This is a genomic window from Isoptericola cucumis, from assembly GCF_014635665.1.
GTDB classification, from domain to species: Bacteria; Actinomycetota; Actinomycetes; order Actinomycetales; family Cellulomonadaceae; genus Isoptericola; species Isoptericola cucumis.
The window spans coordinates 112,612-170,156 of the sequence record NZ_BMDG01000003.1; the positions used below are offsets into that span (position 1 = coordinate 112,612).

Genomic DNA, 57,545 nt, shown 5'->3' on the forward strand with positions numbered 1-57,545 from the left:
TCGCGGCCCACACGAGGTAGAGCGCCCGGGTCAGGTCGGTCGAGAACCGCACTGAGAACACGTCGGGGTCCGCGGTAGGGATCTCCACGCGCTCGGAGAACGCGAGGTTGGCCCACGTGAATCCGTGCGCAAAGCCCGAGCACAGCTGCCATGGGAGGAGGACCCCAAGAGCCGCGCCACTATGCTCGTCGGCGTAGGTCACGGCCGCGGTGCTCGTGAATCCACGCTTGACCGCCGCGATGTCGATCTCCGGATGTCGCTGGGCGACCTCGAGGATCGTAGCGATCCGCTCGTCGTAGGACGCGGGGTCCTTGAGGTCCAACGGCGCGAGTGCCCGCCGGGCGTTCTTGGCGTTGACCATCTGCCAGCGCAGGCACCGCGTCACGCGCTCTGCCCTCGATGTCGGATGGAGCATCCAGAAGGCCGCCGCCATGTTCTCGAGGCTCCCGCGGATCAGTGAGGCCGGTGCCGCGACGTGCAGGCTATGGGCGTCGACGACGAGCGTCTTGCACGCGTGCAGGTGGTCCGCACCGGCGACGATGCAGGCGTTGACCGCGTGCGAGACGTGGAAGGGCGGCGACCAGGCGTCGTCCCCGGTCAGCGAGGACCCGGGCCGCGCGTTGAACTCGTCCTTGGTGTCGGTCCGGGCCTGAAGCTTGTTGATGAGATCAGCGAGCCTCTTCCACTGATCGGACACCTGTTCGTCGGTCAACGGTGCGTTCTCCACGTCCCCATCCAACCGTGGACCTCCGACAACGGAGCTCCGAATGTGTCGCTCCTCGATGGCAACATGAATCCATGATCGATCTGGTCCGCTCACGTTGGGCCGACGAGCACCCGCAGGCGCTGCAGGATCTCGTCGACCCGACGATCCGCATCGTTGCCAGCGACCTCATACCACGCTGGGCGCTGCCAGCAGGGTGGGTGCGGATCGTCAACCATCTGCACGCCGATCTCGTCGCGCTGCTCGGCGACTATGGGCTCGTCCGAGCTGGGACCAAGCTCGCGTCTCTGAGATACGTCGTCAGCTACCCGGCCGACGCTGACCCAGAGGTCTGTGTCGCAGCCGATGCACGGATCGCCGCGGCCAAGACGGAGTCCCTGACGACATGCGATCTCTGTGGCGTGCATGTCGACAACTCGGTGTCGTTCGGCGTCGTCCGCTGCGAGCGGCACCCACAGGAATACGTCAACACCCCCAACGGTGCGATTGCTCGTCCACCGGGGTCGACAGGAGACGACGTGCCCTCGAGCCTCGCCTGACTGGTCATGCCGGAGAATGTCCGACCCCGTCGCTACGCTGGACCGAGAGTTCCAACGGAGGAGGCGGACCATGGTTGACGTCCCGGTGGCGGTATCGAGGCTCGGTGAGGACGACTCGCGCGAGGCACAGAGCGCACGCGCCGTGGCGTGGCTGCTGGCCCAGCCCGGCGGACCCGTGATCGTCGTGACCCCGCAGCGGAAGTTCGAGAGCGCGAGCATCCAGCGACTCATCGCCCGACCTCAGGTGCGCCACCATGCCTGGCGCGGCTTCAGCGGCGGCCACTTAGATGGTCACCGGGTGCTGTACGCCTGGCCGGACCGCAAGCATCTGAACGAGGTCTGGAACGTGGAGGCGGACGCGATCGCGGTGATCGAGTGGGGTACCCACGAGACCGCCGAGTGGATCGAGGACGTGAACCCCGTCCAGCTCTTCCCGGGGGAGATGATCGAACCTGCCACGGACCCCGAGCCCGAACTCGAACCGTTGCCGGGCGGCGTCGACGGCATCCTCGAGTACGTCGCAGGGATGGCCGCCGGCTACTCCACCGGTCTCAAGTGGAACGAGGAGGACAAGCTCAAGGCCGACATGATGAACCGGCCCGACCGCTGGGCTCCGGTCACCGTCGAGCAGGTACGCGCCAAGTGCCGGGTGCTCGGCATGCGGGGCGACGACGTCGACACGATCACGGACGTCCTGCAGCGGCGCAAGGACGGTCGTCGCTTCAACGTGGGGCCGACCTACCGGGATTTCCAGTTCAGATAGGCGCTCCCGAGGCCAGGCCGCGGAGTCTCATAGACATCTCCTTGGCAAGACGCGATAGACCTCCGCGGTCATGCGGGGATCGCGGTCTCAAGAGAGTGGTCTTAAGGTGCTCGAGGTTCGCACGCCCGGACATTCTGAATGGCAGGCGCCGGCGGGCTGGCAGACGGAAGACGACCCAAAATGTGGCGAGGGCTCGGTCACTGTGGACGAGTGGTATGCGTGGCCGAGTGCGCGCGGCGTCGTTCTTCGCTGGATAGATCGTCGAGAGCCGGGCAGTAGGAGGTCATTGCCTGACCGGTGGTCGGTCGGCGTTCAGGCGGCGGTGACGGGCTCGTCGATCCGGGCGTCGACCATCCGCACGGTGGCGTCGACGGAGGCGAGCGTGGACGCGTCGTGCGACACCAGCAGCGTGGCGGCGAACATCTCCCGCGCCAGCCGGGTGATCAGCTCCACCACCTGCGTGCCACGTTCGTGGTCGAGCGCAGACGTCGGCTCGTCGACCAGCAGCACTTCCGGTCGCCCCACCAGCGCCCGCGCGATCGCCACCCGCTGCCGCTGCCCGCCGGTGAGTTGTGCGGGCCGCTTGTGTGCGTGGTCGGCCACGCCGACGGCGTCGAGCAGCTCCATCGCCCGCCCGTGCACGCTGGACGGCCTACGTCCACGCAGGTGGGCGTGCAGCTCCAGCTGCTCCAGCGCGGTCAAAGAGCCGAGCAGCTGCGGCGACTGGAACCCCATGCCGATGCGCTCGAGCCGCACGCGGGTCGCCTGCGCCACGGTGGTGTCGGGGGTGAAGACGACGTCACCGCCGATGCGGACGATGCCGCGTGTCGGCCGGGTCAGGCCGGATGCCACGGCCAGGAGGCTGGACTTGCCGGCCCGAGACGGGCCGAGCAGGGCGGTGGTGGTCCCCGCGGGGACGGCGAGGTCGACGTCGTCGACGGCGGTGAGGGTGCCGTCGCCGTCGGGGTAGAGGAGGGTGATGTGCTCCAGGTGCAGGTCACGGGTGACTCCTTCGAGATCAGCGGGCAGCGTCGGCGAGCACGGTTCAGCGGGCGGCCAGCGCCGCGTGCGGGTCGATGCGGTGATGCGGGCGACGGAGACGCCGGCGCCCACCAGGCCGAGCAGCACCAGGCCCGCGGCGGGCAGCAGCGTGGTGGCGGCGGTGACGACGACCGGGACGGCGTCGGGCAGCAGGGCCGCGGCCGCCGCGGATAGCCCGGCGCCGACGGCGACGCCGCCGACCAGCAGCACCGCCGCCTGCCCGAGCGCGTCGCGCAGCAGGTACCCGGTGGAGGCGCCCAGCACCTTGACTACCGCGATGTCGCCGGTTCGGCTGATGGTCCACACGGTGAAGAACGCGCCCACCACCAGCGCGGAGATGACCAGCAGGAACGCCTGCATCGTCGTCAACGACGTGTTCTCCCCGGCGAACGACGCGACGGCCAAGCGCGCGTCCGACGTCGTCACCGTCGTCGTGCCGAGCGCGTCGTCCGCCTCGGGGAGGGCCCCGGCAAAGACATCGTCGTCCGAGGTCGTCAACGCCACGACGGACGCGACGGGCTCACCTTCGGACGAGCCGCGCGCCCCGACCGCCTGCGAGTCGTCGAGCGTGGTCCACACGACGGGCGTGTGCGAGAACGACTGGTTGGCGTCCACGGTCGCGGCGACGGTGAGCTCGGCGCCGCCGAGGGTCACGACGTCGCCCACTTGCGCGTCAAGGGCGTCCGCGGCGCCGGGCGTCAGCACCACCGTGCCGGGCGCGACGTCGCCGGCGTCGCCGTCGTCGACCTCGCCGTCAGCACCAGGCACCAGGCCCGAGCCCTCCGCCACGCCGAGGGCGGCGACGGACGCCGTCGCGCCGCCGGCCTCGGCGCGCGTGGTCGCGACGCCCAGGGGCTCGGCTGACTCGACGCCGGGCACGTCCGCCCAGCCGCCCCACTGGTCGGCGTCGACGCGCGACGCGGTGAACTCCGGCGCGTCGCCGGCGGCGGGCATGGAGAACGCGAGGTGGTCGGTGAGCAGGTCGGTGACGGCTGACGTCGACTCCCGGGCCAGGCGGCGGTCAACGACGCGAGGTACGTGACGAGGAAGGTGATCAGCACGATCACCACGGACAGGAGCTCGAGCGGTCCCGGACGCGCCCGAGGACGCGCAGGGCGACGAATGCACGTGCATCTGTACGGAACGCGCTGTTGCCGCACCGATCGGGTCCGAGACCATTGCCGATCCGGAGTGATTCTGTGGCGCCGAGGGTGGCCCGCGCACTATTCAGCTGGCTCGCGGGGCGACATCGAGGTTCATGCCATCCCCCGGGAGAGCTACTCGACCTGCTCACCTGCGGGCGATTCGCCCGCCGACCGGCGCTCCTAGCGTTGTTGCTGGTCGCGGCTCCGCGCGACCTGTAGCGAGGAGGCTTTATGAGCACGACAGCCACGACCCACGACCAGGACGCCCTGGCCACCACGGGCGACAACCCCGGCAGGTTCACGCGCTTCCTGCGGTTCCCGCTGACGTGGATGCTGATCGGCCTGGTCGGTGTCGTTGTCATCGCCGGTGCGACGGCGCAGACGGAGCCGGTCACGGTGGTCCCGGTGCTGGGTGCGGCGCTGGCGGTGTTGGTCTACTGGGCGGTGATGCGCTTCGTCGCCCGGCGCCGCACGCCGGAGCTCGCCGCCCGCGGTGCGGTGCCGGAGGCGCTGCTGGGCCTCGCCATCGGGGTGGGGTTCGTCGCGCTCTCGGCGGCGGTCATCACCGCGCTGGGCGGCTACGCGTTCCGCTGGGCGGACGTCGACGTGCTCCCCGTGGTGGGGCCGGTGCTCGGCCTGATGTGCGGGGCCGCGGTCACGGAGGAGCTCATGTTCCGCGGCTTCGGGATCCAGGCCATCGAGCGGCTGCTGGGCAGCTGGGCCGCTCTGGCGGCGACGGCGCTGATCTTCGGCATCATGCACCTGCTCAACCCGGGCGCCACGGCGTGGTCCGGGCTGGCGATCGCGATCGAGGCCGGCGTCATGCTGGGTGCCGCGTTCCTCTGGCGCCGCAACCTGTGGTTCGTCATCGGCATCCATTTCGCCTGGAACACGACCGTCGCGCTGCTCGGCCTCAGCGTCTCGGGGCACGCGGCCTCGGGCCTGCTGACCGCGGAGGTCTCCGGCCCGGCCCTGCTGACGGGCGGCTCCTTCGGCATCGAGGGGTCGGTGGTGACGGTGCTGCTCGGGGTGCTGATCGCCGTCCCGATGCTGCTGCTCGCCCGCCGCCGCGGCACGCTGGTCCCGGTGCGCCGCCCGCGCCCGTAGGCTCGGCGCGTGCCCGCCCACCCCGACACCGTCCCGCGGCTGCGCGCGTGGCTCGGCCGGTGGCGTGCGCACCGTCCGGCCGTCCGGGACGGCCTGGCGGCGGTGCTCCTCGCGGTGCTCGGCTTCGTCCCGACGCTGGCGACCATCGGCGTCGAGCTCAGCGACCTGCCCGAGCGACCGACCGACGCGCTGGCCGTGATCCTCGTCCTGGCGCAGGCCCTGCCCCTGGCGTTCCGACGCCGGTGGCCGGCGGCCTGTCTGGCGGTCGTCGGCATCGCGCTCGCCCTCGACGAGCTCCTGGCCTACCCGCCCACGTTCGCGAGCGTCGGCCTCTACGTCGCGCTGTACTCCGTGGGGGCCTACCAGGCGCGGTTCCGCCGTCGCCTCGCCGTCGTCGCGACGGTCGCCTACGCGGCCCTGGCGGTCGCCCTGACCGTACTCGGCTCGCCCAACGGGCCCGCGGACTTCCTCGCCTTCTACCTCGTCCTGGTGGTGATCTGGTTGGGGGGCACGGCGATGCGCCGCCGGCGGGCGGACGAGGCCGAACGACGGCGCCTTGCCGCCGTCGTCGCGACGTCGGACGAGCGGGCCCGGATCGCCCGCGAGCTGCACGACGTCGTGACCCACCACGTGACCGCCATGGTGGTGCAGGCCGACGCGGCGCCGTACCTCCTGCCCGCGACGCCCGGCCGGGCGGGCGACGGCCTCGCCGCCATCAGCGACACCGGCCGCCGCGCCCTGACCGAGCTCCGCTACCTGCTCGGCGTGCTCGAGGCGACCGGCGAGACGGCGGCCAGCGCATCCGCGGCGGGCGAGGCGGCGCCCGCGGGTCGGGCGCCCGCGCTCGGCCGGGTGGGCGACGTCGTCGAGCAGGCCCGCCGGTCGGGCCAGCCCGTCGAGTGGGCGGAGGACGGCGACCCGCGGCCCCTGCCCGACGCCGTCGAGCTCGCCGCCTACCGCGTGGTGCAGGAGGCGCTCACCAACGCGCTCAAGCACGCCGCCGGCCGGCCCACCGTGGTCCGCCTGCGGCACGGCCGCGAGCACCTCGAGGTCGAGGTCACCACCCACGGCCCGGCCTCCCCGGGCGCCGCCACGGCACCACCCGGCACCGCGGCGCCACCGCCCGCCGTCGTCACCCCGGCCGCGCCGCCCGGCGGCCGCGGGCTGGCCGGGCTGGCCGAACGTGTCCGGGTGCTCGACGGCGAGCTGGAGTCCGGCCCGCTGCCCGACGGCGGGTTCCGCGTGCGCGCCTCGATCCCCGCCACCCCGACGAGCCAGGCCACTCATGCCACCCCGCCGACGCAGGCCACCCCGACCCGGAGCCGCTCATGACCGACCAACCGCCGGAGACCCGGCCGATCCGCGTGCTCGTCTGCGACGACCAGGAGCTGGTCCGGGTCGGGTACGCCACCATCCTGTCCGCGCAGCCGGACATGGAGGTCGTGGGGGAGGCGGCGGACGGGCGCGCGGCGGTCGAGGCAGCGCGCGGGCTGCGGCCGGACGTGGTGGTCATGGACATCCGGATGCCCGAGCTGGACGGCATCGAGGCCACGCGGCGGATCGCGGGGCCGGACGTCGGGTCGCCGGCCAGGGTGCTGGTGGTCACGACGTTCAACGTCGACGAGTACGTCTACCAGGCGCTGCGGGCGGGGGCGAGCGGCTTCCTGCTCAAGGACTCGCCCCCGGCCGAGCTGGTGGGCGGCGTGCGGACGGTCGCGCGGGGCGAGTCGCTGCTCGCCCCGACCGTCACCCGCACCCTCATCGGCCGGTTCGCGGAACGGCTGCGCCCGACCGACACGTCCCGGCCCGCCCGGGACGAGGTCGTGCGCAGCCTCACGGCCCGTGAGCTGGAGGTGCTGGAGCAGCTCGCCGCCGGGCGGTCCAACGCGGAGATCGCCGTCGAGCTCGTCATCACCCCGGAGACGGTCAAGACCTATGTCTCGCGGATCCTGGCGAAGCTCGGCCTGCGCGACCGGGTGCAGGCGGTGGTGCTCGCCTACCGGGTGGGCCTGGTCTCGCCGGCGGACTAGGTGCGGGCCAGGACGCGGGCAGCCGCAGCGATGTGGTCGGCGTCGATCCCGGCCCAGGCGAGCAGCTCGGGCCCGCTCCCGGACCCCGGAACCCCGCGGACGGCGAGGTGCTCGAGCCGCAGCCCGGACACCCCCGCCTCCACGAGCGCCGCGATCACCGCCGCCCCGAGACCGCCCTCGGGGTGGTGGTCCTCCGCCACGACGATGCGGCCTCCGGTGGCTTCGGCAGCCGCTGTGAGCGCCGCGACGTCGATCGGCTTGACGGAGTAGGCGTCGATCACGCGCGCGGTGATGCCGTCGTCGGCGAGGAGGTCGGCGGCGCGCAGCGCCTCGTGGGTGGTGATGCCCGCGCCGACGAGCGTGACCTGGTCGGCGGCGCTGCTGCGCAGAGTCTTGGAGCCGCCGACCTCGAACGTCTCCTGCGGGTCATAGAGCACGGGGTAGGCGCCGCGCGTCGTGCGCATGTACACGACTCCGGGGGTGTGGGCCATGACGTCGACGAGTGCGACCGTGGAGGTCGCGTCGGCCGGGTAGAGCACGGTGGAACCGTGCGTCGCACGGATCATCGCGAGGTCTTCGAGCGCCATCTGAGAGGGGCCGTCGGCGCCGATCTCGACGCCGGCGTGGGACCCGACCAGACGCAGGTCGGCGCGGGAGACCGGGGCCATGCGGATGAAGTCGTAGGCGCGGGTGAGGAAGGCCGCGAAGGTCGAGGCGAACGCGACGTAGCCGCGCACGGACAGACCGGTCGCCGCGGCCACGAGCTGCTGCTCGGCGATGTACATCTCGAAGAAGCGCTCGGGAATCGCGTCGGCGAACGTGTCGGCGTGGGTCGAGTTCGACACCTCGCCGTCGAGCGCGACCACCCGCGGGTCGGCCCGTCCGAGCGCGAGGAGCCCGTCGCCGTAGGCGTTGCGGGTGGCGACCTCCGTCCCGAGCTCGTAGGTCGGCAGCTCGACCGGGGTGGTCGTGAGATCCGGCGGAGTCACGTCGGGGGGCAGCGGACCGCGCACCTGAAGGTGCCGTTCCCCGCCGAGCTCGGCGATCGCCTCGTCGGCGAGGTCGGACGGCAGCGGCTTGCCGTGCCACTCGGGGCTGTCCTCGATCTTCGCGAATCCCTTGCCCTTGACGGTGCGGGCCAGCACGACCACGGGACGGTCGATCTCGTCGTCCGTCGCGGCGGCCAGCGCGGCGTCGATCTCGTCCAGGTCGTGGCCGTCGATGACGATGGCGCGGGCACCGAACGCCTCGACGCGCCGCGCGTAGGCGTCCATGTCCCAGCCGAGGTCGGTCTCGCCCCGCTGTCCGAGTCGGTTGACGTCGACGAGGGCCACCAGGTTCGTCAGCCGGTAGTGCGAGGCCTTGTCCAGGGCTTCCCAGATGGATCCCTCGGCCAGCTCGGAGTCGCCGCACAGGACCCACACGCGGTACGGGGCGTCCTCCAGGTGCCGGCCGGCGAGCGCCACCCCGACGCCGTCGGGCAGGCCCTGCCCGAGCGAACCGGTGGCGACGTCCACCCACGGGAGCCTGGGGGTGGGGTGGCCCTCGAGTCGCTGGTCGAAGCGCCGGTAGCCCGACATCAGCTCGTCGTCGTCGACCACCCCGACCGACTTGAACACCGAGTACAGGAGCGGGGAGGCGTGTCCCTTGGAGAAGATGAGGTGGTCGTTCCCCGCAGCGCCCGGGTCGTCCCAGTCGTAGCGCAGGTGCCGGGTGACCAGCACGGCCAGAAGGTCGGCCGCCGACATGCTCGACGTGGGGTGGCCGGACCCGGCCGAGGTGGACGACCGAACGGAGTCCACCCGCAGCTGGGCGGCGACCTCACCTGCCAGATCGAGGTCGATCGGGGCACGGGTCGTCGTCTCGCTCATCCTCACACTCCTTCGATCGCGGTGTGCCGCGGGGTGGTGCAGGACCTGCCCCGGGCTTCCCCAGTCAACGTCGCGAGCGTCGGCCACGCATCCGGCGCAGGTCGTAGGCTCCGGAGCATGCCCACTGTCCTGCTCGTCCGCCACGGCCGCACGACCGCGAACGCGCAGGGCATCCTGGCGGGTCGCGCCGCAGGAGTGCGGCTTGACGCCGTGGGCCGCGAGCAGGCAGCCCGGGCCGCTGCACGACTGGCGGCCGTGCCTCTCGCGGCGGTGGTGTCGAGCCCCCTCGAGCGTTGCCGGCAGACGTCGCGCATCGTCGTCGAGCACCAGCACCAGCACCAGCACCAGCACGAGCAGGACGGCGAGCATGCGCCACAGCTCCTCGTCGAGCGCGGCATCACGGAGTGCGACTACGGGCAGTGGCAGGGGAAGGCGTTGCACGACCTCGCGAACGACCCCCTGTGGTCGCAGGTCCAGACGCAGCCGTCGGCGGTGACGTTCCCCGGCGGCGAGTCGCTCGCGGCGATGCAGGCCCGGTCCGTGGCAGCGATCCGCCGCCACGACGCGGCGGTCGAGGAGCAGCACGGCCAGGGCGCGGTCTGGGCGGCCGTCGCGCACGGCGACATCATCAAGTCGGTGCTCGCCGACGCCCTCGGCACGCACCTCGACCTCTTCCAGCGCATCGTGGTGGGCCCGGCGTCGGTCTCGATCGTGCGGTACGGGCCGCACCGCCCCGAGGTCGTGGCCACCAACACCGACGCCGGCGACCTCTCGTGGCTGCGCGACGCCGGACCGGCGGGCGACGCGCCCGTCGGCGGCGGGGCCGGCGCGGGAGCCTCTTAGGGTGGACGCATGACCATTCTCGTGTACGAGTTCGACTGGCCCGACCGGGTCGTGGTCGGCACGGTCGGGCTCCCCGGATCACGCACGTTCTACCTTCAGGCCCGCACCGGCGGCCGCACCACGAGCGTCGCGCTGGAGAAGGAGCAGTCCGCCATCCTCGCGGAGATGATCGACCGCCTCCTCGACGAGCTCATGACGTCGGACGACCGGCTCACCATCCCCGCGGAGGCTCCCGCGGAGCTCCTCGACGACGAGCCGCTGGAGCAGCCGGTGGAGGAGGACTTCCGGGCGGGGTCGATGCGGCTGGGCTGGGACCCGCGGACCGCGCAGCTGGTGATCGAGGCCTTCCCCGTCGACGAGGAACCGTCCGACGCCGCCGCCGACACCGACGACGCCGCCGCCGACACCGACGAGGCCGACGTCGAGCCCGACGACGACGAGGCCGAGCCCAGCGAGATGCTGCTCGTGCGGATCCCCGTCGGCACGGCACGGGCGTTCGCGCACCGTGCGCGCCGGGTCGTCGCGGCCGGTCGCCCGGCGTGCCCGGACTGCGGCATGCCGATGGACGACGACGGCCACGAGTGCGCCGCGGATGCCGGCGCGTGAGCCCGCCGTGAGCAACCCGTCGAGCACGCCGTGACCGAGCAGCAGGTCGACCTCGAGCAAGACACCCTCGAGGTCGTCGGCCGCATCCAGGTCGCCTCGAACGCGACGTTCCTCGGCCGGATCGGCGGGGCCACGGTCGTCTACAAGCCCGTGGCCGGCGAGAAGCCGCTGTGGGACTTCCCGGACGGCACGCTGGCCGGCCGCGAGGTCGCCGCCTACCTCGTCTCCGAGTCGCTCGGCTGGGGCGTCGCGCCCCGCACCTGGCTGCGCGACGGACCGCTCGGCCCGGGCATGGTCCAGCTCTGGCAGGAACAGGACCGCGACCAGGACCCTGTCGACGTCGTCCCCTCAACCGCCGCACGCCGCGACGGGTGGCGGGTGGTGCTCGAGGGCAGCGACGCCGACGACGAGCCGGTCTGCCTGGTCCACGAGGACTCGCCGTCGCTGCGGCGGATGGCGGTGTTCGACGCGCTGGTCAACAACGCCGACCGCAAGGGCGGGCACGTCCTGCCCATGCCGGACGGACGCCGCCTCGGGGTCGACCACGGCGTCACGTTCCACGTCGAGCCGAGGCTGCGCACCGTGCTGTGGGGGTGGGTCGGCCAGGCCCTGCTGGCGGACGAGCTCGACGGCGTCCGGCGGGTCCGCGCGGAGCTCGACCGGGACGGCGAGGACGGCCTCGGAGGCCGGCTCGCCGCGCTGCTCGACGACGCCGAGGTTGCCGCCTTGGCCGAGCGCTGCGACCGGCTGCTGGCCACGGCCGTCTTCCCGTCGCCCGAGAGGGACATGCCGGCCGTGCCCTGGCCGCTGTTCTAGGTGCAGATTCCCCGCGCGGCGGCCGTCACCTCGTGAGGTCGCCGCCCTCGGCACGCCTCTTGAGCCCCCCGGCCTCCATGGCCAGGTACTGCTCGGTGCGCTTGCGGTAGAACCGTCCGACGACGCCGCCGACCGCCCCGGACATGACGACGCGCAGCCCGACACGGGTGCCACCGTCGCCCAGCGGCGCGCACTCGTGGTGCGCGGCCACGGTGCTGCCGGGCTGGCGCTGCTCCCAGACGAAGGTGCTGGTCGGGTCCAGCACGGTCACGGTGTACGTGCCGGTGGGGATGCGCGGCTGGGACACTTCGACGCGGGACCCGACGGCGAGCGGCCCGTCATCGAGCGACCGGACGGCGGTGACGGAGTCGGTCCACTCCGGCCATCGCTCGACGTCGAGAAGCACCTCCCACACGCGCTCCGGCGGGGCGTCGACGTCGATGCTGGTGTGCAGGTCCACGCCGCTCATTCTCGCAGGCGGTCGCGATCGTCGGCGAGGACGCGGACCGACGGCACTCCCCGTGCGGCGTGTCAGTCGACCGCGTCGGTCTGCAGCACGGCATACAGCACGGCGTGGACGCGCTCACGCAGGCCGTGGCCGACCCCGACGGGGTCCTCCTCGACCGCCGCGCGGGTGGCCTTGTCGGTCCCCGGCAGCATCGCGAGCATGAGGTCGTTGCCGTACCGGGCGGCCAGGCCGGGGTCCATCCAGTCCCCGAGCACGGCGTCGGTCGACACGACGCCCTGGAAGCCCCACTCGCCGCGCAGCACGTCCTGCAGGAGCGGCTCGTTGCCGCCGGCCCACACGCCGCCGATGTTGATGAACGAGCTCATGGCGCCGGTCGGGTCGGCCTCCTTGACGGTGATCTCGAACGGCTTGAGGTAGAGCTCGCGCAGCGCCTGCTCGCTGGTGAACACGTTGACGCCGGAGCGGGCGTTGACCTCCTGCTCGTTGAGGGCGAAGTGCTTCATGAAGGTCAGGACGCCCTTGCTCTCGGCGCCCGACACCATCGCGGCGGACATCATGCCCGACAGCAGCGGGTCCTCCGAGAAGTACTCGAAGTCGCGCCCGCCCAGCGCGGTGCGGTGCAGGTTCATCCCGGGGGCGTACCAGCCCTCGACGCCGTACGCGTTCGCCTCGGTACCGACGGCCTCGCCCAGCGCGTGGGCGAGCTCGTCGTTCCACGTCGAGGCCACGACCACCTGCGTCGGGTAGGCGGCCGCCTCCAGGGGGCTGAACAGGGAGTTCAGCCCGGCGGGGCCGTCGAGCAGGTCGACGGCGGGGATGCCGAGGCGCTCGACGGCGTGGGTGCGGTACGCGCCCTTGGCGAAGAGGTCGACCTGCTCCTCCAGCGTGAGCTGGTCGAGGAACGCGTCCCACTGCGGGTCGTCGTACTCGAGCCCCGCGAGGTCGGCGAGCTCGAGGTCGTGGTCGGCGCCGTAGGTCGGGACCTCGCCCTCGGCCGGCTCGATCTGCGGGTCCATGCGCGCGAGGAGCTCGTCGGAGGCGGTGGTGCCGGCCTCGGGCGCCTGCGGGTAGGTGCCCTCCCAGTCGTCGCGCGAGAGGTAGCTCAGGTCGCCCTCGGCGTCGGCGAAACGGTTGCCCAGCTCGTGGCCGGTGTCGGCGTCCTTGTCGTAGACGACGTCCCGGGCCACCCGGTGCTCGAACTCGTCCACCGGCGAGTGCACGTCGGTGCGCACCGAGATCCCGTAGGTGCCGGCCTCGAGCAGGTAGGCGCCGTCGCCGCCGGTGTCCCACGACGCCATGTCCCGCACGTCGAACGAGACGGTGACGGTGCCGGTCTGCCCCGGCTCGAGCGAAGGCGTCTTGGCGTAGCCGGCGAGCTCGATGGCGGACTTCTCGATCCCGCCCGGCGTGTAGGGCGCGGAGAAGTACGCCTGGACCACGTCCTTGCCCGCGACGTCGCCGGTGTTGGTCACGGCGACGTCGAGGCTCACCTCGCCGGCGCTGACGCGCGGCTTCGCGACGTCCCACTCGAACGTGGTGTAGCTCAGGCCGTGGCCGAACGGGAACTGGACGGCCTCGGCGTAGCCCGCCTCGTCGCCCGCGTACCGCGTCTCGTAGTAGCGGTAGCCGACGTAGATGCCCTCCTCGTAGTCGAGGAACGCGCGGTCGGCGTTGGCGTACGCGAAGTCGCCGACGTTCTCCACGCCCGGGGCGCTCGTCACGTCGTACGCATAGGTGTCGGTGAGGCGGCCCGAGGGGTTGACCTCGCCCGTCAGCACCTTCGCCAGGGACACGGCGCCGCGCGGTCCGGGCGTGCCGATCCACACGGCGCCCTTGATCTGCGGGTACTCGTCGAGGAACCCCAGCTCCATCTGGTTGCCCGAGTTCACGACCACCACGACGTCGTCGAACGTGGCGGTGACGACGTCGAGCAGCTCGCGCTGCTCGGCCGTCAGGCGCAGCTCGTCGGCGGTCATGTCGGAGCCCTCGACGCCGTCGTTGCCCACCACCACGAGCGCGGTCTCCGAGTACTGCGCGGCCTGCGCCATGACGTCGTCGGTGAGGTAGTCCGGCGCGGGCTCGCCCTCGCCGCCACCGCCGAGCAGGCTGCCGGCGATCTGCAGCAGGCCGTTGGCGCCGCCGGAGCTCGTCTCGGCCCCGGCCTCCTCCATCGCAGCCTTGAGGTCGGGGTTGGCGGCGACGCCCTGTCCCTCGAGCGCCTCGTACAGCGACACCGCCTGGGACTGGTTGCTGCCGCCGGAGCCGCCGCCGCCGAGGCGGAGGTTGAACGAAGCGAAGCTGAACACGTTGACGGTGTCGTCGGCCAGCGGGAGGACGTCGTCGTCGTTCTCGAGCAGGACGAGGCCCTCGTCGGAGATCGACTCCGCCACGTCGGCCGCGTTCTGCCGGGCGTCCACGCCCGCGGCGGAGGACGAGTCGTACTCGATCGTCATCAGGCGGCCGAACGACATCGCGAACGGCGCGACGAGCACCCCGATCGCGAACACCGCGACGGCGGTGATGCCCCAGCCGACCGCGCGACGCGGGCGGTGCGCGACCTTGCGATCGATGCGCGCCCGGCGCTTGTCCTCCCGGCGCTCGGCGCGCGTCATGTCGGCGCGGGCCTCGGTCCGCTCCTGCTTCGCGGTCCTCTTCGCCTCGCGGGCCGCCTGCCGGTCGGTGGTCCTGGCGGCCTTGCGCTCCTCGGGCGTCATCGCCTTCAGCTCTGCTCGCCGGGTGCGCCTCGCCGTGCGCAGCTCCCGGGCTCGGGCGACCGCGTCCTGCTTGATCTCACGCCTCGTTGCCATGATCCGTCTTCTCTCAGTCCTCGTTCTGGGCGTCGTTGTCCTGGGCGCGCGCACGCCGTCGCTGCGCGATCCATGCCGAGGCCGTCCGGCGCGCACCGCGCAGGAACTGGCCGTTGACCATGAGCAGCAGGCCGTCGAGCATGGCGTCGTCGACCTTGCCGCCGCTCATGCGCGCGACCGATCGGAACGGCAGGTCGAGCGCGAAGTGCGTGTTGTTCGCCGCGAGCGGCTTGCCGAGCCGCAGCAGCACGCGGCCGCTGAGCTCGACGAGGCCGTGGAGCAGGCCCCCGAACCCGCGGCGGCCCTTGGCCTGCGCGACGATGTCGTCGCGGGTGAGGGGTCGGTCGGTGGGCCATGCCGACGGGGGGAGCGCGCGTCCGAGCAGAGCCTCGAACTCGGGGTCGCCCACGAGCTCGACGTCGCCGGCCACGTAGTGCGGCAGGAGGCGGGGGTCGGGGCGGAGCACGACGGGGTCCGCCGCGCGCCCGGCCGGGGCCTCGACCTCGAGCGCGGCCCGCAGCCGGATGTCGCGCGACGACGCGCCCGCGAGGACCGCGTAGGAGCCGGCTGCGGTGCGCCAGTCGTGGGCGCGGGTGTCGAAGACGTCGAAGGCGTGCTCGGCGTAGTCGATCGTGAGCGTGGCGCTCTCGCCGGGCTCGAGCGGGACGGTGGCGAAGCCGGCCAGCTCGCGCGGGGCGCGGAACTCTCCCGCGCCGCGCCCGGCGGGTTCGACGTAGAGCTGCACGGTCTCGACACCGGCGGCCTCGCCCGTGTTAGTGACGGTCACCCGGGCGGACGTGCGCCCGGCGCGCAGGTCGGCGTAGGCGAACTCGGTGTAGCTCAGCCCGTGCCCGAAGGGGTAGCGCACCGGCATCCCGACCTTGTCGTAGTACCGGTAGCCGACGTAGATGCTCTCGCGGTGCTCGGAGGTCGCCTCGGTGCGCGCGAACGTGGCCGACGACGGCACGTCGGCGTAGCGCAGCGGGTAGGTCTCGGCGAGGCGTCCACCGGGGTTGGCGCGGCCGACCAGGACGTCGGCGATCGCCCGGCCGCCGCCCTGGCCCGCGAGGTAGCCGTGCACGACGGCGTCGACGTGCCCCGCGAAGGGCAGCTCGACGGGGGCGCCGCCGGACAGCACGACCACCACGGGCACGCCGAGGCCGACCAGCTCGCGGGTGAGCGCGAGCTGGTTGCGCGCCAGGCGCAGGTGCGACCGGTCGACCCCCTCGGCCTCGGCGGACTCGTCGAGGCCGAGGAACAGCAGGACGACGTCGGCCCGCTCGGCGAGCCGGACGGCCCGCCGGCGGCGACGCTCGGACGGGACGTCGCGGCGCGCGAAGCCCGGCTCGTACCCGACGACGTCCAGGTCGGACTCCCGCAGCGCGTCCAGGGCGGTGTCGACGCGGGTGGGGTTGACCAGCGAGCTGCCCGCCCCCTGGTAGCGCGGCGTGGCGGCGAAGTCGCCGATGACGGCGACCCGCCCGGACCGCGGCCCTAGCGGCAGGGTGCCCCGGGGGTTGTCGAGCAGGACGACCGAGCGGCGGGCGGCCTCGACGGCGAGCTCGTGGTGACGGTCGTGGTCGACGCGATGGTCGACGGTGCGAGCGTCGTCGCGCGGCGCCGTCCGGTCGACGAGCGCGAGCAGCTCGTCGACGCGGGCGTCCAGGACGGCCTCGTCGAGCTCGCCCGCCTCGACCGCGCGCACGATCTCGCGGTCGGTGACACCGTCGGTGGACGGCATCTCGAGGGCGTTGCCGGCGACCAGGCCCGCGACGCGGTCGTGGTTGCCGCCCCAGTCGGTGACGACGAGGCCGTCGAAGCCCCAGCGGCGGCGGAGGATCTCGTCGAGCAGCTCGCGGTTCTCGTTCGCGTAGGTGCCGTTGACCTTGTTGTAGGAGCTCATCACCGTCCACGGGTCGCCCTCGGTGACGGCGATGCGGAAGCCCTCGAGGTAGACCTCGTGCAGCGCCCGCTCGTCGACGATCTCGTCGATGCTCATGCGGTGCGTCTCCTGGCTGTTCACCGCGAAGTGCTTGGCGGACGCGGCGACGCCGCGGGACTGGATGCCGCGGATCAGCGCGGCGGCGAGCTTCCCGGACAGCAGCGGGTCCTCCGAGAAGTACTCGAAGCTGCGACCCGCGAGCGGGTTGCGCTTGAGGTTCAGGCCCGGGCCGAGCAGCACGCTCACCCGCTCGGCGGCGGCCTCGGCGCCCAGCGCCTCGCCCACCCGGCGCACCAGGTCGGTGTCCCAGCTGTTCGCGAGCGTGGCCGCCGTCGGGAAGCACGTGGCGGGGAGGCTGGCGTTGAGGCCCAGGTGGTCGGCGGCGCCGCCCTGCTTGCGCAGCCCGTGCGGGCCGTCGGTGAGCATGATCGAGGGCACGCCGAGGCGGTCCACCGGCTTGGTGTTCCAGAAGTTCGCGCCCGACATGAGCGATGCTTTCTCTGCCAGGGTCATCTGGCCGCGCACCCGCCGGCGGTCGTCATCGATCTGCACGCCCGTAGGTTAGACCAAGTTCCACCAAGTGGTGGAACTCTGCACGTCACACGTGGAGGAAGCCCTATGCCCGACCGTCAGGACGCCGTGCCGCGGACCAAGGAGTACGCCACCGGGCGCGTGACACGACGGGCGATCATCGCCGAGGCCGCCGAGGCCTTCGCGGAGAAGGGATTCCACGGTGCGTCCCTGCGGGGCATCGCGCGCGAGGCGGGCGTGGACCATGCCACGCTGATGCACCACTTCGGGAACAAGACCGCGCTGCTGCTGGCGGTGATCGAGTGGCACGACGCCCAGGACGCCGCCACGTCGCTGCCCGCGATGGACTTCACCGTCGAGGGGGTCGTGGACGCCTTCGTCGGCGTGGCCGAGCGCAACCGGGCGACGCCGGGGCTGGTCCAGCTTCTCTCCACGCTGTCGGCCGAGGCGGGGCGGGAGGGGCATCCCGCCCGGGCCGCCCTGCAGCAGCGTCACCAGGTCCTCGTCGACGTCTTCGCCGCGATCATCCGGCTGCGGCGCGACGAGGGGGCCGTCGACGACGACGGACTGAGCCCCGAGGTGCACGCCGCCCTCATCGTCTCGACCTGGGAGGGGCTGCAGGTCTACGACGCCCTGCACCCGGGCGACGTCGACGTCCCGGAGCTGCTGGCGCGCACCCTCCGGCGGGAGCTCGGGCTGGACGGCCCGCTCTCCGGTTAGAGCAGCAGCAGGTTCAGGGCCGCGAGCGCCACGAGCACGGTGACCAGCCGTTCGAACAGCTGCTGGTCGACGTGGCCGATGACCTTGCGCCCGATCCAGGTGCCGACCAGCACGACCGGCGCCAGCACGGCCCACAGGGCCACCGTCTCGGTGCGGACGATCCCGACCCCGACGGCGACGGGCAGCTTGATGACGTTCACCGTGAAGAAGAACCACGCCGTCGTGCCGAGGAACCGCCACTTCTCGTAGCGGGCCGCGAGCAGGTAGAGGCTCATGGGCGGGCCGCCGGCGTTGGCCACCATGGTGGTGAACCCGGCGAGCCCGCCGTACCCGACGGTGGCCGCGCGGGTGTCGGTGCGCAGGTGGTCGCGCCACAGGTTGAGCACCAGCAGCGCGAGCAGGATCGCGCCGATCGTGCGGCGCATGACGTCGTCGCTGACCAGCGTGAGGAACAGTGCGCCGAGCGCCACGCCCACCAGGACCGGCACGAGCAGCCGCCCGATGACGCGGAAGTCGGCGTGCTTGCGGTAGGCCCAGATCGCGACGAGGTCGCCGGTGATCAGCATCAGGAGCACGGCGCCCGTCGAGTCCTTGGCGGGGATCACCAGCGCCATGAGCGCCGCGGCGATCATGCCCAGGCCGCCCAGCGCCGTCTTGGAGAAGCCGACGAGCAGCGCGACCAGCGCGGCGACCGCCCAGCCGGTCCACGGGAGTCCTGCGATCAGCGGGGCGGGTTCGAGCACCGGGGAAGCGTAACGGTCGTTCCGCGTGATGCACCGAGCGCTACGCGGACCGGACGGCCTGCCCGACGACGTGCGCGGCGTGGTCGAAGCGGTCGACGTCGGGCCCGGAGTAGTTGAGCCGCAGGTAGGGGCCGGCGGGCTCGGCCGGGAACCACTCGTCGCCCGGGGCCACGACGACGCCGCGCGCCTCGCACTCGCGGGCGACCCGGGCGGGATCGGCGCCGTCGGGCAGCCGGGCCCAGAGGTTGAGCCCGCCGGCCGGGACGTGCTCGACGTGCAGGCACGGCGCGTGGGTGCGCAGTGCCTGCAGGAGCGCGTCGCGACGGGCGCGCAGCGCCGGCCGGAGATGGCGGCGCAGGTGGGTGCGCCACGCGGGCTGGGTGACGACGTCCAGCGCCGCGGCCTGCAGCAGCCCGCTGACGTACATGGACTCGGCCGCCCGGTCGGCGACGATCCGGTCGCGCGCGGGCCCGCGGGCGACGAGCGCCGCGACGCGCAGGGCGGGGGAGACGCTCTTGGTCAGCGAGCGCAGGTAGATGACGTGCCCGTCGCGGTCGTGCGCGGCGAGGGGGTGAGGGTCGGTGTCGATGGCGAGGTCGTGCGCCCAGTCGTCCTCGACGAGGAACGCGCCGTGCTCGCGGACGACGTCGAGGACCGCCCGGCCGCGGGCGGCCGACCACTGCGCGCCGGTGGGGTTGGCGTACGTGGGCTGGGCGTAGAGCACGCGCGCGCCGGTCCGCGCGAAGGCGCGGGCGACGTCGTCGGGGTCCGGGCCGGCGGGCCCCGTGGGGACGGGCACGAGCGTGACCCCGGCCTGCGCGGCGGCCAGGATCGCGCCCCAGTACGTCGGCGACTCGACGAGCAGCGGCTGCCCGGGCCCGACGAGGGCGCGGAAGATCGAGCTGAGCCCGCTCTGGCTGCCGGACAGGACGACGACGTCGCGCGCGGACGGCGGGGACGTGTCCGCCGGCGCGGTCTGCGCGAGCTCGGACGCGAACCATTGCCGCAGCTCGGGCAGGCCCGTCGCGGGGGAGCGGGTGGTCGCGGCCGTGGTGCGCGCCGCGCGCGCGAGAGCCGCGCGCACCAGCCGCTCGGGCAGCAGGTCCGCGGCCGGGTACCCGGAGTGGAGGGTGACGGCGTCGGGCGCGACGCCGCGCTGCGTGGAGGAGAGCGCGGGCACCCGTGCGGGCTGCGCGCCGAGCGCCGCCGTCTGCCAGCCGAGGTCGACGGGCCACGAGGACCGGGGCGCCAGGACGAACGTGCCGACGCCCGGCCGGCTCTCGACCAGGCCCTCGTCCGCCAGCCGGCGCACCGCCCGCTGCACCGTGACCGGGCTCGCCGCGTGCTCGGCCGTGAGCGCGCGGCTGGACGGGAGCCGCGCGCCCGGGGGAGCGGCGGCCACCCAGGCCCGGAGCGCGGCCACGATCCGCCCGGTGCTATCGTCATCCATGAGAGTTGAGAGTAGCGCTATCGCCGGTCCGCGTCAGCCGTTATCCGCTCGTCCGATGCTGCCCCGGGCCCGCGCCGGGCTCCTGTGGGGCCTCGTCGGGGTCGCCGCCTTCTCCTTCACCGTCCCGTTCACGCGGGTCGCGGTCGCGGGTCTCTCGCCCCTCTTCGTCGGGTCCGGGCGCGCCGCCGTGGCCGCCGCCGTCGCGGCCCTCGCGCTCGTCCTCACCCGACAGCCTGGGCCGCGCGGGGCGCAGTGGTGGCGGCTGGGCGTCGTCGCGGGGGGCGTCGTGGTGGGCTTCCCGTTCCTCACCTCGTTCGCGCTGCAGTCGGCGCCTGCGAGCCACGGGGCGGTCGTCATCGGGCTGCTTCCCGCCGCGACGGCGGTGGTGGCCGTGCTGCGCGTGGGGGAGCGCCCGGCCCGCTCCTTCTGGGTCTTCGCGGCCCTCGGGGCGCTGGCGGCGGTCGGCTTCGCCACCCTCCAGGGCGGCGCCCTGGGCGAGCTGCACCGGTCCGACCTGTTGCTGCTGGGTGCCGTCGTCGCGGCCGCCGTCGGGTACGCCGAGGGCGGCGTGCTGTCGCGCGAGCTCGGCTCCTGGCAGACGATCTCCTGGGCGCTGGTGGTCGCCGCGCCCGTGACGGTCGCGCTGACCGCCTGGTCCGTCGCCGGGCAGCCGCCGCAGGCGACCGGGAGCCAGTGGCTGGCCTTCGCCTATCTGGCCCTCGTGAGCATGTACCTGGGCTTCTTCGCCTGGTACCGGGGCCTCGCGCTCGGGCCGATGGCGCAGGTCAGCCAGGTCCAACTCGTCCAGCCGGTGCTGACCATCGGGTGGGCGGCGGTGCTGCTGCACGAACCGATCACCTGGCCGACCGTCCTCGGTGGCCTCGCCGTCGTCGCGTGCGCCACCCTGGCAGTGCGCACCCGTCTCGCCCGGAAGGACCCCGCCTGATGCGTCACACCCCGCACTACGTCGTCGACGACCCCGCCGAGGTCAGGCGGCTCGTCCGCGCGCACCCGTGGGCGACGTTCGTGTCGCCCACGAGCCACGGCCTGGTGGCGTCGCACTACCCGGTGCTGCTCGACCCGGGGCCGACCGACGCAGGCCCGTCCGACGCAGGCCAGTCCGACGCACGCGGGTCCGACGCGGGTGACGCCGTTACGATCGTCAGCCACTTCGGCCGCCCCGACGACGAGCTGCACGAGCTGGGCGAGCACGAGGTCCTCGTCATCGTCCAGGGCCCGCACGACTACGTGTCCCCGAGCTGGTACGCCCCGGGCGAGCTGGTCCCGACGTGGAACCACGTCACCGCGCACCTCTACGGCACGCCCGAGCTGCTCTCCGACGAGGAGAACTACGCGATGCTCGGCCGGCTCACCGACCACTTCGAGGCCGGTCGCCCGGGCGGGCGCAGCCTGTCCGAGGACGAGGCCGGCACGCGGCGCGTCGCCCGCGGGACGGTGGGACTGCGGGTGCGGGTCGAGCGGTTCGACGCCCGCGCGAAGCTCAGCCAGAACAAGGCGCCGGACGTCGTCGCGCACGTCATCGACCAGCTCGAGGGGACCAACCCCGCGCTGGCGCGGGAGATGCGCCGCGTGCGGGGTGACGACGCGGCCGACGACGCCGGCGCCTGAGGGTCAGCCCGCGAACGGCAGCGCCGGCAGGCCGCGCACCCCGGCGTCCACGCGGAACACGGACCCGGCCTCTGGCTCGTCGTCGTCGGCGAGGTCCTGCCGGGATGTGGTGACGTAGAGCGCGTCGAGCCCGTCGTCCCCGAAGGTGCACGCCGTGACCTGCGACGCGGGGAACCGGATCTCGGCGTCGAGCGTGCCGTCGGGGGAGTAGCGACGCACGGCGGAGCCGCCCCAGAGCGCGACCCAGACCCCGCCCTCGGCGTCCACGGCGAGGCCGTCGGGTGCGCCGTCGGCGGGGTCGATCGTCACGAACGGGCGCCGGCCGACGAGCCCGCGCGGGTCCTCGGACGCGGGCACGACGTCGAGCACGTCGACGCGGTGCGTGACGGTGTCCGCGTAGTACGCGCGGGCGCCGTCGGGGGAGAAGCCGAGGCCGTTGGAGCACCCGATCCCGTCGAGCACGACGCGGGCCGTGCCGTCGGGCTCGACGCGGTGGAGGGACGCGGCGCCGCCGGGGCCGGTGACCATCCCGCCCGCGTAGAACGCGCCGTCCGGCGCGGCGGCGCCCTCGTTGAGCCGCACCGCCGGGCCGTCGACGAGCCGGACCAGCTGCCGCAGCGGCTCGTCGTCGGTGTCGGCCACCGCGACGTCGCGCTCGAGCGCCACGACGAAGCCGCTGCCCGCCCGCGGCCGCACGATCGCGGCGACGTCGCCCACGTGCCGGCGGTCGACCCCGCCGTCCGGTCGCAGCGTCAGGAGGTCGCCCGCGAGCATGTCGACGTAGCGCAGCCCTCCCCAGCCGGGCCACCAGACCGGGCCCTCCGCGTGGTGGGCGACGGGTCCGGTGACGTTCAGCGGGGTCGAGGGCACGGTCGGGCGTCCTTCCGGTCGGGGTCGGGGTCAGCTGATCAGGTCTGGTCTGGTCCGGTCTGGTTCTGGTCAGCCCGCGTCGACGGCGGCCGTGGACTCGCGCACGACGAGCCGGGTGGCGAGCTGGACGTGGTGGGAGTCGGGGCGCTCGCCGCGGGCCTGCTGGAGCACGGTGCGCAGCGCGACGCGCCCGATGTCGATGATCGGCTGGTGCACCGTCGTCAGCGGCGGCGCGGTCGAGAGCGCGGTGTACGTGTCGTCGAAGCCGACGACGGACAGGTCCTGGGGGACGCGCAGCCCGCTCCGGCGGGCGGCCTCCAGCACCCCGAGGGCGGAGGCGTCCGAGCCGGCGAAGATCGCCGTCGGCGGCGTCGACGCGGCCAGGAACCGGGTGGCCATCTCCAGCCCGGCCGGGAAGTTGAAGCCCTGCTCGAGGATCAGCGCCGGGTCGGCCTCGGCGCCCGCCGAGCTCATGGCGCTGAGGAAGCCCTGGAGGCGCTCGCGGGAGGCGACCGAGATCGGCAGCCCGCCGGCGAACGCGATGCGGCGGTGGCCGAGGTCGAGCAGGTGCCGGGTCGCCTGCAGGCCGCCGGTGAAGTTGGCCGAGCCCACGGACACGATCTCGTCGTCGAGCGGGTTGAGCGGGTCGATCGCCACGACGCTGATCCCGAGCTCCCGCAGCAGGCTGCGCTGCTCGGCGGCGAGCTCCGACGTCACGACGATCAGCCGGTGGTGGCCCCGCGCGCCCAGCTGGCGGATCCACGCCGTCGACAGCGGGCCGTCGGCGCGGTGGTCGGGGTCGACCACCTCGACCAGCACCTCGACCCCGTGGGCGCGGGCGGCGGTGACGATGCCGTCCAGCACCTGCAGGGAGTAGACGTTGACGAGGGAGTCGAAGACGACGGCCACCGCGTGGGGGCGGTCGGCCTCGCGGGGCCCGGTCGACGGGACGTAGCCGAGCGAGGAGATCGCCTCCTCGACGCGCCGCCGGGTGTCGGCCGAGATGTGGGGGCGGCGGTTGAGCACCTTGGACGCCGTGGCCTTCGAGACCCCGGCGACGCGGGCCACCTGCTCCAGCGTCGGTCGCGACGCGTGCGTGCCGTCCACGGCCCACCTCCTTCGGCTGATGCCCGGAAGCCTACCGGCAAGAAAATGTTTCGCCGTCCAGATCCTCGCGATGGCTGTCCGGATGGTTGACACCGGATCCGTCGCGTCCCTAGCGTCGCATCGCTGAGGAAACACCCGGAAACTATTTCCGTGAGTCGACAGTGCTGTCGACTCCAGAGAGGACTCAGACGATGAGGCTGAGGATCGGACGACGCACGGGCGCGGTCGTCGCCACGGTGACCGCGGCGGCCCTGCTGGCCGCCTGCGGCGGCGGGAAGCAGCCGGGCGGAGCCGCCGCCGGCGGCGACGGGCCCAGCGCGTGGGCGCTGACAGGTGGCACCGAGGAGGTGTTCCGCGCGCAGTTCGACGCCTGGGACGCCGAGCACCCGGACCAGGAGTTCTCCGTCGAGTGGTTCGCCAACGACGCCTACAAGGAGAAGATCCGCACCGCGGTCGGCGCGGGGAACTCCCCGACGCTCATCTACGGATGGTCCGGCGGCACGCTGGCGGACTACGCCGCCAACGGCAAGGTCGTCGACCTGGGCGACAGCGTGACCGAGCTGAACGAGCGGCTCATCCCGTCGGTGGCCGCGAACGGCGAGGTCGACGGCACCACCTACGCCGTGCCGAACACGCACACCCAGCCGGTGGTCATGTACCACAACAAGGAGGTCCTGGACGCGGCCGGCGTCGACGTCCCCACCACCTACGACGAGCTGCTCGACGCCGTGGGCACGCTCCAGGACGAGGGCGTCACCCCGATCGCGCTCGCCGGCCAGAGCGTGTGGCCCGAGCTGATGTGGATCCAGTACCTCACCGACCGCATCGGCGGCCCCGAGGTCTTCCAGGCCGTGCTCGACGGCGAGGAGGGTGCATGGTCCGACCCGGCGATCGTCGAGGCCACCACCAAGATCCGCGAGCTGGTGGACGCGGGCGCCTTCGGCGACAGCTTCGGGTCGGTCAACGCCGACCAGAACGCCGACACCGCGCTCGTGCACACCGGCAAGGCGGCGTTCGTCCTGCAGGGCTCGTGGGTCTACCCGAACTTCCTGGAGGCGGCGCCCGAGCTCGTGGAGTCGGGCGGCCTGGGCTACACCACCTTCCCCGCCGTCGAGGGCGGCGCCGGCGACCCGGCGAACATCGTCGGCAACCCGTCGAACTTCTGGTCGGTGTCCGCGGACGCGTCCGAGGACGCCCAGACGGCGGCGAAGGAGTTCATCTCGACCGAGGTGCTCAGCGACGACGTCGTCGACGACCTGCTCGAGATCGGCGCCGTCCCGCCCATCACCGGCCTCGAGGACAAGATCGCCGCGCAGGCGGACTCCGACCACCCGTCGTTCGTCTACGGGCTCGTGCGCGACGCCCCGCACTTCCAGCTCTCCTGGGACCAGGCGCTGCCGCCCGCGCAGGCCCAGGAGCTCCTGGACAACCTGAGCCAGCTCTTCCTCGGGCAGATCGACCCGCAGCAGTTCTCCGACGCGATGGACGCGACGCTGTGAGTGTCGCCGTCGCACCTCGGGAGGCCCCGGCGCGCGAGCGCCGGGGCCCCCGGCCCACCGCACGGCGCCACCACGGCCCGTCGATCTGGATGGCGGGCCCGGCCCTGGCGCTGTTCGGCGTCTTCGCCGTGGTCCCGCTGCTGGGCGTGGTGGTGCTGTCGTTCATGAGCTGGGACGGCCTGGGCGACCCCGTCTGGGCCGGCATCGACAACTGGGGCCGCACGCTGGCGGACCCGGTCACGCAGAACGCGATGCGGCTGACGGTCGTCGTCACGGTCGTGTCCTGGCTGTTCCAGGCGCCGGTGTCCCTGCTGCTCGGCGTCTTCATGGCGGGCCGCCAGCGCTACCGCGCGGTGCTGTCGGTGCTGTACTTCCTGCCGCTGCTGTTCTCCGCGGCGGCCGTCGCCATCGCCTACCGCGCGCTGCTCGACCCGAACTTCGGGCTCGGCACGGCGCTCGGCATCCCGTGGCTGTCGCAGGACTGGATCGGCGACCCCGACCTGGCCCTGTGGGTGGTGCTGTTCGTCATCGGCTGGTGCTTCGTGCCGTTCCACTCCCTGCTCTACCAGGGCGGCGTGCGGCAGATCCCGCGGTCGATGTACGAGGCGGCGCTGCTGGACGGCGCCGGCCGGGTGCAGCAGTTCCTGCACATCACCCTGCCGCAGCTGAAGTACACGATCATCACGTCCTCGACCCTCATGATCGTCGGCTCGCTGACCTACTTCGACCTGATCTTCGTGCTGACCAACGGGGGCCCGGGGAACGCCACCCGCATCCTGCCGCTGGACATGTACCTCACCGGGTTCCGCAGCTACGACATGGGCAAGGCCAGCGTCATCGCCGTCGTCCTCGTCGTCGTCGGGCTGACGGTCTCGCTGCTGCTCAACCGCCTCTCCGGGGCGAACAAGATGGAATCGCAGATGGAGGGCCTCTGATGTCCGCCCACGCCCCGCGCACCGCACGGACCGCCCCCAACGTCCTCGGCGGCCTGGCCGGCTGGGCCTGGCTGGCGATCATCATCGTGCCGATCTACTACATCCTGGTCACCAGCCTGCGCCCGCAGGCGGACTACTACGCGGAGAACCCGCTGTCCTGGCCCGCCCGCCCCACGCTCGCGGCGTACGGCGAGGTCCTGGCCAACGACTTCCTGCGGTACTTCGGCAACTCCGTGTTCGTCACCGTGGTGTCGGTCGCGGCGGTCCTGGTGGTCGCGCTCATGGCGTCGTACGTCGTGGTGCGCTCGGCGCGCCGGTCCGCGACGCGGCTGTTCCAGGTCTTCCTGCTGGGGATCGCGATCCCCCTCCAGGCGACGATCATCCCCGTCTACTACCTGATCATCCAGCTCGGCCTGTACGACACGTTGTGGGCGCTGATCCTGCCGTCGATCGCCTTCGCGATCCCGCTGTCGGTGCTCATCCTCACCAACTTCATGCGCGACGTGCCCGGCGAGCTGTTCGAGTCGATGACGGTCGACGGCGCGGGGGAGTGGCGCACCCTGTGGAGCCTGGCCCTGCCGCTGACGCGGCCCGCGATCGTCACCGTCGGGGTCTACAACGCGCTGCAGGTGTGGAACGGGTTCCTGTTCCCCCTGGTGCTCACCCAGAGCGCCGAGACCCGCGTGCTGCCCCTGTCCCTGTGGGCGTTCCAGGGCGAGTTCTCCGTCAACGTGCCCGCCGTGCTCGCCGCGGTGGTGCTGTCCGTCCTGCCCGTCCTCACCGCCTACGTCGTCGGCCGCCGCCAGCTCGTGTCCGGGCTGACCGCCGGCCTCGGCAAGTAGCCCCCACCCCACTGCGAAAGGCACCACTCGATGTCCGTCTACCACGTCGCCGTCACCGGATCCGATGCCGCTGACGGCTCTGCGGCCACCCCGCTGCGCACCATCAACCGGGCCGCCGCCCTGGCCCGCCCCGGCGACACCGTCCGGGTCCACGAGGGCGAGTACCGCGAGTGGGTCCGCCCCGCCCGCGGCGGTCTCGGCGACCGGCGCCGCATCACCTACGAGGCGGCCGCGGGCGAGCGCGTCGTCATCAAGGGGTCCGAGCGCGTCACGACGTGGGAGCGCGAGGACGGCGACGTCTGGCGCGCCGAGATCCCGAACGCCCTGTTCGGCGACTTCAACCCGTTCGCCCACGAGGTCGAGGGCGACTGGCTCGTGCCGCCGGCGACGGGGGAGCGCACCCACCTGGGCGAGGTGTACCTGAACGGGCGGAGCTTCTACGAGGTCCACGACCGTGCGGCCGTCACCGACCCGCCGGTGCGCACCGAGGCGGTCGACGGGTGGACCGGCACCCCCGAGCCGCTGCCCGACCCGGACCAGACCCGGTTCGTCTGGTACGCCGAGGTCGGCGCGGACGTCACGACCGTGTGGGCCGCCTTCCCGGGCGCCGACCCCAACGCCGAGCTCGTCGAGATCAACGTGCGCCGCTCCGTCTTCTACCCCACGGAGCACCACCTGGACTACATCACCGTGCGCGGCTTCGAGCTGGCGCAGGCGGCCACGCCCTGGGCGCCGCCGACGGCCGACCAGCCCGGCCTCGTCGGGCCCAACTGGGCCAAGGGCTGGATCATCGAGGACAACGTGATCCACGACGCGAAGGCCTCGGCCGTCTCGCTCGGCAAGGAGATCTCCACCGGGCACAACTTCTCGACCCTGCGCGGCGACAAGCCCGGGTACCAGTACCAGCTCGAGTCGGTCTTCGCCGCGCGGCAAATCGGCTGGGACCGGGAGCACGTCGGCTCGCACGTCGTGCGCCGCAACACCATCTTCGACTGCGGCCAGAACGGCATCGTCGGGCACCTCGGCGCGGTCTTCTCGCGCATCGAGGACAACCACATCCACCACATCGCGACCAAGCGCGAGTACTACGGCTACGAGATCGCCGGCATCAAGCTGCACGCGGCCGTCGACGTGCAGATCGTGCACAACCGCATCCACGACTGCACCCTGGGCACCTGGCTCGACTGGCAGACCCAGGGCACGCGCGTGGCCCGCAACCTCTTCTACGCCAACACGCGCGACCTGTTCGTCGAGGTCAGCCACGGCCCGTACGTGGTGGACCACAACGTGCTCGCCTCGCGGGTCGCGCTCGAGGTCTTCAGCCAGGGCGGAGCGTTCGTCAACAACCTCGTCGGCGGCGCCGTGCGCCTCGAGCAGGTCCTCGACCGCGCCACGCCCTACCACCGCCCGCACAGCACGCAGGTGTCCGGCTACGCGGTGGTGTACGGCGGCGACGACCGCTACGTCGGCAACCTGTTCCTCGGCGGGGACGCCGACCGCGCCTTCCGGCCCGGCAGCCTGGGGCACCGGCTGGCCACCTTCGGCACCCACGGCTACGACGGCTGCCCGCCCACGTTCGACGACTACCTCGCGAGCGTCGAGCGGACCGGCGGCGACCACCAGCGCTTCCACGGCCTGCGCCAGCCGGCCTACGTCCACCACAACACGTACGCGAACGGCGCCGCCCCCTACGAGCGCGAGAAGGACGCGCTGGTCGTCGACGACGCGGTGACCTTCGTCGTCGTCGACGAGGGCGACGAGGTCTACGTCGAGGCCACCGTGCCCGAGGCCGTCGCCGGACCCCGCGTGGGCCCGGTCACGGGCGCGGACCTGCCGCCCGTACGGTTCGCGGACGCCGACTTCGAGGAGCCCGACGGCAGCCCTGTCGACGTGCGCACCGACCTGCTCGGCCGCGACAAGGAGCCCGGCACGTCGTACCCGGTCGGGCCGCTGGCCGCGCTGGCGACGGGGACGTCGCGCACCCGCGTCTGGTGAGACGGCCCCGGCCCCGCCGCGTCACGGAGGCGGCGGGGCCGGGTGCGGCGCGGCGGGCAGCCGCACCGTGACCCGCAGACCGCCGCCGGGCCGCGGCGCGAGGTCGAGCGCGCCGTCGTGGGCACGCGTGATGCTGTCGACGATCGCCAGCCCGAGGCCGACGCCCGCGTGCTCGCCCGCCACAGGGGGACGCACGCGCCCGGTGCCGCGCCGGAACGGCTCGGTCAGCGTCGGGACCAGGTCGGGCGCGAGCGCCTCACCGGTGTTCTCGACCGTGAGCACGGCCCACCCGGGGCGTGTCGTGGTGGCGACCCGCACGGTGCCGCCGCCGGGGAGGTTGTGGACGATCGCGTTGTGCACGAGATTCGTGGTCAGCTGCTGCAGCAGCGGCTCCGAGCCGACGACGGGGGTGACGTCGCCCACGGCCTCTAGCGTGGTCCCGCGTCGCTCCGCGAGCGGGAGGAGCGTCTCGGCGGCCTGCTCCGCGAGGAGGGACAGGTCGACGCGCTCGCGGGCGAAGGACCGCCGGTCCGCCCGGCTGAGCAGGAGCAGCGCCTCGGTGAGGTCGATCGCCCGGGCGTTGACGGCGGTGAGCCGCTCGAGCAGCTCACCGGTGTCGCGGTCCGGGTCGTCGCGGGCGACGTCGAGGAGCGCCTGGGTGGTCGCCAGCGGCGTGCGCAGCTCGTGCGAGGCGTTGGCGGCGAACCGCTGCTGCTCGGCGACGTGCGCCTCGAGGCGGGCGAGCATGCCGTCGAAGGCGTCGGCGAGCTCGCGGAACTCGTCCTGGTTGCCCGGGAGGCCGATGCGGTGGGAGAGCGACCCGGTCGCGGCCACCCGGGTGGCCGCCGTGATCCGGTCCAGGGGAGCGAGCATCCGGCCTGCGAGGAGCCACCCGCCCACCAGGCCGAACACCAGCAGGGCCGCCAGCGCCCACGTCGCCCGGGGGACGAACGCGCGCTCGAGGTCGGACCGGTTGGGCACGAACTGCCCCGGGCCGGGGCGGTCGATCGAGATCGTCACGGACTCGGGCACGTACCGCAGCAGGAACACCCACACGACGGCGAGCAGCAGGACGCCGGCGACCATGAGGAACCCCACGTAGCTGAGCGTGAGCTTGAGGCGGACGCTCGTCCCCGGTTCCCTAGCCACGGTCCCCTCCCGCACGCCGGTCGCGGGGCGTGACGTCGCGGGGTGCGGCGTCGGCGGGGGGCTCGATGCGGTAGCCGACGCCGGGCACGGTGGCGATGACCCACGGCTCGCCGAGCCGCTTGCGCAGCGCCGACACGGTGAGGCGCACGGCGTTGGTGAACGGGTCGGCGTTCTCGTCCCACGCCCGCTCGAGGAGCTCCTCGGCGCTGACGACCCCGCCGTCCGCGGCGACGAGCACCTCCAGGACGGCGAACTGCTTGCGCGTCAGCGCGACGTACCGCCCGTCGCGGAAGACCTCGCGGCGGAACGGGTCCACGCGCAGCCCCGCGAGCTCGCGCACCGGCGGTCGGTGGTGCGCGCGACGGCGGTCCAGGGCACGGAGCCGCAGCACCAGCTCGCGCATCTCGAAGGGCTTGGTGAGGTAGTCGTCGGCGCCGAGCTCGAAGCCGGAGGCCTTGTCGTCGATCCGGTCGGCGGCCGTGAGCATGAGGATCGGGGTGCCGCTGCCGGACGCGACGATGCGCGCGGCCACCTCGTCGCCCGACGGCCCGGGGACGTCGCGGTCGAGGACGGCCAGGTCGTAGGCGTTCACGGCCAGCAGCTCCAGGGCGGTGTCGCCGTCGCCGGCCACGTCGGCCGCGATCGCCTCCAGGCGCAGGCCGTCGCGGACGGCCTCGGCCAGGTAGGGCTCGTCCTCCACGATCAGCACGCGCACGCCTCGATGCTACGAGCCGCCACCTGTCGCGGGCGTATCGAAAACCCCATACGCCCCGGCAACACCCGCCCACGTGGGCTGGGGGCATGTCCAGCACACGAACGCGGGCCCGGTCCCGCCGGACCCGGCCCGTCGTCCTCACCCTCCTCGTGGTCGCCCTCGTCGCGGTCGCCGCCTGGTTCCTCGACGCCCTCGGCGACCGGCCCTGGGCCGACGGCGAGGTCTCCGACGACGTGACGGTCTTCGACGACGAGTTCCCGGCCGTGGCGAACCTCGACCCGGACCTGCTCGCCGCCCTCCGCGAGGCGGCGACCGACGCGGCCGACGACGGCATCACCTTCTCCGTCACCAGCGGCTGGCGTTCCCCGGAGTACCAGGACCGGCTGCTGAGCGACGCCGTCTCCGAGTACGGCTCGGCCGCCGAGGCGGCCCGCTGGGTGGCGACCGCGGAGACCTCCCCGCACGTGCAGGGGGACGCCCTCGACGTCGGGCCGTGGGACGCCATGGACTGGCTGTCCACCAGCGGCGCCCGGTACGGGCTGTGCCAGGTCTACGCCAACGAGCCCTGGCACTACGAGCTGCGCCCGGACGCCGCCCACGTCGGCTGCCCGCCGATGTACGACGACCCCACCCAGGACCCGAGGATGCAGCAGTGACCGGCGTTCCCGCCCTGGTCCGTGCCACGATCGTCGGATGGAGCTGCAGGAATTCCTGGACCACGTGAACCGCGGCGCGACCGTCGAGGGCGGCTCGCCCGCGCACGAGTTCATGCACCACGCGGCGCAGGACGCGCTGCGGGTCGTCGCCGAGCTGAACACCGGCTACCGCACGCCCGGCGAGGTGCGCGCCCTGCTGTCCCGGCTGACGGGCCGGACGGTCGACGAGTCGGTGGCGCTCTTCCCGCCGTTCTACTCCGAGTTCGGCAAGAACCTCACCCTCGGCGCCGGCGTCTTCATCAACATGGGATGCCGGTTCCAGGACACCGGCGGGATCACCGTCGGCGACGGGGCGCTCATCGGGCACGGCACCACGGTGACCACCCTCAACCACGGGATGGACCCGGCCCGACGGGCGGACATGACGCCGGCGCCGGTCGTGATCGGCCGCCGGGCGTGGCTCGGCGCCTCGGTGACGGTCGTGCCCGGCGTGACCATCGGCGACGGGGCGGTGGTCGGCGCCGGCGCGGTCGTGACCCGGGACGTGCCGGCCGACACCGTCGTCGCGGGCGTGCCGGCCCGGGTGGTCCGCGCGACCGGCTTCACGACCGTCCCGGGATGAGCGCCCGACCGAGCGGCGGCTGAGCGCCGGCGTCAGGCCCGCGCTCAGGCCCGCGCTCAGGCCCGCAGCGAGGCGAGCACCTCGGCGTAGTGCGCGTTCTCCATCACGCCCAGCACGTTGCCGAAGGGGTCGACGACGGACGCCGTGACGAAGCCGGGGCCGCGCTCGAGCGGCGGGGCGTGGTCGACGGCGCCGAGGTCGAGCAGCCGCTGGTGGGCGGCGCGGACGTCGTCGACGGCCCAGTAGGCGAAGGCGCCGCCGGGCTCGGCCGGCTGCGGGGGAGCGAAGCGCCGGTCCATGATCCCCAGCTCGTGCTGGTAGTCGCCGATGCGGAACTCGGTGTAGGCGAGCGCGCCGTTCGCGTCCCGGTTGAAGTACGCCTCGGTGCCGAGCACCTCGGCGTACCAGTCGCGGGCGGCCGCGACGTCGTCGGCGAGGTAGGTGATGGTGGTCAGTCCGCGCAGCATGTCTGCTCCAGGTGTCCCTGCGGCGCCCGGTGACGCCGTCCGATCACCACTCTCGTCGTCAAAGTGCTCACCCACTGACTACTTTGTGTGCCAGTCTCGGAGCATGCGCGCCGACCGGCTCATCCAGGTCCTGCTCCACCTGCAGTCGCGCCCGCGCGTCACCGCGGCCCAGCTCGCCGCCGACCTCGAGGTGTCGGTCGCGACCGCCCGCCGCGACCTGGAGGCGCTGTCGGCCGCGGGCGTGCCCGTGTACCCGCAGCCCGGCCGGGGCGGTGGCTGGTCGCTGCTGGGCGGCTCGCGCACGGACCTGTCGGGCCTCACGGCCCCGGAAGCGCGCGCCCTGTTCCTGCTCGCCGGGCCGGGAGCGGCCTCGTCCGACGACGCGCGGGCGGCGCTGCGCAAGCTCGTGCGCGCCCTGCCCGCCACCTTCCGGGCCGAGGCCGAGGCGGCCGCGTCGGCCGTCGTCGTCGATCGCGAGCGCTGGAGCGCTGTCGGGCGGGAGCGGCCGGCGGAGGTCGACGTGCTGCAGCGGGCGGTCGTCGAGCGCCGCCGGGTCCGGATCGACTACACGGGCGCGACGGGGTACTCCTCCCGGCGGGACGTCGACCCGTGGGGGCTCGTCGACAAGGACGGCGTCTGGTATCTCGTCGCCGGCACGCCGCGCGGCGCGCGCACCTTCCGGGTGGACCGCGTGCGCGGGCTGGAGGTCACCGCCACGCCGTCCGACGTCCCGGAGGGCCTCGACCTGGCCGCCGAGTGGGAGCGGGTCGTGGGCGAGGTGGAGGAACGACGGTCTACGACGTGGGCCACCGTCCTCGTGCGCGCGGAGCACGTCGGCGTGCTGCGCGCCCAGTTCGGGCGGCACACGCACGTGGAGGAGGCCGCCGACGGTGCCGGCCGAAGCGCCCGCGACGACGGCCGGGCCCGGGTGCGCGTGGCCGCGCCCACACCGCTCGACGTCGCCCGGCACCTGGCCGGCTGGGGCGCGCAGGCCGAGGTCGAGGGCCCGCCCGAGGTGCGGGCGGAGCTCGCTCGGCTGGGTGCCGAGCTGGTCGCCCGCTACGGCACAGGCAGGAGCTCCGGGCACCAGTAATGCCTCGGTAACGGCGGCTCCGTAGCGTCCCGGGAGCCCCCACGACCCGAGGAGCATCCTGATGCACCTGTTCCATCCGTCCCGCCGCAGGCGGTTCGCGCCGGTGGCGCTCGCGGCCACCGCCGCGGCCGCGCTGCTGGCCGGCCCGGCGCTCGCCGCCACGGCGACGGCCGCGCCTGCCGTCGCCGCGAGTGCGGCCGGCAAGATCGACCCGGCCCTCGAGAGGGCGGTGGACGGCGGCGACGAGGCCACGTTCTTCGTCGTCCTCCAGGGCAGTGCCGACCTGGTGCAGGCCCGCGCGAAGCAGAGCAAGCGGGCCAAGGCGAAGGCGACCTACGGCGCGCTGCGCTCCGAGGCGAACCGCGCCCAGAGGTCTCTCACTGCCTGGCTCGACGCCGAGAAGATCGGGCACGAGGACTTCTGGATCACCAGCTCGGTGCTCGTGACGGGTGACGAGGCCCTCGTCGACGAGCTCGCGCAGCGCAGCGACGTCGCCGAGCTGGTCCAGGAGAAGCACTACGCGATCGACGCCGGCGAGACCACGACGGAGACCGCCGCGGACGAGGCCGGCGGCACCGGCACGACCGCGACACCCGAGTGGGGCGTCACCGACATCAGGGCCGACCAGGTGTGGTCGCAGTACGCCGACCGCGGCGAGGGCGTCGTCATCGCCAACATCGACTCCGGCGTGCAGTTCGACCACCCGGCGCTCGTGGACTCCTACGCCGGCAACGACGGCGACGGCTCGTTCACGCACGACTACCACTGGTTCAACCCGACCGGCGAGTGCGACGACGCCGCCGTTCCGTGCGACAACAACGGCCACGGCTCCCACACGATGGGCACGATGGTCGGCGCGGACGGCATCGGCGTGGCCCCGGGCGCCACGTGGATCGCGGCCAAGGGCTGCGAGTCCCGCTCGTGCTCGGACAGCTCGCTGCTGGCCGCCGGCCAGTGGGTCCTGGCGCCCACGGACGCGAACGGCGAGAACCCGCGCCCCGAGCTGGCGCCCGACATCGTCAACAACTCCTGGGGCGGCGGGTTCACCACGTTCTACGAGGACACGATCGCGGCGTGGACGGCGGCCGGCATCTTCGCCCCGTTCTCGGCGGGCAACGGCGGCAACGGCGTGAGCTGCTCGACGGCGGAGTCCCCGGGCGCCCAGGCGACGACCTACGCCGTCGGCGCGTACGACGTGAACGGCACGATCGCGAACTTCTCCGGGTTCGGCCCCTCCCTGGTCGACGGGTCCGCCGTCCCGAGCATCGCGGCGCCGGGCGTCGACGTCCGCTCGGCCGCGCCGGGCTCCGAGTACGCCACGCTGTCCGGCACCTCGATGGCGGCGCCGCACGTCGCGGGCGCGGCCGCCCTGGTGATGGCCGCGGCGCCGACGCTCGTCGGTGACGTCGCCGGCACGCGCGCCGTCCTGGACGACGCCGCGCGCGACGTCGACGACACGCACTGCGGCGGCACCGTCGACGCGAACAACGTGTGGGGCGAGGGCAAGCTCGACGCCCTGGCCGCGGTCGTGGCCGCCCCGAAGGAGGCGGCGACCGTCACCGGCACCGTCACCGACGAGGCGACGGGCGCCGCGCTGCCCGACGTCTCCGTCGAGCTCACCGGCACCGGCTCCCGCACCGTGAAGACCGGCTCCGACGGCACCTTCTCCGTCCACCTGCTCCCCGGCACGTACGACGTCACCCTGAGCGGCTACGGCTACGCCACCCGCACGCTGGCGGGCGTCGCGCTCGTCGACGACCAGGAGCTGGTGCAGGCCGTCGCCCTCGCGCCCGTCCCGGCGCACGCCGTGTCGGGCACCGTGCTCGACGTGGCGGGCGACCCGCTCGGCGGGGCGACGGTCGCGGTCGCCGGCACCCCGGTGCCCGCGGTCACCACGGCCGCCGACGGCACGTACACGCTGCCGCAGGTCGCCGAGGGCGACTACACGCTCACGGTGACGCCGTCCGCGCCGGTGCTGTGCAACGGCGAGCACGCCGGGGCGCTGACCGTCGACGGCGACGAGACCGCCGACGTGCAGGTCCCGGCCCGCACCGACCGCTCGGGCCACTCCTGCGCCCCGGCGTCGTACGGGTGGGTCGCGGGCAAGACCCGCGTCGCCCTGAGCGGCGACGAGGACGCGGCGACCGTCGCGCTCCCGTTCGGCGTCGACTTCTACGGCGTCACCTACGACGAGGTCGCGGTGACCACCAACGGCCTGCTCAACTTCCTCGCGCCGCGCGTCGGCGACTACGCCAACGAGGTGCTGCCGAGCAACGCCGCGCCCAACGGGATCGTCGCGGCCTACTGGGACGACCTGACCGTCGACAAGAAGTCGAAGGTCACCACGGGCACCGTCGGCAGCGCGGGCGACCGCCGGTTCGCCGTGGTGTGGACCGACGTGCTCGTCGCGGACGGCTCGGGCGACCGGGTCACCTTCGAGGCCGTGCTCCACGAGGCCGACGGCGCCGTGACGCTGCAGTACCAGTCCGTGCCCGACGGCGGCGCGCACGCCACCGTGGGCATCGAGAACCAGGCCGGTTCCGACGCCCTCCAGTACTCCTTCGACCAGCCGGTGCTCACCGCCGGCTCGGCGATCCGCTTCGCACAGGGAGACCAGCGATGAACCTCCGGACCACGCGGCAGACCCCACGGCGCGGCACGCGCCTCGCCGCCACGCTGACGGCCGCCGGCCTCGCGCTGGCCGCCGCGCCCCAGGCGGTCGCCGCCGGCGCCGACGCCGCGGACGGGGCGATGACCCTGACCAACGCCGAGGCCACCGAGCTGACCGCGCGGGCCCACGTCGACGTCTACGGCGACGACACGGCAGAGCAGCCCGCCGAGCGGGACGACGCCGCCGACGCGCCGGAGGACGGCGCCGCCGAGGAGCCGGTCGACCCCGACACCCCGGTCAGCTTCACCGAGGAGTCGACGCTCGAGGCCGTGCAGGGCATGGGCGTGACGGCCGACGCTGGTGGCGGCGGCGACTACTTCACGCTGCACAGCCTCGGCAACGTGCAGCGGCACGCGGCCGACGGCGCCACCGCGTGGACGCGCACCACGGACTCGCTGTACGCCGAGTGGGGCGTGCGCAGCTTCCGGCCGTGGGAGACGGCGGCCTACCAGCCGCACCTCGTGCTCGGGTACAACGCGGTGAGCCCCTTCACCGCCGCGTCCGACCAGGGGTACGCCACGGGCGACCTGTCCGGCGACGGCGTCGACGACCTGGCCTTCTCCACCTCCGTCGGCTCGGTGCCGCCCGGGTGGTCGGCCGAGGTGGGCACCTACGTCACGGTGCTGGACGGCCGCACCGGCGAGACCCTCTGGTGGCAGCTGTACGACTACGCGGCCCAGCTGAAGGTCGTGGACGGCACCCTCCTGCTCGCCGACTCGCCGAGCCTCAACAACCGCGGCGGCGGCGGCACGGCCACGCTGACGGGCCTGACGTTCGCTACCGACGGAGAGGCCGCCGACGGCACGCTGACGCCGGCGTCGACCTGGACGTACGACACCGAGGAGAGCGGGCCCGCGGCGTGGGCCGCGATCGCCGACCTCGGCGACGGCACGGTCGCCGCCGCGTGGAACCGTGACACGACCGACCAGGCTGCGGGCCGCGGGCGAACCCTCGTGCTCGGCGTCTCCGACGGCACCGTCCGGTGGCAGTCCGACAGTGACCTGTACGTACGCCAGCTCCACCTGGACTCGGGCCGCGGCCGCCTGGCCGCGATCGAGCAGTCCGACCCGTCGGACGGCGTGCGCTACCAGGTCGCGTCGTACGCCCTCGCCGACGGCGCGCGCACCGTGCACTCCACCCGCGTGAACGCGGTCCCGACCGCGATGACGGTCGGCGACGTCGCCTCCGGCGGCGGCGGCGAGTACGCGGTCGCCGAGTCGACCCTGTCGCCGAACCTTTACCTCAACGCCTCCACGGTCCGCGTGCTCGACGGCGCCGAACCGGGCACGGCGCTGTGGTCGCACACCACGAAGCCCTCGGCGGGCAGCACGAGCGACGCGCCCAGCACCTGGGAGCTGTCGGTCGTGGACGGCACCCTGATCGCCTCCGCGCAGGACGACACCGACAGCGACCAAGGGGTCAACCTCGCCGGCCTGCAGTACGGGTCGCTGACCGCCTTCTCCGGCGGCGGCAAGGTCCGCTGGGAGCAGGACGGCGTCGGGGTGTCGCCGCTGGACCACGAGGTCGTCCGCTCGGGCGGGAGCACGGTGGTGCGCACGATCGACCAGCAGCAGAACATCTACACGTACAACCTCGGTAACGGCAAGGAGATGTCGCTGACGCCGATGCGCGGCGACCTCGCGTATGCACAGGACGTGGACGTGGACGGCGACGGCCTGCAGGACGTCGTCGCCGGCGGCACGTCGCGCGGCGTCTGGGCCTGGTCCGGCACGTCGCTGAAGGACGGCGAGCCGCGGCAGCTGTGGGAGGCCACGGTGCCCGGCCAGGTGCACGGCATCGAGACCGGGGACGTGGACGGCGACGGCGACGCGGAGGTCGTGGTCGCCGCCGACACGGCGACGACGGTGCTCGACGCCGGCACCGGCGCGGTCGAGGCGACGATCGACGGCGGCGGGCAGTACGTCCGCTCGGTCACCGTGGCCGACGTGGCCGGTGACGACGCGGCCGAGATCCTCGTGCCCACCGACGCGCTGCGCGCCTACCGCGGCGACGGCACCGCGCTGTGGACGTACGCGGCGCCGGCGACCGCGGGCGACGTGGCCTTCTCCGACACGGTGGTGTCGGGCGGCCGGGTGCACACCCAGTACGGCAGCGTCGACGGGCTCCGGCGGACGGACGCCACTCAGCAGGCCGTCGCGCTCGACGGCGCCGGCACGGAGCTCTGGGCCGTGGTGCCCGACGCGCCGGAGATCGCCGACGGCGGGCTGATGCACGGCGCGCTGCTCGACGCGGCGGTCTTCGCCTCGCCGGAGATCCCGTACGCCGACGGGCACGCCGTCGTGCACACCTGGCTCATCCGGAGCGTGGTGCCGGGGAACCCCGGCACGGCCGTGACGCCGCACGTGGTCGTCGAGATCCGCGACGGTCGCACGGGCGAGCTGCTGCACCAGTACGTGAGCGGCAGCCCCTGGTCGCACGGGGACTACTTCACGGACTCCGGCGTGCTGTACCAGCTGAGCTTCGGCACCCTGCACGGCTTCGCCGCCGACGGCGTCGAGACGTACAGCTCGGTGGTCGCGCCGCTGCGCTCCGTCGAGATGGGGACGGGCCCGGCCGGGCGCCGGCTCCTGCTGGGCGGCACGGACGGCGGGGTGGGTGCCTGGGACCCGTCGGTGCTGACCTCCGGCTGGTCGTTCCAGTACGGCGTGGGCAGCGGCTCGCAGCCCGGCGGCCGCAACTACCTTGCCGCGGACCTGGACGGCGACGGCGTCGACGAGATGGTCTCGCTCAACTACGACGACTTCGGGGTCAACCGGACCGCGGAGCTCGTCGGCGGCGGTGTCTTCTCGCAGGACCGGGTCATCCACCGGATGGCCACGTACTCGCTGTCCTGACAGGCCCCGGCGGCGTCCCGCCCCGCAACGGCGCGGGGCGGGGCGCCGCCGGGTTCACCCTGTCGTGACTGGGCTGCTCGCCGCGGGGCTACAGTGGCGACCCGATGGACGAGCGGCACCCCAACCCGGCACCCCTGCTGCGGCTCCACCTCCTCGACGGGTTCCGGGTCACGCGTGACGGCGGCCCCGACCTCCCCGAGAAGTGGCCGCGGCCGAGCGCGCGCGGCCTCGTCAAGCTGTTGGCGGTGACGCCGGAGCACCGGCTGCACCGGGAGCAGGTCATGGAGACCTGCTGGCCCGGCACCGACCCGCAGGCCGCCCTCGGCAGCCTGCGGGTCGCGCTGCACGCCGCCCGCCACGCCCTCGAGCCCGAGCTGGCGCCCCGGGCGGCGTCGTCGTACCTGGTGGCGGAGGGGCCGATGCTCGCGCTCGACCCGGCGACCGTGCGGGTCGACGCCGACGAGGCCGAGGCGGCCGCCCGGGCCGCGCTCGACGCGTCCGACGGCGACGGGTACGACGGGGCCGACGACACCGCCGCGCTCGCCCGCGCGCTGGCGCTGTTCACCGGGGACCTGCTGCCCGAGGACTGCTACGAGCCGTGGGCCGAGGCGCGGCGCGCCGGGGTCGGTGAGCTCCGCGACCGGCTCCGCCTTCGCCTGGGCGCCGCCCGGCTGGCTGGCGGCGCGCCCCGCGAGGCGGTGGCCCTGGCCGAGCAGGTGCTGGCCGGCAGCCCCGCCGACGAGCGGGCACACCGGCTCGTCATGGAGGCGGCGTTGCGCCAGGGGCTCCGCCGGCGCGCCGTCGCGCAGTACCACCGGTGCCGCCGCGTCCTCGACCAGGAGCTCGGCGTGCGGCCGGGCCCGGTGATCGAGCGGCTGCACCGCGAGGCCCTGTCCGCGGCGCCGGCCCGCGTCCCGGCCCCGCCCGCCCTGCCCGCGCCCGTGCGTGCCGCTGCGGCCGCCCCGTTGCGCGGCCGAGACGACGCGCTGGGCAGGCTGGCCGGACGGGGCGCCGCGCCCGTTGTCCTGCTCACCGGCGAGGCCGGGGTGGGCAAGACCCGGCTGGCTGCCGAGGCCGCGGCACGGGCGGCGGCAGGCGGCGCCGCGGTCCTGTGGGGTGCGGGGCAGGACCCGGACGGGCGCACGCCCTACGGGATGTTCGCCGAGGCGCTCGACCGGTGGTTCGCCGGATGCGACGCGGCCGAGCGGGCCGAAATCGGGGCGGAGTACCCGGAGCTCGCGGTGCTGCTGCCCTCGCTGGGGCAGGTGCCGGGGGCGGGCGAGCACACGCCCGAGGAGGAGAGGGACCGGCTGTTCCGCGCCGGCGCCCTGGTGCTCGGCGCCCTGGCGGTCGAGCAGCCCGTGCTCGTCGTCCTCGACGACCTGCAGGCGGGCGACCTCGGCACCTTCCGGCTGCTCGGCCACCTGGCCCGGCACGCCGCCGAGCTGAGGACCGACCTGCGCTTCCTCGCCACCTACCGCGCCGAGGAGCTGCACGACGCCGACCCCCGCCGAGCCGTCGTCGCGTCGCTGGCCCGCCAGGGCCTGTGCGCGACCGAGAGGCTCGACGGTCTCGACGAGGAGGCGTGCCTGGCCATGGTGCGCGACGCGATGCCGCCGGCCGAGCGCGCGGAGGGCGCCCACCGGCGGGCGTGGCGGCTCTCCCGGGGCAACCCGCTGTTCGCGCTCGAGCTGGCCCGCGGGCCGCTAGGCGACGGCGGCGCCGGCGACGGAGCCGACGGCGGCGCGGCGGCGCCGGACGGGGTCGCCCAGGCCGTGGCTGCCCGGCTCGACCGGCTCGACCCGGACGCCCGGCGGGTGGTCGAGGCGCTCGCCGTCGTGGGCGGGGAGGCGGCGCTGACCGAGCTGCTCGACGTCGCGCGGCACGGGCTCGAGCCGCCCGTGGCGGGCGCCGCGGCCGCGGACGCGGTCGAGCGCGCGATCGCCGCGTCGCTCGTGGAGGAGCGGCAGGTGGTGGTGTCCGGCCGCGGGGAGGACGGGCTGGCGTTCCGCCACCCCGTGGTGCGGCTGACCTGCTACGAGCGGCTCAGCGCCGTCCGCCGGCGGCAGTTGCACGCCGCCGTCGCGGGGGCGGTGCTGCGTCGTCGGCCCGACGCCGTCGACACGCTGGCCTCCCACCTCGCCCGCGCCGACGACCCGCGGGCGGCCGAGTACCTGCGTCGCGCCGCCGAGCGTGCGGCGGCCCTGTACGCGAACGACGCCGCGGACCGCTATTACCGCGACCTCGTGAACCGCCTCGACGTCGACGCCGCCCGGGCGCGGCTCGCGCACAGCGGGGTGCTGTTCCGCATGGGGCAGTTCGCCGCCGCCAGCGCGACGTTGCGCACCGCGCTCGCCGAGTTCGTCCGGCGGGACGAGGCGGCCGAGTCGGTGCTGGTGGCCGGGCGCCTGGCCCAGTGCCTGCTGCGCACAGGCGAGGTCGACGAGGCCGCGCGCGTGCTGCGGGCGCACCCCGTGACGGCGCGGACGCCGCCGGAGGCCGAGGCACAGCACCGCCTCGCCCTGTCCGGGGTGCGGCGCGCGCAGGGTCGGCACGACGAGGGGCACGACGCCGCCCGCCGGGCGCTCGCCGCGGCGCGGGAGGTCCCCGGGGCGGAGCGGCACGGCCTGGTCGCCCGCGCGTACGCGGGTCAGGCGAGCAACCTCGGCCTGGCCGGGCGGTTCGCCGAGTCGAGGGAGGCCGCGGACCGGGCACTGGCCCCGGCGGAGGCCTACGGCGACCCGACGCTGCTCGGCGCCGTGCTCTCGACGCTCCGGGAGAACGCGCGGCGGAGCGGGCGGCTGGCGCGAGCCGTGGAGTTCGGGGAGCGTGCACTGGAGCTCGCGCTGCGGTCCGGCGACCAGACCTCCGCCGCCTTCGAGCGCGCGAACCTGGCCGAGCTCCGGCTGCTGCTGGACGAGCCCGACGCCGCGCGGGACCTCGCCGAGCAGGCCTTCGCCGCCGCCGAGTGGGAGCGCACCTGGTGCCTGCCGTACGCGCTGGCGGCGCTCGCGTCCGTGCGCGGGCGGGCCGGCGAGCACGACGACGCCGCCGCGCTGCTGGACCGCGCCGAGACCGTCGTCGCCACCGCGGGCGACCGTCAGGCGCGGCTGGTGGTGCGCCTGGCCCGGGCCGAGCACCACCTGGCCGCGGCGGACCCGGCGGCGGCGCTCGAGATCCTGGGCGACGGGTCGGACGGCGTGACCGGTGCTGTGCTCGTGGCGTGGGCACACCTCGCCGCGGGGCGGCCGGAGGAGGCACGACGGGTCGCCGCCGCCGAGGCCGAGCGGGCGCGGGCGGCGGGGGAGCACCTCGACGAGGTCGACGCGGTCGTCGTGCTCGCCACGGCGACGCGGCGGCTGGGGCGGGCCGGCGAGGCCGAGGGGCTGCTCGCCGCCGCCGGGCGTCTCGCCGACGAGCTGCCGTACCCCGCCGGGCGGCGCCGCGTCGCCGACGCGCGCCGGGCGGGTCAGGACGCGGCCAGCGCCTCCAGCCACTCGCCCCAGTAGGCCTTCCACTGCTCGGCCTCGGCGGCCGACGCGAGCTTCTCGTGGGTGGCGGTCAGGCGCACCCGCGGCCCCGCGGCGTCCATCGACACGAGCAGGACGCCGTGCTGGCCGTCGTCGTCGGACACCCCGAACCGTGGGCTCTTCACCCCGGGGCGCGACCGCGGGGTCAGGGTGAGGCCGGGCACCAGGTCGGTGCGGTCGGCGTCGTCGTCCAGCAGCTTGCGCAGGACGTCGGGGTCGAGGTCGACCAGCTTCGACCGGCTGACGGAGAACGTGCCGTCCGGGCGCTGGCCGGGGACGCGCAGTCCCGTGATCCGCTCGTACCCGACGGCGACGGACTGCGCCCACCACCCGGGGACGTCGTGCTGCTCGCCCACCCAGGCCGCGATCGCGGTGTGGCCGGCCGCCCGGCCCGGGCCGGCGTCGATCAGCGCGACCCACTCGTCCCAGCCGTGGCCGGTGTTGCTGCGGATCGCGTCGTCGGAGACGTCGGGCGGGGACACCCAGCCGGGGTCGGCCCCGTCCGTGGGGCTGCTCGCTCGGGCGAGGAGAGCCCGGCGCGCGGCGCCGTACTTCTCGCCGGTGCGGGCCATGCGCTCGCGCACCCGCTTCTTGAAGGTCTCGTGCTTCGTCATGACGGACTCCTGTGCTCGCGCGGCGCTCCGCCCGCGGCTCGCGCCCGCCGGCAGGGCACCTCGGAACACGGTGTCCATGCCACGCCGAGCACTCGAGGTCCCCTCTGCCCCCACCGCTCGCGCGGTCCCGGTGGCGCGAGCACCGGTCGGGGGTCGGGCGGGACGCGCCGCCCTGCCGACCAGCATAGGGCGGGCACCCGGCGGGCGCATTCCTCCGACGTCGTCAGCCGGCGGGCGCGACGAGCGCGCGCAGCTCGTCGTGGGGCAGGTTCGCGCCGAAGGCCGGCATCCCCGGCTGCAGGCGCGCCCCGCTGGACAGGCGGCCGGCGACGACGGGGTCGAAGCCGATCCGGTCGACGAGGTCGGCGACCAGCCGCACGTCGTCGGGGTCGTCCCCGGCGACGGCGATCGCCTTGCGGCCAGGGGAGCCGGAACGCCGCGCCCCGGCGTCGAGGTCGTGGTAGCCCATGTGGTTGAACGCCTTGACCACGCGCGACGCCGGGAGGAACTCCTGCACGAGCTCGCTCGTCGAGGTGGCCGGGTCGCTCAGGTCCGTCCGGTGCCCGTCGACCTCCCACCAGTAGTTCATGGCGTCGACGACGAGCTTGCCGGCCAGGGCGTCCGCGGGGACGGTGCGGTACCGGCCGAGCGGGAGCGCGAGGACGACGAGGTCGGCCTTCGCCGCGGCCTCCTGGGCCGTGACGGCCTGCGCCCCGGGGGCGAGGACGTCGACGGTGAGCGCGATCTTCGCCGGGTCGCCGGAGCCCGCGACGAGCACGCGGTACCCCGCGGCGACGGCGAGCCGCGCCAGGACGGTCCCGACCTTCCCCGCCCCGAGGACGCCGAGCGTGGCGGCCCCGCCGGGCGGCGAGACGGCGGTCATGCGGCGTCACCACGCGCGGCGCCCTCCGCGACCAGCTCGCGGACCCGCGGGATCACGCGGGTGCCGTACAGCTCGACGTTGCGCAGCCGGGCCTCGGCAGGCTGCGCGCCGGTGGTGTAGATCATGTCGAAGCGCCCGACGCCGAGCGTGGTGACGGCGGCTGCGACCTTGCGCGCCACGGTCTCGGGCGAGCCGACGTACAGCGAGCCGTGCGCCACCTCGGCGTCGAACTCCTCACGGCGGATCGGCGGCCAGCCTCGCAGGGCGCCGATGCGGTCGCGCTGCTTGCGGTAGTGCGGCCAGAAGATCTCGACGGCCTCGTCGTCGGTGTCGGCGACGAACCCGGGGGAGTGCATGCCGACGGGGTGCGCATTCGTGCCGAGCTGGTCCGTCGCGCGTCGGTACAGGTCGACGTACGGGGCGAACCGTGCCGGCTCGCCGCCGATGATCGCGAGCATGAGGGGCAGGCCGTAGTGCGCCGCGCGGACCACGGACTGCGGGGAACCGCCCACGCCGACCCACGTCGACAGGCGGCCGGACTCGGTCTTGGGGAAGACGTCGGCGTCCCGCAGCGGAGGCCGGGTGGCCCCGTTCCACGTGACGGGCTTCTCGGTGAGCAGCTCGGTGAAGAGGTGGATCTTCTCCTCGAACAGCACGTCGTAGTCGGCCAGGTCGTAGCCGAACAGCGGGAAGGACTCGGTGAACGAGCCGCGCCCCAGGATGACCTCCGCTCGCCCGCTCGACAGCGCGTCGAGGGTCGCGAAGCGCTGGAACACCCGGACCGGGTCGTCGGAGGAGAGCACCGTGACGCCCGAGGCGAGCCGAATCCGCTCGGTCCGGGACGCGATCGCGGCGAGCACCGTCTCCGGCGTCGAGACGGCGTACTCCGGCCGGTGGTGCTCGCCGAGGGCGAGGACGTCGACTCCGACCTGGTCGGCGAGCGCCGCCTCTTCGACAACCTGGCGGATGGCGGCGGCGTGCGAGACGAGCTCGCCGTCGGCGCCGACCGGACGGTCGCCGAACGAGTCGAGCCCGAGCTGGAGCGTGGTCATGGTGGCCCTCCCGTGTCGCAGGCCGGTCCCGGCCTGCTCGAGCGACGAATCGTGGTCGCCGGGGTAACGTCGGAATTGACGTGTCAATTCCCGGAGAGGGGTGTCGAGATGGACCAGCCCGGTCCCGGCCCGAGGCGGACGACCACGAGCGAGCAGCTGCGCGTCTGGCGCGACTTCGTCGAGACCACCGAGGCGCTGCGGTCGCGGCTGTCGTCCCGCCTGCAGGCGGAGTCGTCGCTGTCGTCGTCCGACTATGCCGTCCTGCTCGCGCTGCACGACGCCGACGGCCACTGTCTGCGCTCGTCGACGCTCGCCGACGCCGTCGGCTGGGAGCGCAGCCGCCTCTCGCACCAGGTGGGCCGCATGGAGCGGCGCGGCCTGGTCGCGCGGAAGGGGGGCCGGTCGGCCGGCGTCGCGCTCACGGACGACGGAGCGGCGACGTTCCGCCGTGCGTCGGTCGCGCACCTGCGCGCCGTCCGGCAGCTCTTCGTCGACGCGCTCACCGACGACCAGCTCGCCGCGGCCGGCGAGATCGCCGCCGCGCTGCGGTCCGCGCTGGACCGTCCGGAGAGCTGAACCGGGCGCTCGGCCGGGCACTCCACCGGGCCGGCGGGGCGCGCGTCGGTGGGCCGTGTCACGCTCGTCGCATGTCCACCACCTCCGGGCGCGGCCCGGTGATCCCGCTCGTCGACCTGCACGGGCGGTCGGCGTGGAGCGTGCTGCCGCCGCTCATCCTCGGCTTCTTCATGATCATGGTCGACACCACGATCGTGAACATCGCGATCCCGACGCTCACCGACCAGTTCTCGGCGTCGCTCATCGAGGTCGGCTGGGTGAACAGCGCCTATCTGCTGTCCTACGCGGTGCTGATGCTGCTCGCCGGGCGGCTGGGGGACCGGTACGGGCAGAAGGCCGTGTTCGTGACCGGCCTGGTCGTGTTCACCACGTTCTCGTTCCTGTGCGGCTTCTCCGGGAACATCGGCTCCGCCCCGGAGATCGCGTGGCTCATCGCCTTCCGCGTCCTGCAGGGCGTCGGCGCGGCGCTCATGACGCCGCAGACGATGTCGATGATCACGCGGGTCTTCCCGCCGCGGCAGCGGGGCGCAGCGATGGGTCTGTGGGGCGCGACGGCGGGCGTCGCGACCATCGCCGGGCCGCTGCTGGGCGGCGTCTTCGTCGAGACGATCGGCTGGGAGTGGATCTTCTACGTGAACATCCCGGTGGGGGTCGCCGCGCTGTGGTTCTCGTTCGCCCGGCTGCCGCACCTGCCGTCGCACGGCACGTCGCTGGACCCGCTCGGGGTGGTGCTGTCGGTGCTGGGCGTCGGCGCCGTCGTCTTCGGCCTGCAGGAGGGGGAGAACTTCGACTGGGGGCAGATCTGGGGGCCCGTCTCCGTGTGGAGCCTGGTCGGGCTCGGCGTCGTCCTCCTCGTGGTCTTCGTGTGGTGGCAGCACCGGCAGGGGCCGCGCGCCCTGCTGCCGCTGCGGCTGTTCCGGTCCCGCAACTTCTCGTTGGCGAACGTCGACGGCATGGTCGTGACGTTCGCGATGATCGGCATCTTCTTCCCGCTGACGATCTTCCTGCAGTCGATCCTCGGCCTGACGCCGATCGACGCGGCGCTGGTCATGGTGCCGGGCTCGCTGGTGTCGGGCGTGGTGGCGCCGTTCGCGGGCCGGCTGTCCGACCGGGTGCCGGCCAAGTGGGTGGTGGCCGCCGGGTTCGCCGCCATCGCCGGGGCCGTGGTGTGGATCGCGGCCGTGCTCGACCCCGACCTCTCCCCGTGGGTGCTGCTGTGGCCGATGGCGCTGTTCGGCGTCGGCACGGGGCTGACGTTCTCGCCGCTGTCCAACCTCGCGACGTCGGGGCTCGACGCCCGGACGGCCGGCGCGGGCGCCGGGGCGTTCAACACGAACCGTCAGGTGGGCGGCGTGATCGGGTCGGCGGTGGTCGTGGCGACGCTGTCGGCGCGGCTGGGCGTCACGGTCCCCGCCGCCGCGCAGGACGTGGCCGCCGGGCTGCCCGAGCAGTACCGCCAGGCGTTCGTCGACGGGATCGCGCGGTCCAGCGGCGAGCTCGGCAGCACGTCCGTCGGCTCCGTGCAGCTGCCCGACGGCGTCCCGGCCGAGGCAGCCCGGCAGATCGGCGCGGCCGCGCAGCAGGCGTTCTTCGCGGGCTTCGCGGACGCCGCCGCGCAGACGCTGCTGGTCGTCGGCGTCGTCCTCGTGGTGGGTGTCGTGTGCGCGGCGTCCATGTCGCCGGTGCAGCACCACGAGGAAGCCGCGGGCTGACGCCGGCCGGGCCTGTCGAGAGGTCCCGACAGGCCCGGCCGGCGCTGGTCAGAGGCCGGCGCAGCCGCCGGAGGCCGAACCCGTCACCTCGTTGGGCGCCCCGAAGTCCCGCGGCGCCGCACTGTTGCCGGAGCAGGCGAGGGAGCCGGAGATCCGGTTGCCCACGAGCACCGGCCCGTACGCGCCCTCGTGCGTGCTGTAGCGCTCGTTCGCCTGCCGCTGCGTGTTGCCGGTGAGCGCCACCGACCCGCGCAGCGTCGACCCGACGACGGTGACGTCCGCCGTCGTGCCCGTGACGCTCACGGAGCCCGCCACCGTGCTGCCGAACAGCTGCACGGCCTCGGCCCCGGTGGCCGACAGCGACCCGCTGACGGTCGAGCCGACCACCTTGAGCGACGCGCCGGCCGCGACGCTCACGCCGCCGCGCACGGTCGCCCCGTCGAGGCACGTGGTGCCCGAGCGGACGGCGAGCCGCCCGGCGACCGCGCCCGAGACGGTCCGGTCGCACTCGAGCTCGGCGCCCGGGATCACCGTCGCGTCGAAGGCATCGGCCTCGCCGACGTTGCCGGCGGGGTCGATGGCGCGGTGCTCGACGGTGTGCGTGCCGAAGCCGGGCACGAACGGGCCGCCCGGGTCGCCGGCGTCGTACTCCTGCTCGAACGCGGCCTTGGACATGCCGCCCGAGCCCAGCGACCCGTACACCAGCGACTTCACGACCTTGCCGGAGTGCGAGAACGTGAACGGGGCGTCCTCCTGCTCGGGGAACCCGAAGTAGTTGAACCACCCGTCGCCGTCGAGCCGGAACTCGCCCACCACGTACGGGTCGCCGTCGTACCCGGTGGGGTCGTCGGTCGGCTCGAGCGTCATGTCGAACTCGTCGAACCAGACCCCGTGGTCGGGGTCCGACGCGACGGAGGCCAGCGAGGGGGACAGCGTGCGCGGCGCCGTCGGCGGCACCGCGTCCACCGCCCAGGTCAGGGTCTGCGGGTCGCCCCCGGCAGGGTCGGTGACGGTGGCCACCAGCTCGTGGGTGCCGCCGGCCAGGTCGAGCGATCCCAGGTCGAGCGTCCGGTCCGTGGTGCCGTCCACCGCCCGGCCGTCGAGCTCCCAGGCGACCTCGATCACGCGGTCGGCCGGGTGGGCGGTCTGCACGGAGGCGACCTCGTCGGCCGCCAGCGGCCGGTCGGTGGGGGAGCCGGCGACGACGGGGTCGGTCGGCGGTGTCGCGGGCGCCGTCGCCTCGCCGACGGTCCACTGCCGCGTCTGCACGAACCGCGGACCGTTGTAGCCGGAGTCCGTCGTCGTGTTGTTCGTCGACGGGTTGCGCACCCAGTCGAGCCCGTCCGGGCCGACGGGGTCGCGGGCCTCGACGTGCAGCACCGTGCCGGGCTCCAGGTCCAGGCCGGCCAGGTCGAGGCTGCGGGCGCCACCGGTGTCGAGCACGCGCCCGTCGGGGCCGCCCACCCGCCACGTCACGTCGAGCTCGTGGAACCGCGGCTGCGTCGTGTCGACCCACACGACGCCGTCGCGCGGCACCTCGCCCTCGGGCGTGGACGGCAGCGACATCTGCCCGGCGTTCCGCTGGCCGGTCAGGCGGGCCACCATGTGCTCGCGGCCCACCTGGTCCCAGTGGAAGCCCAGCCAGCGCATGATCGAGTGCTCGCTCGGCCGCCAGACGTCCGAGCCGCGCGTGGCCCCGGACTCGTGCCCGTCGGGGTCCGCCGCCCGGATCGTGCCGCCGGACAGGCTCTCTTCGCCCAGCCACCGGAACCACTTGGACTGCGAGTCCGTCATCTGCTGCGACGTCATGCGCGTGTGGTGGAACGAGCCCGGCTCGCGGTCCGGGTGCGGGTCGCCCGGCGTCGGGCGCAGGGAGTACGGGTACTCGTCGGCCATCTGGCCCAGCGAGTGCCCCAGCTCGTGCAGCGACACCAGCGGGCCCTGCGGGCTGCCGCCCGACGTCGTCGCCTGGGTCCCGCCGATCCCGCCGTACGTGAACGAGTTGAAGACGGCGAGCGTCTGCAGGTTCTGGGCGCCTGCGTCGATCCCCAGCTCCGGCGCGACGTAGTTCTCGAGGTAGAAGTCGTGCTGCTGCCGTCCGGTCGGGGTGGCGCCTGCGTCGTCGCCGCCGCCCTGGCCGTTCGCGTTGTTGTAGACGACGCCGCGCGCCAGCGGGTCGTCGCAGCCCGGCGAGAAGACGAGCCGCAGCGGTGTGACCTTGTCCGGGTCGGGGCCGCCCTCCTCGTCGGGGTCGCAGCGGATGCCCGACCCACCGGACACGATGTCGAGCCGGTACACGTTGACGTAGTGCCGGTAGCTGCGGAACGGCTCCACGCTCCACTGCACGTTCTGGTTGCGCTCGACGTCGGCGGCGCACGCGTCCTGCTCGGCGGCGGTGTAGCCGTCGCACATCACGACGATGTTCAGCCGCTCGGACGGGTCGCCCGTCTCCTGCAGCGGCACGAGGCGGGCGCTGTCGACCTCGCCCCACTCCGGGAGGTCGTCGGCCGCCTGCTGCGCCGTCGTCGTCGACGTCGCTGCGGCGGCCCCCGTCGCGGTCGCCAGCGCCGTGGCCACGGCCACGACGGCGGCGGCCGCTCGGCGTCTTCTCCTGCTCGCGGTGCTCATGTGAGATCCCCTCTCTCCGGCGGGCGCCGGACGGCGCCAGCCTGCCGGGTCCAGAGGAAGACCGCCCGCGCAGGGACCGGGGAACCGGGTGCGGACGCGACGGAGCCCCGGCCGCGGCGGCGACCGGGGCTCCGTCGGCAGGCGTCGGTCAGCGACCGATGTCGTCGTCGAAGTCGACGTCCTTCGTCTCGCGCTCGAAGAGCAGGGCGACGAAGGTGATGGCGGCCATGGCCGCGAGGTAGACACCGACGAGCACCGGCGAGTCGGCGGCGTCCCACAGCCAGACCGCGATGAAGGGCGCGACGGCGGCGCCGAGGATCGACGACAGGTTGTAGGCGATCGCCGACCCCGTGTACCGCACGTTCGCGGGGAAGAGCTCGGGCAGCATCGCCGCCATCGGGCCGAAGGTCAGGCCCATGAGCGTGAAGCCCAGGATCAGCAGGGTCATCACGCCGACCGTCCCCGAGGCGAACAGGGGCACGAACAGCAGGCCGAACACCGCGATCGCGGCCGTGACCACCATGAGGTGCGCCCGGCGCCCGAAGCGCTCGGCCAGCGGGCCGGAGACCAGGGTGAAGATGCCGAAGAAGACGACGCCCACGATGAGCATCCACAGGAAGTCGATCTTCTCGTAGCCGAGCCCCGCCGGCGCCGCGTCCGTCGGCGCGATGCCGTAGTTCAGGGTGAACGTCGTCATCAGGTAGAACAGCGCGTACGTGGCGAGCATGATGAACGTGCCCGAGACGATCTTGCGCCACGACGTGCGGAACACGCGGGCCACCGGCACCTTGGCGACGGCCTCGGCCTCGACCACCTTGGTGAACGCGGGCGTCTCGATGAGCTTGAGGCGCACCCACAGCCCGACGATGACGAGGACGGCGCTGGCCAGGAACGGCACCCGCCAGCCCCAGGACTGGAACTGCTCGGCGGTCAGGCTGCTCGACAGCCCGATGAAGACCAGGTTCGCGAGGATGAAGCCGATGGGCGCACCGAGCTGCGGGAAGGTGCCCCAGATCGCGCGCTTGCCGGCGGGGGCGTTCTCCGTGGCGAGGAGCGCGGCGCCGCTCCACTCGCCGCCGAGGCCCAGGCCCTGGCAGAACCGGCACAGGACGAGGACGAGCGGCGCGAGGACGGCCCACCCGGGCGTCGAGGCGGCCGGGATGACACCGATGACCACGGTGGCGATCCCCATCGTGAGCAGCGACGCGACGAGCGTCGCCTTGCGGCCGACCCGGTCGCCGAAGTGACCGAACAGCACGGAGCCGAGGGGGCGTGCGACGAACGCCACACCGAAGGCGGCGAACGACGCGAGCAGCGCGGTCGTGCCGTCCTGGTTCGGGAAGAACAGGGCGGGGAAGACGAGCGAGGCGGCGGTGGCGTACGCGTAGAAGTCGTAGAACTCGATCGAGGTGCCGATGAGGGACGCGACGATCACGCGGCCGCGGGAGTTCGCGGCGGGGGCGCCGGGTGCGGCGGTGCCGGCGGAGACTGCGTTGGTCATGGCCGCAGAGGTTACGGCGACCGTCCCGCATGGTGGGCGAACGTCTCAAGATGTGATCGCGAGGCGCGCTTGTCCCGGGGTGCGTGGGGCGTGAAGGTGTGGTGAACGTGAATACCTGGGCGGCAAGGCGTGTTGGCACCGGCGGGTCGCGCGGGGCAGGATCGACGGCGCCGCGACGGTCCGGGGCGCAGCGCGCTCTCGACGAACCACGCAACCGACGCATCCGTATGACGGGACGACACAAAGACATGAACGATCTGCTGTACGTCAATGGCGGGACACCGCTCGAGGGCGCCATCACGGTGCGCGGGGCGAAGAACTTCGTCTCCAAGGCGATGGTGGCCTCCCTGCTGGGGGAGTCGGCCAGCGTGCTGCGGAACGTGCCGCAGATCCGGGACGTCGGAGTCGTGACCGGGCTGCTGGAGCTCCACGGCGTCACCGTGAAGTCGGACCCGGACGCGGGCATCCTCGACCTCGACCCGTCGAACGTCGAGTCCGCGCACGTCGCGGACATCGACGCGCACGCCGGGTCGAGCCGCATCCCGATCCTGTTCTGCGGCCCGCTGCTGCACCGTCTGGGCGAGGCCTTCATCCCCGACCTGGGCGGCTGCCGCATCGGCGACCGGCCGATCAACTACCACCTGGACATCCTGCGCCAGTTCGGCGCCGTCGTGGACAAGATGCCCAACGGCATCCAGCTGAGCGCCCCGCGCCGCCTGCAGGGCACCAAGATCGCGCTGCCCTACCCGTCGGTCGGCGCGACCGAGCAGCTGCTGCTCACGGCCGTCCGCGCCGAGGGCATTACGGAGCTCACGGGCGCCGCGATCGAGCCCGAGATCATGGACCTCATCGCCGTCCTGCAGAAGATGGGCGCGATCATCTCCGTCGACACCGACCGCGTGATCCGGATCGAGGGCGTCGACCGCCTCGAGGGCTACTCGCACACCGCGCTCGGCGACCGGATCGAGACCGCGTCGTGGGCGTCGGCCGCGCTCGCCACCGGCGGCGACGTGACCATCAAGGGCGCCACGCAGCCCGAGATGATGACGTTCCTGAACACCTTCCGCAAGGTCGGCGGCCAGTTCGACGTCCAGGAGGACGGGATCCGGTTCTGGCACCCGGGCGGCGACCTGAGCTCGATCGTGCTGGAGACGGACGTGCACCCCGGCTTCATGACGGACTGGCAGCAGCCGCTCGTCGTCGCGCTCACGCAGGCGACCGGGGTGTCGATCGTGCACGAGACGGTGTACGAGAACCGGTTCGGCTTCACGGACGCGCTGCGCAAGATGGGCGCCACCATCCAGGTGTACAAGGAGTGCCTGGGCGGGCGCGCGTGCCGCTTCGGGCAGCGCAACTTCCACCACTCGGCGGTCGTTTCCGGCCCGACGCCGCTGTCCGCGGCCGACATCGTGGTGCCGGACCTGCGCGGCGGGTTCTCGCACCTCATCGCGGCGCTGGCGGCCAAGGGCACCTCCACGGTGCGCGGCATCAGCCTGATCGACCGCGGCTACGAGGCGTTCCAGGACAAGCTCGTCGCGCTCGGCGCCGACGTCTCCCGCGACTGACCGAGGGCCCCGGGTCACGGGCCTGAGCCTCCTGCCGTCGCACGGGAGGTAGGCTCAGGCTCCGTGCCGATCGCCCGACCCGATTCCCGCGCCTACCGTGCCGTCGCACGGGTGGTGCGGCCGCTGATGTTCGCGATGGTCCGCTACGACTGGCGGAACGTCGAGAACCTGCCGCCGGAGGGCGGCTTCATCGCGGCCGCCAACCACGTGACCGAGCTGGACGCGGTGACGTTCGCCCACTTCCTCTTCGACCAGGGGTACGAGCCGCGCATCCTCGCCAAGCGCGGCCTGTTCACCACCCCCCTGGTGGGGTCCGTCCTGCGGGCCACCCGCATGATCCCCGTCGACCGCGGCACCACCGCCGCGGCCAAGTCCCTCGAGGACGCCGCCGCCCAGCTCGGCGGCGGCGCCTGCGTCGCGATCCTGCCGGAGGGCACCCTGACGCGGGACCCCGACCTGTGGCCCATGGAGGCCAAGACCGGCCTGGCGCGGATGGCGCTCGCAAGCCGCCTGCCCGTCGTCCCGATCGCCCAGTGGGGGGCGCACCGTGTCCTGGCGCGCTACGGCCGCCTCCCGCGGCTGTTCCCCCGCAAGACGGTCACCGTGTCCGTCGGCCCGCCCGTCGACCTGTCCGACCTGTACGACCGCCCCCTGGACTCCCAGGTGCTGCGCGCGGCCACGAACCGCGTCATGGACGCGATCACGGCGCAGCTCGCCGAGATCCGCGAGGAGCCGGCCCCCGCCGCGCGCTTCGACCTGCGCAAGCACCCCGAGTACGAGACCAAGCGCACGACCTACCCTCCCGTGGAGCGCCCTTGAGCACCGACCCGACCGTCGAGACCGCCGCCGGCGCCGAGGAGCGGGTGCACCCCGTGCGCGTCGCCGTCCTCGGCTCCGGCTCGTGGGGGACCACCTTCGCGATGGTCCTCGCGGACGCCGGCTGCGAGGTGCGGCTGTGGGGTCGTGACGCCGACGTGGCGCGCGAGGTGAGCACGGCCCGCACCAACGAGAAGTACCTGCCGGGCATCGCCCTGCCCCCGATGACGGGCACCACCGACGCCGCCGCCGCGCTCGCCGGCGCGCAGATCGTCGTCGTGGCCGTGCCGTCGCAGGTGGCCCGCGCCACGCTGACCGGCCTGCGGGAGCTGGTCGAGCCCGACGCCGTGATCGTGTCGCTGATGAAGGGCGTGGAGCTCGGCACCGACGAGCGCATGAGCCAGGTCATCGTCGAGGCGCTCGACGTGCCGCTGTCGCGCGTCGCCGTCGTCTCCGGGCCGAACCTCGCACCGGAGATCGCGGAGCGCCAGCCCACCGCGACCGTGGTCGCCTGCGCCGACCCCGACGCGGCCCGCCTCGTCGCGGACGCGTGCGCCAGCTCCTACTTCCGCCCCTACACGAACTCCGACGTCGTGGGCGTCGAGCTGTGCGGCGCCGTGAAGAACGTCATCGCGCTGTGCGTCGGGATGGCGCAGGGGCGCGGCTTCGGGTCGAACACGACGGCGACCGTCATCACGCGCGGCCTCGTGGAGATCACCCGGCTCGGCCTCGCCCTCGGCGCCGACGCCGAGACGTTCGCCGGCCTCGCCGGCATGGGCGACCTCGTCGCCACGTGCACGTCGCCGCTCTCGCGCAACCACACGCTGGGCCGCCACATCGGCGAGGGGATGACTCTCGAGGAGGCGGTCGCGGCCACGGGCACGACCGCGGAGGGCGCGAAGTCGTGCCGGTCGGTGCTCGACCTCGCGCAGAAGCACGGGGTGGACATGCCGATCACCCAGGGCGTCGTCTCCGTGCTCTACGACGGGCTGCCGGTCGAGGACATGGCACGCGCGCTGCTGGCCCGTCCGCAGAAGGCCGAGGGCGTCGGCGCCTGAGCGCCGCGCCCCGGCCGCGGCTCAGACCGCGCGCAGGGCCTGGTCGAGGTCGGCCCAGAGGTCCTCGACGTCCTCGACCCCCGCGGACAGCCGCAGCAGGTCCTCCGGCACGGTCACCGACTCGGTGGCGAACCGCCGGCGCCGCTCGAGGGTGGACTCGACGCCGCCCAGCGACGTCGCGGGCACCCAGAGCCGTACGGCGGCGACCACGGCGTCGGCCGCCGCCGCGCCGCCGTGCGGCCGCACCCCGAGGATCGCGCCGAAGCCGTGCATGAGGCGGGCCGCGCGCTCGTGTCCCGGGTCGGCGGGCAGGGACGGGTGGCGCACCTCGGCCACGGCCGGGTGCTCGGCGAGCCGGCGGGCCAGCTCGGCGGCGTTGGCGTTCGCGCGCTCCACCCGCAGGTGCAGCGTCCGCAGCCCGCGCAGGGCCAGCCAGACCTCCATCGGGCCCGGGATGGCGCCGTGCATGGTGCGGTACGCGCGCACGTCGGCCGCCAGCTGCGGGTCGTCGGTCACCACGGCGCCCAGGACGACGTCCGAGTGCCCGGCGAGGTACTTGGTGACCGAGTGCACGACCACGTCCGCGCCGAGCGCCAGCGGCTGCTGCCCGAGCGGCGTCGCGAAGGTGTTGTCGACCACGCTGCGCACCCCGCGCTCGCGCGCCGCGGCGAGGATCGCGGGCAGGTCCGCGACCTCGAGCATCGGGTTGGTCGGCGACTCGGCGAGCACCACGTGCGCCCCGTCGAGGGCCGCCACCACCTGCGCCGTGTCGGCGACGTCCACACGTCGCACCTCGACGCCCTGCCGCTTCGCGAGGTCGTCGAGGTATCCGAGCGAGACCTGGTACGCGTGCCGCGGCACGACCACCGCCCCGCCGGCGGGCACGTGCCCCACCGCGGCGACGACGGCGGCCATGCCGGAGCCGAAGACGACGCCGTGCTCGCCCCCCTCGAGCGCGGCGAGCGCCTCCTCGAACGGGTGCCACGTCTCCGTGTCCATGCGCGTGTACAGCAGCTCGCCGGGTGCGGAGACGCCCTGGTTCACGTAGGTGGAGCTGAAGACGACCGGCGGGTTCACCGGCCCGCCCTGCTGCCTCGGGGGCCGGCCCGCGCTGACGGCGACGGTGGCGGGGGACAGGCTGCTCGGGCGGTTCCGGTCGTGCGTCATGCGCGCAGGATACGGCCGCGCCCGCGAGCGTCGCGGCGGGGTCTCAGCACCTCCGCTGCGCGCCGGTTCAGTCCTCGAGCCTGAAGTCGGACCGAGCCTGCGCTCCGTTGCGGGCGAGTGCCTCGTTCCTCGGCCCGCACCCTCCACGGCGCTCCGGCTCAGTCCTCGAGCGGGCCGAGGATCGCCTGCGCCACCGTCGAGTGCGCCGACTCGTCGTCGGACGGGTGGAAGATCCCCGCGAGCACGTCGCGGTACAGGCGCCCGAGCTCGGAGCGGTTGAAGTACGTGGAGCCGCCCGAGCAGCGGATCGCCTCGTCGACGACGTCGCGCGCGGTCTCGGTGACGCGGACCTTGAGCCCCGCGGTCGAGCGGAAGAACCCGGCCCCGTTGCCCTTCTGCACGTCGACCTGCGCGTCCACCTCGCCGGCCACCATGTCGAGCTGCGGCCACAGGCCGTCGAGCGCGAGCCCGGCGGTGGCGATCCGCCACCGGATGTCCGGGTCCTGCGAGTACGCCTTGCCGGACTTCATCGACTGGCGCTTGTTCACGGTCTCGACGGCGAGGGCGAGCGCCCGGTCGGCGATCCCCAGGTACACCGACGCGAGCAGGATCTCGAACGAGGTGAAGATGCCCAGCACGTACGGGTCGAGGCTCGGGCCCGGCGTGATGCGTCGCGGCACGCGGTCCGCCGGGGCGTGCGCGCCGTCGAGCACGGTGGTGCACGACTGCGACGCCCGCATGCCCAGGGTGTCCCAGTCGTCCTTGATCTCGAAGCCGCCGCCGTCGCGCGTGACGAAGGCGTGCACGATGCGCGGGTCGTCGGGGTCGGACGTCTCGTCCAGGCCCATGACGCCCAGGCGCGTCCAGCCGGGGGAGTTGGAGGTGAAGATCTTCGTGCCGTGGAAGGAGTACCCGCCGTCGCCGTCGGGCCGGGCCTCGGTGCGCGAGCCCAGCAGGACCAGGTCGTTGCCGGCCTCCGAGTACCCGAAGCCGAAGACCTCGCCGCGGGCGGTCTCGTCCAGCAGCCAGTCGAGCGAGTCGTCGCCACGCTCGTGCAGGTACCGGGCGACGCCGACCCACACGTGGTGCATGTTGACGGCCAGCGCCGTCGCGGGCGCCGCGCCGGCGAGACGCGCCTGCTCCCGCGCCGTCTCGCGGAGCGTGAGGCCGGCACCCCCGAGGTGCTCGGGC

46 protein-coding genes (2 of these 46 only partly in view) are annotated in these 57,545 nt (G+C 73.8%); 26 read left to right on the plus strand and 20 right to left on the minus strand.

Going from position 1 to position 57,545, the window contains the following annotated elements:
• Positions 1-727, minus strand: partial view of a hypothetical protein gene (locus IEW03_RS04785; RefSeq protein ID WP_188522524.1) — the 5' portion only. Its footprint begins 59 nt before the window's first position; only the first 727 of its 786 coding nucleotides appear in the window; the start codon lies at positions 725-727; its stop codon lies off the left edge, out of view.
• Positions 728-798: 71 nt separating this feature from the next.
• Here IEW03_RS04785 and IEW03_RS04790 point away from each other — a divergent pair, with 71 nt between their 5' ends.
• The gene (locus IEW03_RS04790; RefSeq protein ID WP_188522525.1) at positions 799-1,263 is read left to right on the plus strand and encodes a hypothetical protein; all 465 of its coding nucleotides are present in this window, start codon (positions 799-801) and stop codon (positions 1,261-1,263) included.
• 70 nt (positions 1,264-1,333) lie between these two features.
• Positions 1,334-2,026, plus strand: a complete 693-nt coding sequence (locus IEW03_RS04795) for a hypothetical protein (RefSeq protein ID WP_188522526.1) — start codon at positions 1,334-1,336, stop codon at positions 2,024-2,026.
• 312 nt (positions 2,027-2,338) lie between these two features.
• On the opposite strand, the gene IEW03_RS20305 is transcribed toward IEW03_RS04795, so the two are convergent.
• Positions 2,339-4,021: an ATP-binding cassette domain-containing protein gene (locus tag IEW03_RS20305; protein WP_229737477.1), complete on the minus strand. Its 1,683-nt coding sequence runs from the start codon at positions 4,019-4,021 to the stop codon at positions 2,339-2,341.
• A 422-nt stretch (positions 4,022-4,443) separates the two neighbouring features.
• On the opposite strand from IEW03_RS20305, the gene IEW03_RS04810 reads away from it, so the two are divergent.
• From IEW03_RS04810 to IEW03_RS04820, 3 genes are read left to right on the plus strand one after another with little or no spacing between them, the layout of a single operon-like run.
• A complete protein-coding gene (locus tag IEW03_RS04810; protein WP_188522527.1) occupies positions 4,444-5,319 on the plus strand; it encodes a CPBP family intramembrane glutamic endopeptidase in 876 nt (291 codons plus the stop codon).
• A gap of 9 nt (positions 5,320-5,328) precedes the next feature.
• On the plus strand, positions 5,329-6,651 hold the full coding sequence (locus tag IEW03_RS04815) for a sensor histidine kinase (RefSeq protein ID WP_229737478.1): 1,323 nt from the start codon (positions 5,329-5,331) through the stop codon (positions 6,649-6,651).
• Complete coding sequence (locus IEW03_RS04820; RefSeq protein WP_188522528.1) at positions 6,648-7,349, plus strand: response regulator; 702 nt, start codon at positions 6,648-6,650, stop codon at positions 7,347-7,349. Before IEW03_RS04815 ends, IEW03_RS04820 begins: the two co-directional genes overlap by 4 nt.
• Here the strand turns inward: IEW03_RS04820 and IEW03_RS04825 are convergent.
• Positions 7,346-9,220, minus strand: coding sequence for a transketolase (locus tag IEW03_RS04825; RefSeq protein WP_188522529.1), 1,875 nt, complete (start codon positions 9,218-9,220; stop codon positions 7,346-7,348). The genes IEW03_RS04820 and IEW03_RS04825 overlap by 4 nt on opposite strands.
• Positions 9,221-9,337: 117 nt before the next feature.
• On the opposite strand from IEW03_RS04825, the gene IEW03_RS04830 reads away from it, so the two are divergent.
• The 3 genes from IEW03_RS04830 to IEW03_RS04840 are packed head-to-tail and all read left to right on the plus strand — an operon-like array spanning position 9,338 to position 11,485.
• Positions 9,338-10,063 carry an MSMEG_4193 family putative phosphomutase gene (locus tag IEW03_RS04830; protein ID WP_188522530.1) on the plus strand — a complete coding sequence of 242 codons (726 nt, stop codon included), beginning with the start codon at positions 9,338-9,340 and terminating at the stop codon, positions 10,061-10,063.
• A gap of 9 nt (positions 10,064-10,072) precedes the next feature.
• Positions 10,073-10,669: a DUF3090 domain-containing protein gene (locus IEW03_RS04835; protein ID WP_188522531.1), complete on the plus strand. Its 597-nt coding sequence runs from the start codon at positions 10,073-10,075 to the stop codon at positions 10,667-10,669.
• A 30-nt stretch (positions 10,670-10,699) separates the two neighbouring features.
• Entirely contained in the window at positions 10,700-11,485 is a 786-nt protein-coding gene (locus IEW03_RS04840; protein ID WP_188522532.1) for an SCO1664 family protein, read from the plus strand.
• Positions 11,486-11,510: 25 nt separating this feature from the next.
• Here IEW03_RS04840 and IEW03_RS04845 read toward each other — a convergent pair whose 3' ends face one another.
• The 3 genes from IEW03_RS04845 to IEW03_RS04855 all read right to left on the minus strand — a co-directional run bounded on the left by IEW03_RS04845 (position 11,511) and on the right by IEW03_RS04855 (position 17,255).
• Positions 11,511-11,945, minus strand: a complete 435-nt coding sequence (locus tag IEW03_RS04845) for an SRPBCC family protein (RefSeq protein WP_229737480.1) — start codon at positions 11,943-11,945, stop codon at positions 11,511-11,513.
• 71 nt (positions 11,946-12,016) lie between these two features.
• Positions 12,017-14,761, minus strand: coding sequence for a glycoside hydrolase family 3 protein (locus IEW03_RS04850; RefSeq protein WP_188522534.1), 2,745 nt, complete (start codon positions 14,759-14,761; stop codon positions 12,017-12,019).
• Between the two features lie 13 nt (positions 14,762-14,774).
• Positions 14,775-17,255, minus strand: coding sequence for a glycoside hydrolase family 3 C-terminal domain-containing protein (locus tag IEW03_RS04855; RefSeq protein WP_229737487.1), 2,481 nt, complete (start codon positions 17,253-17,255; stop codon positions 14,775-14,777).
• A 66-nt stretch (positions 17,256-17,321) separates the two neighbouring features.
• On the opposite strand from IEW03_RS04855, the gene IEW03_RS04860 reads away from it, so the two are divergent.
• Entirely contained in the window at positions 17,322-17,954 is a 633-nt protein-coding gene (locus tag IEW03_RS04860) for a TetR/AcrR family transcriptional regulator (protein ID WP_188522535.1), read from the plus strand.
• Here IEW03_RS04860 and IEW03_RS04865 read toward each other — a convergent pair.
• Positions 17,951-18,697, minus strand: coding sequence for a sulfite exporter TauE/SafE family protein (locus IEW03_RS04865; RefSeq protein WP_229737489.1), 747 nt, complete (start codon positions 18,695-18,697; stop codon positions 17,951-17,953). The genes IEW03_RS04860 and IEW03_RS04865 overlap by 4 nt on opposite strands.
• Before the next feature lie 40 nt (positions 18,698-18,737).
• Positions 18,738-20,147 (minus strand): aminotransferase-like domain-containing protein, encoded by a 1,410-nt coding sequence (locus tag IEW03_RS04870; RefSeq protein WP_188522536.1) that lies wholly within the window; start codon positions 20,145-20,147, stop codon positions 18,738-18,740.
• A gap of 55 nt (positions 20,148-20,202) precedes the next feature.
• Between IEW03_RS04870 and IEW03_RS04875 the strand changes: the two genes are divergently transcribed.
• Together IEW03_RS04875 and IEW03_RS04880 are read left to right on the plus strand one after the other, a co-directional pair.
• The gene (locus IEW03_RS04875; protein WP_229737491.1) at positions 20,203-21,093 is read left to right on the plus strand and encodes a DMT family transporter; all 891 of its coding nucleotides are present in this window, start codon (positions 20,203-20,205) and stop codon (positions 21,091-21,093) included.
• Positions 21,093-21,776: an FMN-binding negative transcriptional regulator gene (locus IEW03_RS04880; protein ID WP_188522538.1), complete on the plus strand. Its 684-nt coding sequence runs from the start codon at positions 21,093-21,095 to the stop codon at positions 21,774-21,776. The genes IEW03_RS04875 and IEW03_RS04880 overlap by 1 nt, the downstream gene beginning before the upstream one ends.
• Positions 21,777-21,779: 3 nt before the next feature.
• Here IEW03_RS04880 and IEW03_RS04885 read toward each other — a convergent pair whose 3' ends face one another.
• Positions 21,780-22,646 (minus strand): SMP-30/gluconolactonase/LRE family protein, encoded by an 867-nt coding sequence (locus IEW03_RS04885; RefSeq protein ID WP_188522539.1) that lies wholly within the window; start codon positions 22,644-22,646, stop codon positions 21,780-21,782.
• Between the two features lie 69 nt (positions 22,647-22,715).
• Positions 22,716-23,753, minus strand: a complete 1,038-nt coding sequence (locus IEW03_RS04890; protein WP_188522540.1) for a LacI family DNA-binding transcriptional regulator — start codon at positions 23,751-23,753, stop codon at positions 22,716-22,718.
• A 191-nt stretch (positions 23,754-23,944) separates the two neighbouring features.
• On the opposite strand from IEW03_RS04890, the gene IEW03_RS04895 reads away from it, so the two are divergent.
• The 4 genes from IEW03_RS04895 (at position 23,945) to IEW03_RS04910 (ending at position 29,024) form a co-directional block, all read left to right on the plus strand.
• Positions 23,945-25,252 (plus strand): extracellular solute-binding protein, encoded by a 1,308-nt coding sequence (locus tag IEW03_RS04895; protein ID WP_188522541.1) that lies wholly within the window; start codon positions 23,945-23,947, stop codon positions 25,250-25,252.
• Between the two features lie 89 nt (positions 25,253-25,341).
• On the plus strand, positions 25,342-26,187 hold the full coding sequence (locus IEW03_RS04900) for a carbohydrate ABC transporter permease (protein ID WP_188522777.1): 846 nt from the start codon (positions 25,342-25,344) through the stop codon (positions 26,185-26,187).
• Entirely contained in the window at positions 26,187-27,029 is an 843-nt protein-coding gene (locus IEW03_RS04905) for a carbohydrate ABC transporter permease (RefSeq protein ID WP_188522542.1), read from the plus strand. Before IEW03_RS04900 ends, IEW03_RS04905 begins: the two co-directional genes overlap by 1 nt.
• Positions 27,030-27,059: 30 nt before the next feature.
• Positions 27,060-29,024, plus strand: coding sequence for a right-handed parallel beta-helix repeat-containing protein (locus IEW03_RS04910; RefSeq protein ID WP_188522543.1), 1,965 nt, complete (start codon positions 27,060-27,062; stop codon positions 29,022-29,024).
• Between the two features lie 21 nt (positions 29,025-29,045).
• Here IEW03_RS04910 and IEW03_RS04915 read toward each other — a convergent pair whose 3' ends face one another.
• On the minus strand, positions 29,046-30,173 hold the full coding sequence (locus IEW03_RS04915; protein WP_188522544.1) for a sensor histidine kinase: 1,128 nt from the start codon (positions 30,171-30,173) through the stop codon (positions 29,046-29,048).
• Complete coding sequence (locus IEW03_RS04920; RefSeq protein WP_188522545.1) at positions 30,166-30,888, minus strand: response regulator transcription factor; 723 nt, start codon at positions 30,886-30,888, stop codon at positions 30,166-30,168. The genes IEW03_RS04915 and IEW03_RS04920 overlap by 8 nt, the downstream gene beginning before the upstream one ends.
• Positions 30,889-30,974: 86 nt before the next feature.
• On the opposite strand from IEW03_RS04920, the gene IEW03_RS04925 reads away from it, so the two are divergent.
• Positions 30,975-31,544: a M15 family metallopeptidase gene (locus IEW03_RS04925; protein WP_188522546.1), complete on the plus strand. Its 570-nt coding sequence runs from the start codon at positions 30,975-30,977 to the stop codon at positions 31,542-31,544.
• 37 nt (positions 31,545-31,581) lie between these two features.
• The gene (locus IEW03_RS04930; RefSeq protein WP_188522547.1) at positions 31,582-32,166 is read left to right on the plus strand and encodes a DapH/DapD/GlmU-related protein; all 585 of its coding nucleotides are present in this window, start codon (positions 31,582-31,584) and stop codon (positions 32,164-32,166) included.
• Positions 32,167-32,222: 56 nt separating this feature from the next.
• Here the strand turns inward: IEW03_RS04930 and IEW03_RS04935 are convergent, their stop codons facing one another.
• Complete coding sequence (locus IEW03_RS04935) at positions 32,223-32,633, minus strand: VOC family protein (protein ID WP_188522548.1); 411 nt, start codon at positions 32,631-32,633, stop codon at positions 32,223-32,225.
• A 103-nt stretch (positions 32,634-32,736) separates the two neighbouring features.
• Between IEW03_RS04935 and IEW03_RS04940 the strand changes: the two genes are divergently transcribed.
• The 4 genes from IEW03_RS04940 (at position 32,737) to IEW03_RS04955 (ending at position 42,761) form a co-directional block, all read left to right on the plus strand.
• On the plus strand, positions 32,737-33,726 hold the full coding sequence (locus IEW03_RS04940; RefSeq protein ID WP_188522549.1) for a helix-turn-helix transcriptional regulator: 990 nt from the start codon (positions 32,737-32,739) through the stop codon (positions 33,724-33,726).
• A gap of 61 nt (positions 33,727-33,787) precedes the next feature.
• Positions 33,788-36,349: a S8 family serine peptidase gene (locus IEW03_RS20595; RefSeq protein WP_188522550.1), complete on the plus strand. Its 2,562-nt coding sequence runs from the start codon at positions 33,788-33,790 to the stop codon at positions 36,347-36,349.
• Positions 36,346-39,252, plus strand: coding sequence for an FG-GAP repeat domain-containing protein (locus tag IEW03_RS04950; RefSeq protein WP_188522551.1), 2,907 nt, complete (start codon positions 36,346-36,348; stop codon positions 39,250-39,252). The genes IEW03_RS20595 and IEW03_RS04950 overlap by 4 nt, the downstream gene beginning before the upstream one ends.
• Before the next feature lie 104 nt (positions 39,253-39,356).
• Positions 39,357-42,761 carry an ATP-binding protein gene (locus IEW03_RS04955; protein WP_188522552.1) on the plus strand — a complete coding sequence of 1,135 codons (3,405 nt, stop codon included), beginning with the start codon at positions 39,357-39,359 and terminating at the stop codon, positions 42,759-42,761.
• Here the strand turns inward: IEW03_RS04955 and IEW03_RS04960 are convergent.
• From IEW03_RS04960 to IEW03_RS04970, 3 genes are all read right to left on the minus strand, one after another.
• A complete protein-coding gene (locus IEW03_RS04960) occupies positions 42,722-43,396 on the minus strand; it encodes a DUF4287 domain-containing protein (protein ID WP_188522553.1) in 675 nt (224 codons plus the stop codon). The genes IEW03_RS04955 and IEW03_RS04960 overlap by 40 nt on opposite strands.
• Before the next feature lie 223 nt (positions 43,397-43,619).
• Positions 43,620-44,279, minus strand: a complete 660-nt coding sequence (locus IEW03_RS04965) for an NADPH-dependent F420 reductase (protein WP_188522554.1) — start codon at positions 44,277-44,279, stop codon at positions 43,620-43,622.
• On the minus strand, positions 44,276-45,331 hold the full coding sequence (locus IEW03_RS04970; protein ID WP_188522555.1) for an LLM class flavin-dependent oxidoreductase: 1,056 nt from the start codon (positions 45,329-45,331) through the stop codon (positions 44,276-44,278). Before IEW03_RS04970 ends, IEW03_RS04965 begins: the two co-directional genes overlap by 4 nt.
• Positions 45,332-45,439: 108 nt before the next feature.
• Here IEW03_RS04970 and IEW03_RS04975 point away from each other — a divergent pair, with 108 nt between their 5' ends.
• Positions 45,440-45,907 carry a MarR family winged helix-turn-helix transcriptional regulator gene (locus tag IEW03_RS04975; protein WP_188522556.1) on the plus strand — a complete coding sequence of 156 codons (468 nt, stop codon included), beginning with the start codon at positions 45,440-45,442 and terminating at the stop codon, positions 45,905-45,907.
• A gap of 71 nt (positions 45,908-45,978) precedes the next feature.
• Positions 45,979-47,619 (plus strand): DHA2 family efflux MFS transporter permease subunit, encoded by a 1,641-nt coding sequence (locus tag IEW03_RS04980; protein ID WP_188522557.1) that lies wholly within the window; start codon positions 45,979-45,981, stop codon positions 47,617-47,619.
• Positions 47,620-47,667: 48 nt separating this feature from the next.
• Here the strand turns inward: IEW03_RS04980 and IEW03_RS04985 are convergent, their stop codons facing one another.
• Entirely contained in the window at positions 47,668-50,247 is a 2,580-nt protein-coding gene (locus IEW03_RS04985; protein ID WP_188522558.1) for a M64 family metallopeptidase, read from the minus strand.
• A 148-nt stretch (positions 50,248-50,395) separates the two neighbouring features.
• On the minus strand, positions 50,396-51,748 hold the full coding sequence (locus IEW03_RS04990; protein WP_188522559.1) for an MFS transporter: 1,353 nt from the start codon (positions 51,746-51,748) through the stop codon (positions 50,396-50,398).
• 248 nt (positions 51,749-51,996) lie between these two features.
• Between IEW03_RS04990 and murA the strand changes: the two genes are divergently transcribed.
• From murA to IEW03_RS05005, 3 genes are all read left to right on the plus strand, one after another.
• Positions 51,997-53,313: a UDP-N-acetylglucosamine 1-carboxyvinyltransferase gene (gene murA, locus IEW03_RS04995; protein WP_188522560.1), complete on the plus strand. Its 1,317-nt coding sequence runs from the start codon at positions 51,997-51,999 to the stop codon at positions 53,311-53,313.
• Positions 53,314-53,376: 63 nt separating this feature from the next.
• Positions 53,377-54,132, plus strand: coding sequence for a lysophospholipid acyltransferase family protein (locus tag IEW03_RS05000; RefSeq protein WP_229737493.1), 756 nt, complete (start codon positions 53,377-53,379; stop codon positions 54,130-54,132).
• A complete protein-coding gene (locus IEW03_RS05005; protein ID WP_268236077.1) occupies positions 54,129-55,187 on the plus strand; it encodes an NAD(P)H-dependent glycerol-3-phosphate dehydrogenase in 1,059 nt (352 codons plus the stop codon). Before IEW03_RS05000 ends, IEW03_RS05005 begins: the two co-directional genes overlap by 4 nt.
• 21 nt (positions 55,188-55,208) lie before the next feature.
• Here IEW03_RS05005 and IEW03_RS05010 read toward each other — a convergent pair whose 3' ends face one another.
• Both IEW03_RS05010 and IEW03_RS05015 read right to left on the minus strand, forming a co-directional pair.
• The gene (locus IEW03_RS05010; protein WP_188522561.1) at positions 55,209-56,354 is read right to left on the minus strand and encodes a trans-sulfuration enzyme family protein; all 1,146 of its coding nucleotides are present in this window, start codon (positions 56,352-56,354) and stop codon (positions 55,209-55,211) included.
• Between the two features lie 158 nt (positions 56,355-56,512).
• Positions 56,513-57,545 carry the 3' portion of an acyl-CoA dehydrogenase family protein gene (locus tag IEW03_RS05015; protein ID WP_188522562.1) on the minus strand. Its footprint extends 155 nt past the window's final position, so only the last 1,033 of its 1,188 coding nucleotides appear in the window; its start codon lies off the right edge, out of view; it ends in the stop codon at positions 56,513-56,515.

Bases quoted from the DNA above. Each gene is read 5' to 3' on its own strand.
- IEW03_RS04955 (WP_188522552.1), top strand. From the start codon at position 39,357: ATGGACGAGCGGCACCCCAACCCGGCACCCCTGCTGCGGCTCCACCTC.
- IEW03_RS20595 (WP_188522550.1), top strand. From the start codon at position 33,788: ATGCACCTGTTCCATCCGTCCCGCCGCAGGCGGTTCGCGCCGGTGGCG.
- IEW03_RS04880 (WP_188522538.1), top strand. From the start codon at position 21,093: ATGCGTCACACCCCGCACTACGTCGTCGACGACCCCGCCGAGGTCAGG.
- IEW03_RS04895 (WP_188522541.1), top strand. From the start codon at position 23,945: ATGAGGCTGAGGATCGGACGACGCACGGGCGCGGTCGTCGCCACGGTG.
- IEW03_RS04860 (WP_188522535.1), top strand. From the start codon at position 17,322: ATGCCCGACCGTCAGGACGCCGTGCCGCGGACCAAGGAGTACGCCACC.
- IEW03_RS04925 (WP_188522546.1), top strand. From the start codon at position 30,975: ATGTCCAGCACACGAACGCGGGCCCGGTCCCGCCGGACCCGGCCCGTC.
- IEW03_RS04990 (WP_188522559.1), bottom strand. From the start codon at position 51,748: ATGACCAACGCAGTCTCCGCCGGCACCGCCGCACCCGGCGCCCCCGCC.
- IEW03_RS04870 (WP_188522536.1), bottom strand. From the start codon at position 20,147: ATGGATGACGATAGCACCGGGCGGATCGTGGCCGCGCTCCGGGCCTGG.
- IEW03_RS04965 (WP_188522554.1), bottom strand. From the start codon at position 44,279: ATGACCGCCGTCTCGCCGCCCGGCGGGGCCGCCACGCTCGGCGTCCTC.
- murA (WP_188522560.1), top strand. From the start codon at position 51,997: ATGAACGATCTGCTGTACGTCAATGGCGGGACACCGCTCGAGGGCGCC.
- IEW03_RS05010 (WP_188522561.1), bottom strand. From the start codon at position 56,354: ATGACGCACGACCGGAACCGCCCGAGCAGCCTGTCCCCCGCCACCGTC.
- IEW03_RS04830 (WP_188522530.1), top strand. From the start codon at position 9,338: ATGCCCACTGTCCTGCTCGTCCGCCACGGCCGCACGACCGCGAACGCG.
- IEW03_RS04905 (WP_188522542.1), top strand. From the start codon at position 26,187: ATGTCCGCCCACGCCCCGCGCACCGCACGGACCGCCCCCAACGTCCTC.
- IEW03_RS04950 (WP_188522551.1), top strand. From the start codon at position 36,346: ATGAACCTCCGGACCACGCGGCAGACCCCACGGCGCGGCACGCGCCTC.
- IEW03_RS04930 (WP_188522547.1), top strand. From the start codon at position 31,582: ATGGAGCTGCAGGAATTCCTGGACCACGTGAACCGCGGCGCGACCGTC.
- IEW03_RS04835 (WP_188522531.1), top strand. From the start codon at position 10,073: ATGACCATTCTCGTGTACGAGTTCGACTGGCCCGACCGGGTCGTGGTC.
- IEW03_RS04975 (WP_188522556.1), top strand. From the start codon at position 45,440: ATGGACCAGCCCGGTCCCGGCCCGAGGCGGACGACCACGAGCGAGCAG.
- IEW03_RS04935 (WP_188522548.1), bottom strand. From the start codon at position 32,633: ATGCTGCGCGGACTGACCACCATCACCTACCTCGCCGACGACGTCGCG.
- IEW03_RS04875 (WP_229737491.1), top strand. From the start codon at position 20,203: ATGCTGCCCCGGGCCCGCGCCGGGCTCCTGTGGGGCCTCGTCGGGGTC.
- IEW03_RS04985 (WP_188522558.1), bottom strand. From the start codon at position 50,247: ATGAGCACCGCGAGCAGGAGAAGACGCCGAGCGGCCGCCGCCGTCGTG.
- IEW03_RS04960 (WP_188522553.1), bottom strand. From the start codon at position 43,396: ATGACGAAGCACGAGACCTTCAAGAAGCGGGTGCGCGAGCGCATGGCC.
- IEW03_RS20305 (WP_229737477.1), bottom strand. From the start codon at position 4,021: ATGCCCGCCGCCGGCGACGCGCCGGAGTTCACCGCGTCGCGCGTCGAC.
- IEW03_RS04820 (WP_188522528.1), top strand. From the start codon at position 6,648: ATGACCGACCAACCGCCGGAGACCCGGCCGATCCGCGTGCTCGTCTGC.
- IEW03_RS04980 (WP_188522557.1), top strand. From the start codon at position 45,979: ATGTCCACCACCTCCGGGCGCGGCCCGGTGATCCCGCTCGTCGACCTG.
- IEW03_RS04790 (WP_188522525.1), top strand. From the start codon at position 799: ATGATCGATCTGGTCCGCTCACGTTGGGCCGACGAGCACCCGCAGGCG.
- IEW03_RS04940 (WP_188522549.1), top strand. From the start codon at position 32,737: ATGCGCGCCGACCGGCTCATCCAGGTCCTGCTCCACCTGCAGTCGCGC.
- IEW03_RS04825 (WP_188522529.1), bottom strand. From the start codon at position 9,220: ATGAGCGAGACGACGACCCGTGCCCCGATCGACCTCGATCTGGCAGGT.
- IEW03_RS04810 (WP_188522527.1), top strand. From the start codon at position 4,444: ATGAGCACGACAGCCACGACCCACGACCAGGACGCCCTGGCCACCACG.
- IEW03_RS04970 (WP_188522555.1), bottom strand. From the start codon at position 45,331: ATGACCACGCTCCAGCTCGGGCTCGACTCGTTCGGCGACCGTCCGGTC.
- IEW03_RS04900 (WP_188522777.1), top strand. From the start codon at position 25,342: ATGGCGGGCCCGGCCCTGGCGCTGTTCGGCGTCTTCGCCGTGGTCCCG.
- IEW03_RS04795 (WP_188522526.1), top strand. From the start codon at position 1,334: ATGGTTGACGTCCCGGTGGCGGTATCGAGGCTCGGTGAGGACGACTCG.
- IEW03_RS04850 (WP_188522534.1), bottom strand. From the start codon at position 14,761: ATGGCAACGAGGCGTGAGATCAAGCAGGACGCGGTCGCCCGAGCCCGG.
- IEW03_RS04910 (WP_188522543.1), top strand. From the start codon at position 27,060: ATGTCCGTCTACCACGTCGCCGTCACCGGATCCGATGCCGCTGACGGC.